This is a genomic window from Bacillota bacterium, assembly GCA_040757085.1.
In the GTDB taxonomy this organism is placed as follows: domain Bacteria; phylum Bacillota; class Sulfobacillia; order JACIYH01; family JACIYH01; genus JACIYH01.
This window is the reverse complement of the sequence record JBFLXJ010000017.1, coordinates 1-57,671: the sequence shown is the minus strand read 5'-3', so window position 1 is coordinate 57,671 and position 57,671 is coordinate 1. Positions and strand designations below refer to the sequence as shown.

Below are 57,671 nucleotides of genomic sequence, written 5' to 3'. Positions count from 1 at the left end.
CACGAACAGCCGGACCCCGTCACCCACCAGCCTGCGCACGCAATCCTCCCACCGCACCGGGTGATCCACCTGCTGCTCCAGGGACTTCCGCACTTCCTCCGCCGTGGTCACGTAGTTGCCGTGCACGTTGGCCACCACCGGGAAGGCCGGGTCCTTGATCTGGGCGCGGGCGAGGTCACGCGCCAGCCTCTCGCGGGCCGGCGCCATCAGGGAGGAGTGGAAGGGTGCACTCACTGCCAGCTCCTGCACCCGCCGCGCCCCCGCTTCCCTGGCCAGCCTCATCACCTCCCGCACCGCCCCGGCGTGTCCGGCCACCACCGTCTGCCCCGGGCAGTTGTAGTTGACCGGCTCCACCACCCCCTCTTTTTGCGCCCGGCGGCAGATTTCCTCCACCTCCAGAGCCGATATCCCCATCACCGCGGCCATGGCGCCCTCCCCCGGGGGGACGGCCTCCTGCATGTACCTCCCCCGCCGCCGCACCAGGCTCACCGCCTCTTCGAAAGCAAGGGCTCCCGCCGCCACCAGGGCAGTGTACTCTCCCAGACTGAGGCCTGCGGCTGCCTGCGGGACTATGCCGTGGGCGGCAAGCACCTGCGCCACCGCCCAGGAAACCGTGAGCACGGCCGGCTGGGTGTTCTCGGTGAGGTTAAGTTGCTCCGCGGGCCCCCCGAAACACAGTTTCTCCAGGTCAATCCCCGCCGCCCGGCTGGCCCGCGAGAACACCTCCCGCACCACCGGGAACTCCCGGTACAGGTCCTCCCCCATGCCCACGTACTGGGCCCCCTGGCCCGGGAAGAGAAACGCCACCCGCATCCCGGCACCCATCGCGTCCGCCCTCCTCACCAGCGGCAGGCCGCCGCCGCCCAACTGAGCCCCGCTCCGAATGCCACCATGAGCAACAAGTCCCCCGGGGAAACCCTCCCCTCCCGGGCGGCCTCGTAAAGGGCCACCGGGACGGAACCGGCGGACATGTTCCCGTACCGCTCCAGGTTCACCACCACCTTGTGGGGGGGAAAGCCCAGGCGGCGGACGGCTGCGTCCACGATGCGCAGATTGGCCTGGTGGGGGATGAACAGGTCCACGTCCTCCGGCGTAAGTCCCAGGTCCTCCAGCAGGCCCAGCGAGGCCTCCTCGGTGACCCGGACGGCAAACTTGAATACCTCCTGGCCGTTCATGCGTATGTAATGCAGCCTCCCGGCCACCGTCTCGGCGCTGGCGGGCAGGCGCGACCCTCCCGCCGGGAGGTAGAGATGCTTGCCGCCAGACCCGTCGGAACCCAGGCGGAACCCCAGAAAACCCCGGTGCCCCTTCTCGCGGGCAAGCACCGCTGCCCCCACCCCGTCCCCGAAGAGAACGCAGGTGGAGCGATCCTGCCAGTCCGTTATCCGGGAGAGGACGTCTCCCCCCACCACCAGAGCATACTCCGCCATCCCCGCCTCGATCATCCCGGTTGCCACCGCACATCCGTACAGGAACCCCGTGCAACCCGCAGAGAGGTCGAAGGCAGCTACCCCCGACGCGCCCAGGCGGTCGGCCACCAGGCAGGCGGTAGCAGGGAAGGCCATGTCGGGAGTCACCGTACCCACCACCACCAGGTCGAGCCGAGCTGGAGAAATGTCAGCCTGGGCCAGGGCCTCGCGGGCGGCAGAGACGGCCAGGTCCGAGGTGGCCGTCTCCGGAGCGGCTATCCGCCGCTCCCTGATCCCGGTGCGGGAGACGATCCACTCGTCGCTGGTGTCCACCATCTTCTCCAGGTCGAAATTGGTGAGTACCTTCTCCCCCACCGCCACCCCCATGCCCACGATGCGAGCCCGCACCCGGTCTTCCGTAACGTCAGTGGGTCCAGGCAACCCCGGTTCACTCCTCTCCTGCCCGGCCGCTTGCAGCCTTCCCCGCGGCACCAGGCTCCGGAGCCTGGCCCTCCTGGGGTGGCAGCGGGAAAACCACGAACTTGGCCCGGAATACCTGCTCGCCCCGGGAACGGGTCACCACCTGCACCACCAGGCTCCTGCCCTTGTGGCGCAGCACCTGGGCGTGGGCCAAAAGCTTTTCCCCCACCCGCACGGAACGTTTGAACTTGAGGTTGGCGAGGCCGGTCAGGGCCACCGGGGCATCCACCAGGGCCAGGGCCAGGGACTCGGCCTGGGCAAAGATAAAGTGGCCCCGCACGATGCCGGTGCGGCAAAACGCCATCTCCGGCCCCGTCTCCAGCATGGAAACCGCACTCTGCCCCAACCTGATGTCAACCAGGTCGCCCACAATTTCCTGGCTGGAAAGGGCTTTCACCGCACCCAGGGTGCGCTGGGCCACCTCGCGTGTGCGCTGCCTGAGTTCGGGGATACCCAGGGCCATGCGGTCAAGCCGTATGGTCTGCACGCTCACCGCGAAAGCGTGCGCCAACTCCTCGTCCGTGAGGAAGGGGTTTTCCCGCAACTTCTCCTGCAGGAGCAGACGCCGGTGCCGGCGCCCCAGGCCGGTGCCATCTTCCCGGCCACCCCCCACCGCCCGCTGGACTGCTTGCGACCTGGGCATAACACCACCTTCTAGCTGGTGCTGCCAACAAGTATACAGCGAGCAGCCATCCGGGGCAAGAGTCCGGCCAGTTCTTCAGGACTTCTTTTTCTTCGCCTCTTCCAGATCCAGCACTTTGCGGCCCGCGTAGTAACCGCACGCCTGGCAGGCCCGATGCGACACTACGGGCTCATGGCAACGGGGACATTCCCCCATCGTGGCCGGCTGCAGGCGCCAGTGGGACCTGCGCATGCCCCGCCTGGACCGGGACGTTTTCTTCTTGGGAACGGCCAAAGCACATCACTCCTTCCGGGTCAGGAAACGACGCAGGGGTTCCAGGCGAGGGTCAACCTCCTCCACCCGGCAGGAACAGGTACCTTCATCCAGCCGGCGGCCGCACACCGGGCAAAGTCCCGGGCACTCGGGCCGGCACAGGGGCTGGGACGGCAGGGCCAGGATCAGATTCTGGCGCACCGCCTCCGTCAGGTCCATGGTGTCCCCCTGGAAAAACCAGACCTCTGCACCACTTTCCTCGGAAATCTCTTCCCGTCCGGGAAGAGAGGGGCTCCCCTCCCGGAACTCCTCCCGGAGGGGGGTGCGCACGGTCTCGCGGAAGGAAGCCAGGCAGCGGCCGCAAATGGCCTCCACCGTGGCCCGTATCTCCCCTTCCACCAGGTAGGCAGGACCTGTGTTCAGGACGGTGCCCTCGACCTCCACGGGACCAACCAGGGAGATGCCCGCCGGCAGGCCATCGGGCAGGGGCTCGCAAAACGAGAACCCCATTCTCGCTCCCGTCTGGGGACGCAGCCCGGAAATGTCCACCTGCACACCTTCCACCTTCTTTGCCCGGCGGCAATTATATGGGGCAGGCGAGCGCCTGTCAACGATCAGCGCAGGGCCTGCACGGCGGCCACCGCCTGGGTCAGGGAAGTCACACCCACCACCCGCAGGCCGGGGGCGGCCCGCCGCGCCTCCTCCTCCTGCTGGGCCGGCACCAGGAACAGGTCCGCCCCCGCCTGCCAGGCGGCCCGTGCCTTGAGATCTACCCCTCCGGTCCTGCCCACCTCCCCCGCGGGGTCAAGACTGCCCGTGGCCACCACCCTGACCCCGGCAGGGATATCGAGTTTTCCGAGCTGGCGCAGGATCTCCAGGCCGCAGGCCAGGCCCCCCGAGGGCCCTCCCACCTCCTGGCTCTTCAGCTGGAGGGGGAACCCCGGTACCACAGGCTCCAGGCTGGCAAGGCCCACTCCCCGCAGGTCATCGGCCCGCACCCGCAACTCCTTCCCCCCGCTCACCCTGACCAGAGCAAATCCCCGCTCGCCCAATTCCCGCCGCAGATGAAAGGTGGTGGGGTAACCTTCCAGCACATCGCCCGGCCGCAACCGGGACGCCAGGGGGCTGGCGCGGGATACCCACTGCACCAGGATTCCTTTTCCTGCAGGCTCGAGCTGCCCCTGCACCAACGAAAGGGCCGCTGCAGCGGCAAACTGGGCCGACTCCGTGAACAGGGCCCGTTCTGCCGCCATGTATTGTTCCACGGGAAGGGGCAGGGAGCGGCCCCACACCACCTCGCGCCAGGGATGAAGCAGGGCGAGGGCAACCTCCCATGCCCGTCCGGGGCAGGCGGCCACCGTTACCATGCCCACCCCCCGGCCCCCCGTTACGGAACCCGGCACGGCGATGATGTCCGCCAGGTCGAAAACGCGGCCCGGACTCAACACCAGGAAAGGAGAGGGAAGCCAGGCCAGCAGGAGCCCGAGACCCAGCCCTGCTGCCAGCTTCACCCACCGTGGGACCCCGGTACGCCGCCGGGCGTACCCGCGCACCCGCTCCCGCAAGAGATCTCCCCTCACCCCGCGGCTCCCGGGGGCTTCCCCCCACGTTCCGCCGCGGGCTGCATCTCCTGTCCCCCCGCTTGCGCCTCCAGCTCCTGCCGGCCGCGCCGCACCGTCTCCAGGGCCCTGGTGAGCCAGTTCTCCAATTGCTCCAGCACTCCCCCGGCATACCGATAGGATTCCTCTTTGATCTCTTGCGCGGCGCGCTCCGCCTCCATTATGACCTGCTTACCCTTTTCCCCGGCCAGGCGCACGATCTCGTGTTCCTCGGCCTGGGCGCGCGCCTTCTCACGGGCCGCTTCCAGGATCTGCTCGGCCTCAAAGCGGGCCTGGTGCAGGATCTGGTCCCGCTGACGGAGGAGGGAACGTGCCTCGGCGACCTCGCGAGGCAGGCTGGAGCGCAACTCATCCAGCAGCGCGAATACCTGCTCCTGGTCGACCAGGACGCGCTTTCCGAAGGGAACTCGTGGAGCATCCGAGACGATCCTTTCGAGCCGGTCCAGGAGAGCTTCCGGACCCGGAGCGTACACTGCTCACCACCTCATTCCGCCACCGGTCATGGCAGCCGGGAACGCCACCCCACTCCGCTGCGACCACGCTGGCGAGCCGGGCCGCCTCACTCCGCCGTCGGCCACATCTGGCGCAGCCGCCGCTCCACGGAAGGGGGGACCAGGCCGGTGACACAACCACCCAGGGACGCCACCTCTTTTATCAGGCTGGACGACAGGTAGGCGTACTGGCTGGACGTGAGAATGAAGACCGTTTCCACCTCGGGATCGAGCTTTTTGTTCATGAGTGCCATGCGGAACTCGTAGTCGAAATCCGACATGGCGCGCAGACCCTTGATGATCACCCGGGCGCCCACCTTGCGCACGTAGGGGATGAGCAGGCCCTGAGACGAATCCACCTCCACGTTGGGGAGGTGGGAGGTGACTTCTCTCAACATGGTCACCCTTTCCTCCACACTGAACAGTGGCTGCTTGCTCGGGTTGTTGAACACCGTCACCACAAGGTGGTCGAAAATCCTGGCCGCCCGCTCGATGATATCCAGGTGCCCTGCCGTCACAGGGTCAAAGCTTCCCGGGTATACGGCCTTCAATGTGCACCCCCCTCAAGTTTGTAGAAAGAAAGCCGCGTCTCTCCGTACGTCTCTCTCCGCAGCAGCCGCCATCCCCTACTGGATATGTCCTCCCTGCCGCTGTGCTGAACCACCACCAGAGTTTCGGCCACGACCCCGGACCACCCTGCCAGGGCAGACAGCACCCGCTCCCCCTGGCCCAGGCCGTACGGGGGATCGGCGAAGACGACAGCATAGGTCCGGTCCGCAGGCCGGGCCAGGAAACGCGCCACCGGAACCGCGATCACCCGGGCACGCCCGTCCAGTCCCGTAGCAGCCAGGTTCTGAGCCAGCACCCGGCACGCCGGCCCGTGCTGCTCGACGAAGTCGGCGCAGGGGGCCCCGCGGCTGAGCGCCTCTATCCCCACCGCCCCGGTACCCGCGTAAAGGTCCAGAAAGGCACCCCCGAGGATGCTCTCTCCCAGGATGGAAAACAGAGCAGCCCGCACCCTGGCGGGGGTCGGGCGCATGGCCGTGCCCCTCAGGGACCGTAGCGGGCGCCCTCTGGCTTGACCAGCGATCACACGCATGGGCAAAGGCTTACTTCCACCGGATGACAATTATAACACAAGGGCCGCGCCTCCGGGCGGCTCGGCCCGCCACCCCAAGGAAATGACGCCTCATGGCTACGCCTCACAGAGCCCAGACTGGTATAAGAACCCGCTTACCGGGGGAACCTTTCAGGGGGATTTCCCCGACTCTTTCCTCCGGTTTCTCCTCTCCCAAATGGGCCAGGCCCCGCCTGGCCATCTCTTTTGCCCCGGCGGCGCCACCAGGCGGCCGACATGCGGGCAAGCACGAAGGGTACCACGCCGGCCTGCCCGCTGCGCAGGTCGAAAGTGAACACCTGGCCCGCTGAGGACGTGTCGCCCAGCAGCACCCGCACGGCCTGGCCTGCCTGCCAGGCCGCCATCAGGGCAGGAGTGGGGGCAGGCGCCCCGGACCCCAGCACCTCTGAGGGCGACGGAACGTCGTCTTCCCGGTAAAAACATTCCAGTCCCGGGCCCCCCGGCAAAACAAGCAGCACCCGCCCCTGCCAGCCCCGGATGGCCCCGTGCACCAGGGGCAGGCCAAGTTCCCGGCAGGCCGCCTGCAGGACCAGACGGCTTCGCCCGCTGTCCAGACAATCCACCACCACGCGCGCCTGGTGACTGGCCCCGGCCGGCTCCTGCAGGATGGCGCGGGCATTATCGGCGGTGAGTGCCTGGCACCGCACCACCACTTGCAGGTGAGGATTTATCTCGTGCACCCGCTCCCGGGCCACCTCGGCCTTGGGCCGGCCCAGGGTGCGGCGCGTGGCGAGCACCTGGCGGTTGAGGTTGGATTCCTCAAAGCAGTCCGGGTCAACCAGGACCAGCGTTCCTACCCCGGCCCGGGCGAGGATCTCCGCCACCAGGCCCCCTGCCCCGCCCAATCCAACGACCGTAGCCCGGGAGTCGAGGAGGCGCATCTGACCGGGTGTACCCACCGCACCCACGTTGCGCAGATACCGCGCCGGAACCATATCCGCAGCCAGGGCCAGGTGCTCAATTTGCAACACCGGTTTTCCCCACTGGCTGGCCACGGATTCCAGGTCTGCGTCACTCACTACCAGGTGGCCGGCCTCCTCCCGCCGGCTCCGCGAGCGCAGGGCAGCCACGGCCTCCTCCGTCCAGTCCCCCCCACCCATAGGCACCACCGCCTCTTTCCCGCATACTCCCCCGGCCCTGCTCAACGTCCAAAATATTCTCGACCCGGGGCCGGGCATTCCTGCCGCAGGCGCCCTGAACCGGAAGTCTCCATCCCGCGCGCTGTCGAAAGGGCCCGGCCCCTTTCGGGGTCCGGGCCCGCACTCCCGGTACGTAGTTCAGGCAATTGCGCCCGCTACGGATCACACAACGCTCGGTTGCAGCACTGTCACCGGGGAAGTATCCCGGCTGGTTATGGACTCAATCCCCTTGGTCCGGATTACAATCATGCGCTTACAGTGGCGGCACTTGATCCAGATTTCGTCCCCTTCGATCTGGCACACGATCTTCTTGCACTGGCAACGCAGGTTCTCCAAAGCCATTTCCGATCCCCCCTTGCATCTGCAGTCCGGGCTCAGGCCCTCCCACTTGGTGCCGGGTCGGCTCACCCCCCTCTAATAGTGATAAATTTCACTTGCCAAGCCAAAAACCCTTCGGCCTCGACCAACGATAATATAACACTTGCGTTCACAAGCGCTCAAGGGTAACCCGCCCCCGTGCTAATCGGAACAATAGGGAAACCAGCCCCATGCTCCTTCTTATACCCCCAATCTCCTTTTCTTAACCTCTTACGCAGGCGAGAATAGGTGGCCCGCCCCGGGAAAGCATACCGGCGGGGAGGTGCGATGTCCTTGCAGGTGTCTACCGACGTTTTCCGCGACTGCGACGTGTACACCGACTTGGCCCTGGAGGCTTCCGAGCGGGTGCGCGCCCGCACGGGAAGGGAAATCCCCGGGGTGAGCGTGGAGGAGTTGAGCCGCGACGGCATCAAGATCACCCGCGTGAAAATCCAGGATGAAGACGGGGCCGCCCTGATGGGAAAGCCACCTGGAACGTACGTCACCATAGAGGCCCCCCAACTGCGGTCCCGCAGCCGGGAACTGGCGGATCGCGTGTCCGGGGTCATCGCCGAGGAACTGGCGCCCCTCGCCCAACTGCGGGCGGATGCCACCGTGCTGGTGGTAGGACTGGGGAACTGGCGCGCCACCCCCGACGCCCTGGGCCCGCGCGTGGTCGAGCAGGTATTCGTTACACGCCACCTCAGGGAGATGGTGCCTCCGGAACTCAAGGGCAGGATGCGCGCGCTCTGCGCCATTGCCCCCGGCGTGCTGGGTGTCACCGGCATCGAGACGGGGGAGGTCATCCGCGGCGTCGTCTCCCGGGTTAACCCCGACCTGGTGGTGGCGGTCGACTCCCTGGCCGCCCGCAGCCTGGACCGCATCATGACCACCGTGCAACTGGCCGACACCGGCATCCAGCCCGGTTCGGGAGTGGGAAACCGGCGCCTGAGCGTGGACCGGGAATCGGTGGGCGCCCCCGTCATCGCAGTGGGATGCCCCACCGTGGTGTACGCCATGACCATCGCCATGGAAGCCATCGGTCAGGTAAGTCACCACGTACCGCAGGCGGCCGACCTGCGCACCTACCTCCAGGGACTGGACGCCCGGGGGAAACAAGAGTTCCTGGGCGGGATCCTGCGGCCGATTATGGGAGAGATGGTGGTAACTCCCAAAGAAGTGGATGCCGATGTGGAAGAGATGGCCCGCATTATCGCGGGCGGCATCAACGCTGCCTTCCACCCCGGCATCACGGAAGAGGATGTGGCCCGCTACCTCCGGTAACGGGGATGCCCGGCTCGCGCCGGGCATCCCCGCTCCACCCCAGCTACCGGCCTGCGGGCCTGGGAGGGGTCGTACCTCCGGCCAGGGAGCGCTCAGCCTGTTCGATCATCCGGCGCACCATGTGGCCGCCCACTGCACCGCACTGCCGGGACGAGAAGTCACCCCAGTAGTCATCGGGCGGAGGGGTGATTCCCACCTCAGGCGCTACTTCATACTTGAAGTTCTGCAGTGCCGGTCCGGCCTCACGCACGAGGGCCCGGTTTCTCTTCTGACCCTGGGCCACGGAAGTTCACCTCCTTGCAGCTTTCTGCTCCTAGTTTCACTCGCGGGCAGTCTATTATGCTGGAACCGTATGGGGAAACCGGCGAAGAAGCCCCATTTGTGCAAATGCAACCTCATGGAATTTGAAACTGCATGGGAAAGCAGCGCGGGGTCCCGTTTACGTCAGCCGATCTGGACCAGACCGAGGCGTTCCCCGTAGCGCCCGAGGAGGGTCTGGCGCAGGAGATGGTGCTGGGGAGAGCGCAGCCCGGGATCGCGCGCCACCAGCGAAGCAGCGGCAGCCCGGGCCTGCTCCAGCAGGGGCAGGTCCCTGAGGGGATGGGCCACTTTGAAATCCGGCAGGCCGTGCTGCCGGAGTCCGAAGAACTCACCCGGCCCGCGCAGGCGCAGATCCTCCTCGGCGATTTCGAACCCGTCCGTGGTGCGCTCCATGGCTTGCAGGCGCATGCGGGCCTCCTCGCTGCCCGGGTCGCCGATGAGGAGGCAGTACGAGGGCTGGCTCCCCCGGCCCACGCGGCCCCGCAACTGGTGAAGCTGGGCCAGACCGAATCGTTCGGCTCCCTCCACCACCATAACGGTGGCATTGGGGACGTCCACCCCCACCTCGATCACAGTGGTGGCCACCAGCACCTGGATTTCCCCCGCCCGGAACTGAGACATCACTTTTTCCCGATCCCGGGCCGGCAGCCGCCCGTGTACCAGCCCCACCGGCACCCCCCGGAGTTCCCCGCTCTCCAGGTCGGCGGCCAGCCGGGTGGCCGCCTCCGCTTGCAGCTTGTCCGATTCCTCCACCAGGGGGCAGACCACGTAGGCCTGGTTCCCTTTCCGGAGCTCCTGGCGTACGAAGGCGTACGCCTCCCGCCGCTTGACGGAAGGAAGCCAGTGCGTCTCCACGGGTCGGCGACCGGGGGGCATCTCATCGATGACGCTCAGGTCCAGGTCGCCAAACACGGTGAGAGCCAGGGTGCGGGGGATGGGGGTGGCGGTCATCACCAGCACATCGGCGGCCAGACCCTTTTCCAGCAGCATGGCCCGCTGTCTCACGCCGAAGCGGTGCTGTTCGTCGGTGATGGCCAGCGACATGCGAGGCAGCATCACACTCTCACCGATGAGGGCGTGGGTGCCCACGTATACGCCCGCCTCTCCCCTGCCCATGGTCTCCAGTACGCGGGCCCGCTCCGTGCCGCTCTGGCTGCCTGTGAGCAGGCCCACCCGTATGCCCAGCGGTTCCAGCAGGGGGACCAGGTTCTGGTAATGCTGCTCAGCCAGGATTTCCGTGGGGACCATGAAGGCGCACTGGTACCCTGCCCCCGCCGCCTTGAGGGCGGCCATGGCCGCCACCACCGTCTTGCCCGATCCCACGTCCCCCTGCAGCAGCCGGTTCATGGGGCGGGGGGACTCCATGTCGGTGCGGATCTCGCCATAAACGCGTTCCTGGGCGGCCGTCAGGCGGTAAGGCAGGCAACGGCGAAAGCGCTCCAGCAGCTCACCATCGGGGGGATGACTGATCCCCTGCCGCTCCTTGACCTGGCGCTTCTGCAGGGCGATGGCAAGCTGCAAGAGGAACAACTCTTCGAAGGCAAGCCTGCGGCGGGCAGCCTCCAGGCTGGCCTCGTCAGTGGGGAAATGCATGTCCCGGATGGCGGTGGCGGCAGGGACCAGGCCGGCACTCTCCCGTACCTCGGGGGGCAAGACCTCGGGAACCAGGGGCGCGAACTGGTCCACCACCTCTTTGGCCAGGGCGCGCAGGGGACGCTGGAAAATGCCCTCTTTAAGGGGATAAACCGGGACCAGGCGCCCCACGTGCAGGGGATCCGCCCCCGTTTCCACCTCGTACTCGGGGTTGTCCATGCGCCACTCCCCGAACCGCCGTTCCACCCGCCCGGAGAATATGACCGTCATGCCCCGACGGAACTGGTTCTTGCGAAAGGGCTGGTTGAACCAGGTCCCCCACAGGGTACCGCTGCGGTCGCTTATGCCCACCCTGAGCAGGGAAAGGCCGGGCCGCGGGCGCCGCTCTTCGATGGAGGACACGACCCCCCGCACCGTGTGCACCTCGCCCGGGCGAAGGCGTGCCACGGGACACAGCTCCCGCCGATCCTCGTGGCGCCTGGGGAAATAAAAGAGCAGATCCTCTACCGTGCGCAGGCCCAGGCGGGCCAGTTCCCGCGCCCGCGCCGGTCCCACCCCTTTGCAGAAGCGCAGGGGCATGCCGAGTCCCTGTTCGGTCAAAACCCTCACTCCACGGATATCACGTAATGGTGCAGGGGTTGTCCTCCGTAATGCACCTCAACCAGCAATTGGGGATACCGCGCCCGAACCCGGTCCGCTACCCGGGCGGCGGCCGGCGGCTCTACGCCCGCCCCGTAAAACAGGGTAACCGCAGTGCTGCTACCCGTGACCGCCCGCTCCAGCAGCGCCAGCACGGCCTCCTCGCAGGTGGGAGCCGCCACCACCAGTTGATCCTCCAGGAACCCCACCGCATCACCCCTGCGTACGGGCACTTCTCCCGCTGCAGAATCCCTCACCGCCCGCGCGACCTGAGCCGTCTTCACCCCGCCGACGGCGGCCTGCATGCAGCGGACGTTCTCGCCGGCCCCAAGGTCGGGGTTGAAGGCGAGGGCAGCCGCCATCACCTGGGGACCGGACAGGGCGGGGACCACCTGCACGGGAACACGGCTGAGAGATGCCACCTGGCGGGCTACCGCCCAGGCGTTGGGATGCCCGGGGAGTATGATGACCTCCCGGGCCGAGGTCTGCCCCACCGCCTCAAGCAGTTCGCTGGCGCTGGGGTTCATGGTGGGACCTCCCGGCACCACCACCACGCCCAAACTGCCCAGTATCTCCGCCCAGCCCTCTCCAGGTGCCACGGCCACCACCGCTACCCCGGTTTCCGGTTGACCCTCGGCAGCCGGAGCGAGGCTCGCCACCTGCAGGCGCATGTCCTCCACGCGCGCCTCCACCAACCCCTGGTCCACAAGCAGGGCGAGCACCCGGTCAGGACAGGCGGTGTGGATGTGAATGCGGACCACGTCGTTGTCTTCGGCCAGCACCAGGGAGTCTCCCAGCGCCTGCAGATCCTGGCGCAGGCGGGACCACTTGCCCTTTCCCCGGATGGTAGCCACCAGATCGTAGGGAGAAGGTCCCGCATACCCGGGCACAGCCACACTCACGGGCTCGGGTTCCACCATCTGGGCGAACCCTTCTTCACCCACCAGGGCGGCCAGCAGTCCCTCGAGGATGTAAACCAGGCCCTGTCCCCCGGCATCCACCACGCCGGCTTTCTTCAGCACCGGCAGGAGGTCCGGCGTGCGCCCCAGGGTTTCGCGGGCGACGGTCCAGGCCTCCCGCAGAACGGCCACCGCGTCCCGCGTGCGCCGGCCAACTTCCACCGCGCGGCGGGCGGCCTCCCGCGCCACCGTGAGGATGGTGCCCTCCACGGGGCGGACAACCGCCCGGTATGCCGCCTGCACACCTTCCTGCAAAGCCAGACCCAGGTCGAGCCCGTCCGCTTCCCGCTTCCCTTCGAAGGTGCGGGCCAGGCCCCGGAATATCTGGGAAAGGATCACCCCCGAGTTGCCCCGAGCTCCCAGCAGCGAGCCCCGGGCCAGGGCGCCGCTCACCTCATCCAGAGACGACGATCCCACTTTTTCCATCTCGGCCTGGGCCGAGCGCATGGTGAGCAGGAGGTTGGTGCCCGTATCCCCGTCAGGAACGGGGAATACGTTGAGCTGATCCACCTCGGCCCGGTGCCTCTCCAGGTACCTGGTGGCCAGGCCTATCATCCGGCGCAGGTCCCATCCCCCGATGCGTCCCGGCACGCTCTGCTCCCCCCACAGGGCGACTGGCGGGTCCGGCAAGCTCTTCTAGACGCGTACGCCCTGTACATGCACGGTAACGTGGCCCACCGGAATCCCGGCCTCCTGCACCGCCCGGCATACCCGCTCGGCCGCCTCGCGGCCCACCGCGGGGATACGGTTGCCGTATCCAACCATGATGTTCAAGGTCAGATGCACTTTTCCTCCCCGCACGGAAACCTCCACGCCGCGGGCCAGGCTCTCCCGCCCCAGCAGTTCGGCCAGCCCGGCCCCCACTCCCCGGGCTGCCATCCCCGCCACCCCCGGGCACTCGCTGGCAGCGGCACCCGCCAGGGTGGCGATGGCCTCATCGCTCCAGACCACCTTGCCCAGCCGGTTGGTCACCTCATAAGGCAAATCATCTGCCCTCCTCGGCATCAGCCCCCGGATGGTGCTCGGTGAGCGCTACACGTACTGCGTGAGCTGGTGGACACCCGAGCAATCCCATGCTAAAATGGGACGGACTCTCGTGTCAAAGGAGAATGCGCTATGGGCCGCAAATGCGTTGTGTGTGGGAAAGACGCCTGGGTAGGGTTCCAGATCAGCCACTCCCACCGGCGCACCAAGAGGCGTTGGAACCCCAACCTGCAGAAGATCCGCATCGTACATGACGGGCGGGTGCGCCGGGCCCTGGTATGCACCAGTTGCCTCAAGGCGGGGAAGGTGCAGCGGGCCGTTTGACCCAGGCCCTGATTTCTTCCACCGGCACCCGGTAAGTACGGCCGCAAAAATGGCAGCGGGCCTCCAGGATTTCGTCTGCGGCTGCATCGTTCAGATCGACGGTGGCCAGGGCCTCCAAGAGCCGCGCCCGCGTACACCGGCAGCGGTAGAAAACGGGTTGAGGCGGCGTAAACAGGACCGGGTAAGCGGAAAGGACCCCCAGGATGATCTCCTCGGGGGTCTTTCCCTGTTCTATCAGGCTGCTCGGCGCGGGGAGCCGCCCCAGACTCGTCTCCAGTTGTTGCAACTCCTCGGGTCCCGGGCCTCCCGGGAGCACCTGGACCAGCAGGCCTCCCGCGGCGCGCACCTTCCCGCTCGGTTCCACCAGTACACCCAGGGCCATCGCAGAGGGGGTCTGCTCGGAGGTAGCCAGGTAGTAAGCCAGGTCGGTGGCAATCTCCCCGCTCACCAGGGGAGCTCGCCCCGTGTAGGGCTCCTTCAGCCCCATGTCCCTGGTGACGTACACGTACCCCCGCCCCACCCCCCGGCCGACGTCCAGCTTGTTGTCCGGGGTGGGAGGAAGCTCGACCGCGGGGTTTTCCACGTAGCCCCGCACCGCCCCGCCGGCCCGGCCTTCCGCAATGATCCCTCCCAGGGGACCATCTCCCACCACCCGGATGGTGATACTCTCTTCCCCCTTCAGGGTGGACGCCAGCAGGGCCGCCCCGGCCAGTGCCCGCCCCAGGGCGGCCGTGGCCAGGGCGGAGGTCCGGTGACGGCGACGGGCCTCCTGGACGGCCCCGGTGAGGCGGACGGCCAGGGCAACCAGAGGGGGATCCTTGACCACCGCCCTGACCAGGTAATCGGTCAGGCGGCCCGGCGACCCAACGCGCGTACCAGGATGCGTATTATGGGCCCCAGGGCGCGGGGAACCCTGTACACGCTGAACCTGATCACCAGCTCCATCCTCCCTCATGCCCAGGTCCCTCACATTATATTCCCGCTCCGGCGGGCGGGGTTCGGAGAGCCCGGATGGCGGCAGCGTAGTCGGGGGCACCGAACACCGCGGTACCGGCTACCAGGATGGTGGCCCCGGCTCGCCGGGCCAGGGGTGCGGTCTCGGGATTGATGCCACCGTCCACTTCGATTTCCGCCCGCAGCCCTCGCTCGCGCAGGCGCGACACCGCTTCCACCTTGTTCAGGGCGGCGGCAATGAGGGCCTGGCCCCCGTAGCCCGGGTTCACGGTCATCACCAGCACCACATCCACCAAATCCCCCACGTACGTGAGCACATCAATGGGAGTGGCGGGATTGAAGGCCACGCCCGCCCGGGCTCCCAGCTCCCTGATCGCCCCCAGCACGCGGTGCAGATGGGGGCAGGTCTCCGCGTGCACCGTTATTATGTCCGCGCCCGCCTCCCGAAAAGAGGCCAGGTGCCGCTCGGGGTTGACCACCATGAGGTGGACATCCAGGGGAATGCGCACGAGCGGCCTGATGGCAGCCACCACCTGTTGTCCCACCGTGATGGGGGGGACGAAACACCCGTCCATGACGTCAATATGCAGGAGATCGGCACCCGCTTCCTCCGCCGCTCGGGCCGCCCGGCCCAGGTGGGCAAAGTCGGCCGCCAGCAGCGAAGGAGCCACCTTAACGTCGCTCACCAGGGTAAAGCCTCCTCGATTTCACCCAGCAACTCAAGGTACAGCCGGTAGCGCCAGGGAGCCACGCGCCCCTGTTCCGCCGCCTCCCGCACCGCGCAATCCGGCTCGGCCCGATGGTAGCAATCCGCGAAGCGGCAATGCGGTGCCAGTTCCAGCATTTCCGGGAACAGGGCCGCCAGTTCCCGCCGGTCCACACCGGCGAGATCCAGGCGGGAAAAACCGGGGGTATCGGCCACCATCCCTCCGTTCACGTCCAGCAGACGGGCCAGGCGGGTGGTGTGGCGACCGCGCCGCACGCGGGGGGAAATTTCCCCGGTGGCCAGCGCCAGGCCGGGTCGCAGCGCGTTGAGCAGGCGGGATTTCCCCACCCCGCTCTGACCGGCCAGCACGGAAACCCTGCCGTGGAGCAGCGGCCGCAGCTCGTCCAGTCCTTCCCCCGTGACAGCGCTGGTCACCACCAGCCGATAGGGAACGGCCCGGAAGAGATCCCGCACCTGGGAACGCTCTCCTTCTTCCAGCAGGTCGGCCTTGCTGAGCACCGCCACCGCGCCCACACCGGCCTTCTCCGCCGCCACGAGGACCCTGCCCACGTGCCCCAGGTCCAGGGGCGGGTCCCGGTAAGAAAACACCACCAGGACCTGGTCCACGTTGGCCACCACGGGCCGATCCAGCAGATTGCGGCGGGGAAACACTTCCTCCACGACCGGAGCCGCCCGGCTCCCGCCCACCCGGACCAGGTCACCTGCTACCACACCCAGGGCCTCCCGGCGCAGGCGGCCCCGCAGGCGGCAACTCAGTTCTTCCCCTCCCTCTAGGCGCACCGCCACCCGGTCGCCGTAACAACCCAGTACCTGCCCGCGCACAACCGACCGCTCCTACTTCAGTACCCCCTCGTAAACCACCTGTCCGTCGCACATGGTCTTCACCGCCGCCTGTGCCCCCGCCCAGGTCACCACCACCGGGAAATCGGAACCTCCCGGCCTTTGGCCGGAGAAAACCACTGCGGTGCCCAGTTCGTCCGTCACCACCACCTGGACGAGGTGGGTCTCCTCGACCTTACCGGGGACGGAGACCAGCACCAGAGAACGGTGGACGGGCAGGGAAGTACCCTTGCTGCGCTTGATATTGACCACCGTATCCTGGGGCACCGTCTCCCCGGCCGCGGGTTCCTGCCCGCACACCGTCCCCCGCGGCAAGGCATTGGGTACTTCCTCCACCGCGCCCAGCGCCAACCCCGCCTCCTTGAGCCGGGAGGAGGCCTGTTCCACGGTGAGTCCGTAGACCGACGGCACCTGGGTGGGCTTGGGCTCCGGTCCCGAGGAAACCTCCAGGTCCACGGCAGACCCCTTCACGGCGGGGTCCCCCGCCCGGGGGCGCTGGGATATGACAGTATCCCTGGGCTGGGTGTCGTGGTAGCGATACGTGGCCCTGGCCTCCAGCCCTACCGAACGCAGGATCTCCTGTGCCTCCCGCAGCGTCTTCCCCTCCACGGCAGGCACCCCACCCTTGACGAACTCGGGGCCAAGGCTGATCCAGAGTTTGACCATTCCACCCTTTTTCACCGGTTCCCCCGGGTCGGGATCCTGGTTGATGACGTGAGACACCTCCACCTCGGAGGAATATAGCTGCCCCACCACTTCGTATTGCAACCCCTGGGAGCGCAGTTGCTCCTGGGCAGAAGCCAGATCCATCCTGAGCACGTTGGGAGTGGTGAGGGTGGGCACGTACCACCACCGCGAGAAGGCGTAGCCGCCGTACGCCAACAGGCCCAAGACCAGGATCGTGAAGAGGACCCAGGACACCAGGCGAGGACGCCTGGTCACCCGCTGGTGGCGCACCGGACGCAGGTTGTGCTCCCCAATCACAGCCTCACCCCCCCGGACAGAGGCCACCCCCGACTGGGCAGCCACCCCCTGCAGGTCGGCCAGCAACTCCCCGGCGGACGCATACCGCTCGTCCGGATCCTTTCGGAGCGCCCGCATGACCACCTTTTCCAGCCCGGGCGGGGTCCGGGGTGCCAAACGGCGCAGGGGAACAGGTTGTTCGTGCACGTGCTTCAGGGCCACGCTGATGGGGTTCTCCCCCTCGAAGGGGAGCCGCCCTGTGAGCATGCGGTAGAGCACCACGCCCAGGGCGTACACGTCCGCCTGCTGGTCTCCCGGCGCCCCCTGCACCTGCTCGGGGGCCAGGTAATGCACCGAACCCACGATGGCACCGGGGTGGGTCACCGTAGAGGCTACCCCGGCGCGGGCAATGCCGAAGTCGGTGACCTTAACCTGTCCCCCCGGCGCCAGCAGGATGTTCTGAGGCTTGATGTCCCGGTGGACGACGTCATGGGAGTGGGCGTGCTCCAGGGCCGCCGCCACCAGGGAAGCCACCCGCACCGCCTCCCCCGGAGGGAGAGGCCCCCGGTCCAGGCGCTGCTCCAGGGTATGGCCGGGCACATACTCCATGACCAGGTAGTGGAGGTCCCCGTCCTGACCCACATCGAACAGGCTCACGATGTTGGGATGGGACAGGCAGGCCGCCGCTTTGGCCTCCCGCCGGAACCGCCGCAGGAAGTCGGCGTCGGCGGCCAGTTCCGGGCGCAGGACCTTGATGGCCACGGTACGGCCCAGCCAGGTGTCTTCGGCCCGGTACACCACCCCCATGCCGCCCGCACCCAGCCGCTCCACCACCTGATAGCGACCAGCCAGCTTCCTGCCGATCAACGATTGTCCTCCCAACGTGCCTCCGCCACCACCACTGTCACATTATCGGGTCCACCCCGCCGATTCGCCATTTCCACCAACCGGCCGGCGGCCAGGGGAAGGTCCCCCTGCGCCAGCACCCAGGCGATTTCAGAAGAATCAACCACTGCAGTGAGACCATCCGTGCACAGGAGGACGACGTCCCCCTGCTCAAGTTCCTTCTGCAGCAAATCCACATGAAGCCGGTCCCCTGCCCCCACCGCCTGGTCGAGCAGGTGACGCTGGGGATGGCAACGTGCCTGAGCCTCCGTGAGTTCCCCCCGCCACACCATTTCCCCCACCCGGGAGTGGTCTCGGGTGAGTTGCCTCAGAACCCCTATTCTTTCCGTCTTCCCGCTCCCCGGCCCCGCGGTACCCTCATCCGCGCGGCCGGGACGGAAGAGATAAGCGCGGCTGTCCCCCACGTGACCAATGATCACCAGCCCGGGAGTGAGCACGGCCAGGGTGAGGGTACTGGCCATGGGCTCCCGGCGGGCAAGCCCCACTTCCTGAATGCGGTGGTGGGCGGCCCAGATGGCATCGCGCAGCACCTCCGGCACCGCTGTCCCCCGGTGCTGCGCCAGCCGTTCCCTCACCACCTCCACGGCCAGGGCAGCCGCCACCTCCCCCGACTGCATCCCCCCCAGCCCGTCTGCCACCGCGCAGGCCAGCCCATCCCCAAGTTCGAGAACCATGTAGGCGTCTTCGTTGCGGGCACGCACCAACCCGGTGTCGCTGGCAGCCCAGGCCCTCACCCTTTCACCCCCGCTCCCACAAGTTCTCTGTTTCGATGCTCTATCCCTCTCCACCCTTGCGCAACCGGCATATGAAAAAACCGTCCACACCGTGCCGGTGGGGCCAGAGCTGCAACCATCCGTCCCCGCATTCTTCCCGCAACGCGGAAGGAACCCACAGGGCAATTTGGTCCGGCGTGAACTCGGGGTGCCGGGCCAGGAAAGACTCCACCACCTGCTGGTTTTCCTCCGGCTCCGTAGTGCAGGTGGAATAGACGAGCACTCCCCCCGGGGCCAGGGCAGCGGCGGCCCCGTCCAGGATTTCCCCCTGCAACCCGGCCAGGGTACGCAGATCGGCTTCACTGCGCCGCCAACGCAGGTCGGGCCGCCTGGCCACCGCGCCCAGCCCCGAACAGGGGGCATCCACCAGGATGCGGTCGGCCCGGCCTTCCCAGGCGGCAGGCAACAGTTCCCCCAGGCGCCGGGCATCTCCGGCCACGGTGTGCAGCGTCCCCAGCCCCAGGCGGATGCAACCCTCCTCCACCAGGCGTAGCCGCCGGGGGTTGACGTCCACCGCCAGCACTTCCCCCCGCCCCCCCATAAGTTCCAGCAGGTGGGCAGTCTTGGTGCCCGGGGCGCTGCACGCATCCACCACCCGCTCGCCGGGGTGGGGATCGAGCACGGGTGCCACCAGGGCGGACCCCTCGTCCTGGAGGGAGAATAACCCCTCCCGGAATGACAGCAGTTCCGCCACGGGCACCGGACTCTCCTCCAGGACAAAGCACTCAGGGCGATAACGTCCCGGCCGGGCCCGCACTCCCTCCTTTTCCAGGCGGGAGAGCAGTTCGGCGGGCCCGATGCGGGTGACATTGCACCGCCCCACCAAAAGAGGGGTACGGTTGATGGCCGCGCACAGGGCCTCAGCTTCCCCCGCCCCCAGCCTGGCAACCCACCGCCGCACCAGCCACTCCGGGCAAGAGTAAGTGAGGGAGATGCGACCCACGTCCCCCGCCTCCCGGTCGAGAGCCGGGGGGCGGGGATCCTGCGCCACCCTGCGCAGCACGGCATTGACCAGGGAGGCCGTGCCCGCATGACCGTGGGTGCGAGCCAGCTCCACCGCCTGGGACACGGCCGCGTAGGCCGCCCCCTCGGCGAACATAAGCTCGTAGGCCCCCAGGCGTAAACTGTTGCGGATGGGGACTGGCAACTTCTCCAGGGGGTGGCGCAGGTAACGGGCCAGGGTACGGTCTATTGTGAGGAGGTGGCGTACCACCCCGTAGGCCAGTTCCTGGGCAAACGCGCGCTCCCGGGGGTCTTTCTCCCAGCGGCTCAAGCGGTCAAAAGCCACGTCGGCGTAAGCACCCTTTTCGACTTCCCCCAGGATGCGCAGGGCCAGTTCCCGGCCAGCGGTGGCAGGCACCTCAGTCCTCCCGGCTGCGGGCCAGCATGAACATGCGCAGCAGCTGGGCCACCGCCATCGCCAGGGCCGCCACGTAGGTGAGGGCGGCGGCGTTCAGCACCGCCCGGGCACCCCGCACTTCTCGCTCCGTGCGCAGATATCCCCCTACCTCCAACTCGGCCAGGGCGCGGGAGCTGGCGTTGTACTCCACGGGGAGGGTGATGGCGGTGAACACCACCGCACCCAGGAACAGGATCAGCCCCAGGTTCATGAGGGATCCCGATCCCACGATGAGCCCCACGAAGAACAGGGGGATGGCGGCCTGGGAACTGAAGCTCACCACCGGCACCAGGCGGTTGCGCAGGGCCAGGGGACCGTAACCCACCGCGTGCTGGATGGCATGGCCCACCTCGTGGGCGGCCACCCCCAGGGCAGTGATGGAAAAGCCGTCGTGCACGGCGGGGGAAAGGCGCAGGACGCGCTGGCGGGGATCGTAGTGGTCGCTGAGCACCCCCGGGGTCCTGGTCACCCGCACGTCCCTTATTCCCGCCCGCCAGAGCAGTTCCTCCGCCACCTGGGCCCCGGTCTTACCAACGGAGGCCATCACCCGGGAAAACTGCTGGGCGGTGGCGGTCACCCGCGCCTGAGCATAGAGGGAAAAGATAAACGCGGGCAGCACGAACAGCAAGAGGCCGGCGTCCACACCGTATCCCCAGTACAAATCAGGTCTCCTCCTTTCCCACGAATTCTCCTACCTGCAAGCGGTAACCCCGCAGGAAGTCCGCTGCGGGCATCCAGCGTCGCCCTTCCGGCTGCACTTCCAGTACTTCTACGGCTCCCCTGCCGCAAGCCACCACAAATCCCTCGTCCGTGTGGGCCACAACCTGCCCAGGAGAGCCCACCGCCGCGGCTGCGGGCGTGTACACGCGGGCCCGCCCCACCTTTAAATGACGTCCTGCCCACCGGGTACGTGCCCCCGGTGAAGGGGCCAGGGCACGCACGTGATTTACCACGTCATCCGCGGGCCTGGTCCAGTCCAGCACCTCGTCCGCCGCCGTAATGGGGGCGGCGTAAGTGGCCAGGGATTCGTCCTGCGCCCGGCGGGGGGCCTGCCCCTTGATCAGCAGATGCAGCGTGCTCACCACCAGTTCCGCTCCCTCCCGGGCCAGCCGTGCCCGCAGGCTCCCCCCGGTATCTTCGGGAGATATGGGTACCTCTTTCTGGAGGATGATGTCCCCCGCATCGACCCGTTCCGAGACGTACAGGGTAGTCACCCCGGTCACCCGGTCACCCGCCATGATGGCCCGCTCGATGGGCGCCGGGCCCCGCCAGCGGGGCAGCAACGAGGGATGCAGGTTGACCACTGCCTTGCCCACCCCCAGAAGGGAAGCGGGAAGGATACGGCCGAAATCGGCCACCACCAGGTAATCCGGCTCCAGGGCCCGCACCTCGGCCAGGAATTCCTCCGCCCCCAGGGAGGCGGGCTGCAGCACCTCGATCCCCAGATCCCGGGCCCTTTCCTTCACCGGGGGTGCCCCCGGAACCAGGCCCCTCCCCCGGGGCCGGTCCGGACGGGTGACCACGGCCACCAGATCGCATTCTGCCTGCAGCGCCTCCAGAGTGGGCAGGGCAAACTCCCCCGTCCCCAGGAATACTACCCGGGGCGCCGGCATTACCTCGCGCACCTCCACGGCCCGATCCACGAAGAGGATACCGTTCAGGTGGTCGATCTCGTGCTGCATGGCCCGGGCCAGGAGCCCCTCCGCTTCCACCCAGATCTGGCGGCCGTGCCGGTCGAGCCCGCTCACAGTGATCTTCTCATAGCGGGGCACTTCCCCCACCAGCCCTGGCACGGACAGGCACCCCTCCACCGCTGTCTCGCTGCCCTCGGCGTGGACAATCTCGGGATTGATGAGTTCGATGGGCCCGTCGCCCACGTCCACCACGATTACCCGCCGGGAGATACCCACCTGGGGCGCCGCCAGCCCCACCCCCCGCGCCCGGCGCATTGCCACCAGCATATCGTCCAGGAGATCCCGCACCTGGCGGTTCACCCGCCGCACGGGTTTGGCCACCTTTCGTAACACGGGATCAGGATCACACCTTATCTCTCCGGATGCCATACGGCCCCGCCTCCACCCCCTTAAAGCATATCATAAGGATCCACGTCCACGGTAAGCCGCACCCCCCGGCGTCCCTCGACCCGGGCCCGCCCCAGCGCATCCTCCAGGGGAGCATGGGCGCCCTGAGGCTCCCGGCTCTTCAAGACCACCACCCAGCGGAACATGCCCTTCAACGGCGAGAGCGGCGCTGGCGCGGGCCCCAGCACCTCCACCCCCGGGGCGGGGGGCAGGTGCCGGCAGATGTCCTCCACCGCCCGCCGGGCCTCCTGCTCTGCCGGAGCCGCGCATATCACCCGTACCAGGTGGGAAAAGGGCGGGTACCCGAGTTCCTCGCGCAGGCAGATCTCTTCCCGGTAGAAATCCCTGTAGTCGTGGGCCCGCGCTGCCCGGATCACGTGATGATCGGGATGATACGTCTGCACGATCACTTCACCGCCCCAATCGACCGCCATCTCCGCCAGGTCATACAGGACGGAGAAGGTCCGCTCCGCCGCCCGGAAGTCAGGCAGGTGCAACCCCACGTCGGCGTTGACCACCCCCACCAGGCCCAGATCGGGGAATTCCGCTCCCCCGGCCACCATCCGGGTGCCCACGAGCACGGCCGGGCGATGGGCAAGAAACGCTTTCCACACGGCCTCCACTTCTTGGGGACGGGATGCCGCGTCCGCATCCAGGCGGAAGACGGGCGTCCCCGGCAAAAAGCGCTCCACTTCCTGCTCCACCTTCTGGGTCCCCACCCCGAACAGGCCCAGCCCCCGCCCTCCGCAAAAGGGGCAGAAGTCGGGCACGGGACGGGAAAAGCCGCACAGGTGACAGTACATCAATCCACGGCGGTGATACACCAGGGAAACCCGGCAGCGCGGACATCCCAGGGCCTGGCCGCACTCCCGGCAGGCCACGGCCCCCGCATATCCCCGGCGGTTGAGAAACAGCACCGCCCTCTCCCTCCGGGCCACCACGCGGGCCAGGGCGGCCCTCATGGGGCCGCTCAGGTTACCCCGCGGGGGACGACCTGCCGCCGACCGCAGGTCCACCACCGTCACCGGGGGCAGCGGCGGGCGGGGCAACTCCCGCAGGCGGTACTCCCCCCGTTCGGCCCGGAAGAAAGTCTCCAGCCGGGGCGTGCTACTCCCCAGCACCACCTGGCCCACGGGGCGCATCATGGCTACCCGGGCGGCGTGGTAACGGGGCATTTCCTCCTGTTTATAGGCGTCGTCGTGCTCCCTTTCCACGACCACCAGAGCGGGGGTCGAAACGGGAGCAAAAACCGCCGACCGGGTGCCCAGGGCCACCCGTGCCCCACCCCGGACGAGGGATAACCAGGCCGCCTGTCTGCGGGCGGGGGTGAGCCCGGCGTGGAGCACCGCCAGGCGCCCTCCCAGCCGAGCACCCCACCAGCGGGCCAGCCTGTCCACCTGCTCGATCTCCGGTGCCAGTACGATGGCCGCTTCGCCCCGGGACAGGGCTTCCTCCACCGTGCCCAGGTAGATCTCCGCCCGGCCGTAGGCATCTCCGCCCAAGAGCACCACCGTCTCCGCCGCCTCGCGCCGTGGCGCCGCCCCTGGGGTGGACGACACCGCGGCCGCGCCAGGCGCGGGCTCGGACGGCAGGGTCCCCCGGGTGGCAGCAACTCCCCGGCGCGACCTCACCACCTGCACCAGTCCGTGCCGGGACATTATGCGCAGCGTCTCCTGCAGCGAGCGCGGCCCTTCCTCCCAGGCCTCCTCCAGGTCCCCGAGCGGCCAACTCCGCCGGCGCGGCGCGGTCAGGAGGATCCCTGCCAGCTTTTTCGCCCGCTGGGACCGAAGCGAGGCGACCCGGACTTGCAGTTCCCCGGCCGGAACCAGCAGGCGTACCGTCCCCCGCTCCTCAACCCGGAGGGCGGGAGGAGATACGGCCCGCAGTCCCGCTGCCGGCGGGCACATGTACAGTCCCGCCAGGGCCAGGGCCAGGCTCACCAGTTCCGGGGGTAAAGCCACCCGGCCGGGAACAAGGCCCAGCACAGGGCGGACTTCCGCCCGGTGCGGAGGCCGGCCCGGTCCCACCACGGTGCCTTCCATAACCCGGCCCCCGAACGGCACCTCCACCCGCTGCCCCACTGCCAGGCATCCCTTCAGGCAGGGCGGGACCAGGTAAGTCCACATCCCGCCCGCCCGCGGGGGGGCGTCGTCCAGGACAACTTCGACGTAATCCCCTTCGTCCAATTCACTCACCGCGGCGTGATTCCAGGAGGGGGACAACACGGTCGAGGATGCGATGAGCCAGTTCCTCCTTGCTCATCAGGGGAAGATCTTCGGTGGTCCCGTCGGGCCAGTACAACGTCACCTTATTGTCGTCGCTGGCAAAACCCATCCCGGGCCGGCTCACGTCGTTCACCACGAGTAAATCCAGGTTCTTGCGCGCGATCTTCTCCCGGGCGTGGCGGTCGATGTCGTCCGTCTCGGCGGCGAACCCCACCACCACCGTGTTCCCTTTCCGCCTGCCCACTTCCGCCAGGATGTCAGGGGTGGGCTCGAGTTCCAGCAACCAGCCCGCCTTATCCTCCTTCTTCACTTTGCACGGGTACACCCGGCGGGGACGCCAGTCGCCCACCGCTGCCGCCTTGAGCACCAGGTGAACGCCCGGCAGCCTCTCCATGACCGCGTGGTACATCTCCTCGGCAGAGGTAACGCGCACCAGATCTACTCCCTCCGGCGGTGGCAGCTCCACGGGGCCCGACACCAGCACCACACCGGCACCCCGGGCCCGCGCGGCGCGGGCGAGGGCATACCCCATCTTCCCCGATGAGGGGTTGGATATGAACCGCACGGGATCGATCATCTCCCGGGTGGGACCGGCCGTGACCAGCACCCGCCGTCCTGCCAGGTCGCCCGCCGGCACACCCACAGCCCCGACGTCCCCGGCGGGCTCCGCCGCTCTGACCGACCCGGACTCCCGCGCAGGTTCGTCCGCCCTTGGGATGGCCGCTCCAGCGCTAGCGAGCCGGCACGCCGGCGCAGCAAGCATTGCCACCACCCGCTCCACGATGCGGGCAGGCTGGGGCAGCCTGCCCACCCCCACCGTCCCCTCGGCCAGCCACCCCGTCTCGGGGGGTATGAAATGGTACCCCAGCTCCTTGAGCCGGGCCATGTTGCCCTGAAACACGGGATTCTCGTACATGCGAAAATTCATTGAAGGGCAGAAGACCACGGGGGCCCGGCAGGCCATGATGGTGGTAGTCAGGAAGTCATCGGCGATACCGGCCGCCACCTTCCCCACCACGTTGGCGGTGGCGGGAACCACCAGCAAGAGATCCGCCCGCTCCGCCAGCGCCACGTGCTCCACGTTCCAGCGGGTCACCCGGGAAAACAGGCGGGTGACCACCGGGTTCCCGGAGATCGTCTGGAGGGTGAGGGGCGTCACGAACCTGGTGGCGGCGCGGGTCATCACCACGTGCACGTCCGCACCCAGCTGGCGGAGACGGCTCACCACCTCTACCGCCTTGTAGGCGGCGATCCCGCCGGTGATGCCCACCACCACCACCTTCCCCGCCAGGGCCGGCTGCGGGGACGCCGCCCCTCTGGCCGTGCCGCTGCCGGCTTCCCTGCGGGACTCCTCACCTCCAGGCTCGCCTGTCCTGAGTTCCTCAGGGGACACCACCATTCGCCCCCCTCCCGCGGCGGCCCACCTACTTCATCCGCGCAACCTCGCGCCGGTAGGTGATGAGCCCGCTCGCTATTTCCTCCAGGGCTACTGTGACCGGCTTGCTGGAACGACTCACCAGCAGGGGAGGATGCCCTTCCAGCAGTTCCCGCGCCCTCTTGGCCGCCAGCGATACCAGGGTGTACTTGGCGTCCACGTAGGGAAGCAGTTGCTCGAGGGGCAGATCGACCAGGTTCACGGCCTCACCTCTCCTTCAACCCACTGACTCGTATAGGACAGTGGCGCAGCCCTGCGCCGCATCCCCGGCTGCCGGCCCCTTCACCGCGGGGGCTCTCCGGCAACCAGGGGAGATTCAGGCGGGGGAGTACCCGCCTCACCCTGCATCTTTCGGCGGTGATGATGGCCCTGACGGCGGCGACCGCCCGGTCCAGATCGTCATTCACCACCGCATAATCATACCACTCCACCTCGGCCAGTTCCGCCGCAGCCGCATGTCGGCGCCGTGCCAGGCTCTCCTCCGTCTCCGTCGCCCGCCCTTCCTGGCGCCGCCACAGTTCTTCCACCGACGGGGGTAGCAGGAACACGAACACGGCCTCGGGGAACACACCCCGGAGGGTGCGCGCGCCCTGCACGTCCTTCTCCATGATCACCGTGCGGCCTTCCCGGAGCAAGCGTCGCACCGGCTCGCCCGGGGTGCCGTAGAGGTGACCATACACGTTGGCCCACTCCACGAACTCGCCCCCCTGCAGGCGACGGCGGAATTCCTCTTCGCTCAGGAAATGATAGTGGACCCCGTCCACCTCGCCCGGCCGGGGATCCCGCGTGGTAGCCGATACCGCATATACCAGGTCGGGCATCTCGGCACTCAGGGCCTCCCTCACCCGACCCTTGCCTACCCCCGAAGGCCCGGAAAGAACCACCAGCAGTCCCGTATCCATGGACGAGCCGTCACTCCCTGCCCGGGGATTCCGCCGGCTCCTCAACCGCTTCCTTACCACCCACGCGGTGGGCTACCGTCTCCGGCTGCACTGCCGACAGGACCACGTGGCCCGAGTCGGCGATGATCACCGCCCGCGTCCGCCGCCCGTAAGTGGCATCGATGAGCAGGCCCCGGTCGCGGGCCTCACCGATGATCCGCTTGATGGGCGCAGATTCCGGGCTCACGATGGCCACGATCCGGTGGGCCGACACTATATTACCAAATCCCACGTTGACGAGCTTGATTTCCATGGTGACCTCCCCTGCTTCATCCGCCCCTACACCACATTTTGTCCCTGCTCCCGCATTTTCTCAAGTTCTGCCTTAATCTCGACCACCAGGGCAGAGACGGCAGCGTCCTGGGCCTTGGCCGCCATGGTGGTGGCCTCCCGGAACGCCTCCTGCAACAGGAAGTCCAGGCGCCGGCCGACGGGTTCGTCTCCGGCCAGCAGGCGCCCCATCTCCTCCAGATGGGACGATAGCCGTACCAGTTCTTCGTGGATGCTCACCTTTTCGGCGTGGAGAGCCACCTCCGCCACCAGCCGGGCCGGTTCCACCAGGGGTGCCAGTTCCCCGAGGCGCCTGACCAGCCGTTGCCGGTACTCCTCTTCCAGGTGGGGTGCTCGCGCCCGGACCTGAGCCACCAGTTCCCGCAACCGCGCTATCCTGGCGCCCATGTCCGTCCCCAGGCGCTCCCCCTCGGCGGCCCGCATTTCCTCCACCGCAGCCAGGGCCTGCTCCAGGGCGGGGAGGGCAGCCGCCCACACCCCCTCCACATCCACCTGGGCTTCGGCGGGCTCCATCACACCCGGCAACTGGGCGATCCAGACCAACTCTCCCGGCCCCGGCCGGCCGGTACCGGCCGACCAGCCCATCACGGCCCGCTCCTGCCGTACGGACGGCTCACCCATTATTGTCGCGCCGTCCCGCGCGGGCACCTCACCCGCTGCCGGAGCCATTTCCTCGGCCAGCACCCGGGCAAGTTCCTGCAGGGCATGGTGGTAGGCCCTGGCCAGGCCGCGGTCCACCCGCACCTGGCGGGGCAGGTCCACCGTGGGCTCGGCGGTCAGGAACACCTCCACCCGGCCGCGCTGCAGACGCTGCCCCACCACTTCCCGGACCCGCTCCTCCAGGGCCAGGCAAAAACGGGGGAAACGAACGGCCACATCCAGGAACCGGTGGTTGAGGCTGCGCACCTCCACCCTGACGCGCCATCCGCGCGCCTGGGCTTCCCCGCATCCGTATCCGCTCATACTGCGCACGCCAGGCTCTCCCACCCGGTTCATCCGCCCCTCGCTCAGAGGCTGTTCCGCAGGCGCCCCATGGCCTCCTCCAGGCGGGAGGTGGGCACGGTGAGGGAAATACGCACGAAGCTACGCCCGGTTTCCCCGTACGCCGACCCGGGAGTGACCATCACGCCCGCCTTTTCCAGCAGGTGGGCGGAGAACTCCTCATCCGTGTATCCCTGGGGTACGCGCAACCAGATGTAAAAACTGCCCCGCGGCGGCCGCACGTCAAACCCCAGGTCGCGCAGGGTTGACACCACCAGATCACGGCGCTGGCGGTACACCTCGTTCATGGAGGCGATGAAATGATCAGGGTTGTCCAGGAGGGCCTTCACCCCGGCCCGCTGCACGGCGGCAAACTGGCCCGAGTCGGTATTGGTCTTTATGACACCCAGCCCGGCCACCGCCTCAGCGTTCCCCACCGCAGCACCCAGGCGCCATCCCGTCATGTTGAAGGGCTTGGAGAGCGAGTAGAACTCGATGGCCACGTCTTTGGCACCGTCCACCTGCAGAACGCTGGGGGCAACGTAGCCGTCGTACGTGTTCTCCACGTAGGCAGCGTCGTGGCAGAGAAGAATATCGTACCGGCGGGCAAAATCCACCGCCCTGCGCATGAATTCCAGGTCGGCCACGCCCGCCGTGGGGTTGTTGGGATAGTTAATGAACATGAGCTTGGCTGCCCGCGCCACCTCTTCCGGGATGGCCTCCAGGTCGGGCAGGAAGCCGTTCTCGGGCAAAAGGGGCATGGAGTGGATGCGCGCCCCGCACAGGGCGGCATGAGTCCGGTACACCGGGTACGCCGGATCCGGCAGCAGCACCACGTCTCCGGGGTCCACGAAGGCCCAGAACAGGTGGGCAATGCCTTCCTTGGAACCGATGAGCGTCATCACTTCCCGGTCGGGGTCCAGTTCCACCCCGAACCTATCCCGGTACCGCCGGGCCATGGCCCGGCGGAATTCGGCCAGGCCCTCGTAGGGCGGGTAGCGGTGAGTGGAAGCGTCCTGGGCTGCCTGGTAGAGGGCGTCCACCACGTATCCGGGCGTGGGCACATCCGGATCTCCGATGGCCAGGCTGATCACATCCACCCCGCGGGCCACCAGTTCCTTGCGCACCTTATCCATACGGGCGAAAAGGTACGGCGGAATACTTGCTATCCTCTGCGCTACCTGCGGCATCGACATGCACCCCTTCCCAAATCCTCGCTCCACTGCTGCCGGCTGAGCCCGGCCGCCCCAAATCAGGGCCAGAGGAACTCCCCGCGGCACACCTCGTGGGCCGGCCCCGTCATGTACACGTTGCCCTCGGCGGACCACTCCACCTCCAGGTCTCCTCCGGGCAGAGAAACCCGCGCCTGCCGGGCCGCCCTGCCCTGCAGAGCCGCCGCCACCACGGCCGCGCACGCCCCCGTTCCGCAGGCCTGGGTGGGACCCGACCCCCTCTCCCACACCAGCACCTCCAGGTGGCCGCGCTCGCCCGCATCCCCGGGATGGCGGATACGCACGAACTCCACGTTGGTCCCCTGGGGGAAGGCGGGGTGCCTTTCCAGTTGGGGGCCGTACACCGGGAAGTCTTCCTCGCTCCAGCCATCCATGATCACGGCGTGGGGATTCCCCATGGACACCGCAATCATGCGGAATTCCCGGCCTGCCACCGGGACCGCCAGTTCCCGCCATCCCCGGGGGGGACCCATGTCCACCCGCACCCGGGCCCAGCGGGGCTGCCCGCCCACCGCTTCCACGTGCAGGATGCGGGTGTGGATAGGACCCGCCAGGGTGTCCACCTGGCAGTCGGGCCCGCGGCAGTACCCCCGGCTGTGCAGGTAGAAGGCAAAGCACCTCACCCCGTTGCCGCACATCTCCGCCTCGGAACCGTCGGCGTTGAAGATGCGCATCCGGTAGGGTCCCCCGTCCTGCACAGGGGGCAATACCAGGATGAGGCCGTCCGAGCCCACTCCCCGGTGGCGGTCGCTCACCGCCCGGGACAGCACCGGGAACTCGTCTTCCCCCACACCGGGGAGGTCGTGGGCCACCAGATCCACGAACACATAGTCATTCCCCAGGCCGTGCATCTTGACAAAAGGAACCAACGAGCGACCCCCCTGCCGTGCGGTCGCTTCTAGGATACCGATGCCCGGCCCCTTTGGCAACACCAGGCGTTACGCCGCCGGCACACCCCGGCATACGAGGGGGATTTCCACATTGGCCAGCGCCGTGAGACGGGGAAGCAGGTAGTAATTCTGGAAGACGAAACCGATGGCCGGTTGCGGATTTCGGCAAGCTGGGAGTCGGCCTTCCTGCTCACGTCCTCGCCGGCCAGCAGGTAGCGGCCGCCCGTGGAACGACCCAGCCACCCCTTTCCCATCACCGCGGTCGCCAGGACCTTCGGCCCGTGGCCTCAGGCGATGCTGCGGCGGAACAGAGAGGATGCCGCCACCGTCATGGCCAGGCCGGCCAGGGCCAGGACCACGACACCCCGGACCAGCCCTGCCCAGTCCCAGCCGCTGAGGAAAAGGGTGCGCATGGGATTGATGGCGTAACTCAGGGGATTCAGCACGGCCAGCCGGGCCAGCCACGGGGGCATCATGTCGAGAGGCATCATGGCGTTGGAAGTGAACATCAGGGGCATGGTGAGGAAGTTCACCACCGCCATCAGGGCCTCGTGACTGGTGAGCACCGCCCCCAGGCACAGAGAAATCCCGGCAAATACCTGGCTGAGCAGTACGGCCAGCAGGACCAAGACCGGCACCCCGGGGACCCCGGCCGCAAAATGGACTCCCATGGACAGGGCCAGTCCGAATATCACCAGTGCCTGGAAGGCGGTCTGGATGGCGATGGCCAGCATCTTGCCCGTAACAACGGCCGCCCGAGAGATGGGGGCGGCCAGCAGCTTCTGGAGATATCCCAGCCGCCGGTCCCACACCACGCCCAGCCCCCCGAAAATGCCGCCGAACAGGGTGACCATGGTGACTATCCCGGGCGCCATGTAGTCCAGATAAGACCGGGCGGGGAAGCCCGGTATGGCCGCTATCCGCTCGAACATGTTGCCCATCAGGGCCAGCCAGATGAGAGGCTGGATCAGGGTCATCAGGATGCGGATCTTCTGCCCCCACAGGCGCTTCAGTTCCCGCCAGCATATCCACCAGGTGTCAGCCAGCAGCGTGCCGCCCGCGACTGAAAACGCTTTCCCCATGCTCACCGCCGCACCCTCCTTACCGCCCTCACCATGCGCTGGTAACTTGCCGCACCCTCGTCTTCCCGCAACTGCCGCCCCGTGTAGCGCAGAAAGACGTCGTCCAGCGTGGGGCGCTTGAGGGCCACCGACTCCACCTGCACCCCCCGGGAGGAAAGGAAGTCCAGCAGCACCGGGGTAGCCCTCTCTCCTTCCCGGACCACCAACTGGAAAGCACCGTCCTCCCCGGGTTTTACCGACTCCACCAGGGGCAGGCCCGCCATTCCGGCGGCCAGATCGGGCCGGGCCGGCGCACCCGCCAGGCGGATGGTGATCAGGTCGCCCCCGAGGGAACGCTTCAGGGCTGCGGGAGTGTCCAGGGCCACGATCTGCCCGTGGTCGATGATCGCCACCCGATCGCACAGGCGGTCGGCCTCCTCCATATAGTGGGTCGTGAGGAACACGGTGACGCCGTGCTCGTCTCGCATCCGCCGGATGTATTCCCAGATGCGGCTGCGCGTCTGGATGTCCAGGCCCAGGGTGGGCTCGTCCAGAAACAGCAGCCGGGGGCGATGGATGAGACCGGCGGCGATGTCCAGCCTCTTGCGCATCCCTCCGGAATAGGTGGATACCGGACGGTGGGCGTGTTCCTCCAGTTCCACGGTGGCCAGGACATCGGCAATGCGCTGCCGCAGCGCAGCCGGTGCCAGGTGATACAGCCTCCCCTGCAGGTAAAGGTTCTCCCAGCCGGTCAGGCTCTCGTCCACCGCCACATCCTGGGACACGTACCCCAGTTGCTGCCTGACCAGATGCGGCGAGGCCACCACATCGTAACCGCACACCACCGCCCGGCCCGACGTGGGCCGGGTCAGCGTGGTGAGCATCATGATGGTGGTGGTCTTCCCGGCACCGTTGGGACCCAGGAAGCCGAATATCTCGCCCCTCCGCACCTGGAAACTCACCCGGTCTACGGCCAGGGTTCCGCCCGCGTATTGCTTGGTCAGCCGGTCCGTCTCGACTATGGCTTCGTCAGTCATGCTCCTTCGCGTTGCCTCCTCCCGGCGCCGTCCTCGCCCTCCCCAGGGTGCTATGCCGCCGGACTGCTTCCTGCAGCGCCTGCAAGCCGCGCCCCACCGCGTCCCGCTCCCCGGGGGACATCCCCTCGAACAGGTCCCGGTAGAATGACCACCGCTCCTGAAGTACCTGCCGGAGGGTTTCCTCCCCCGCAGGCGTTACGGAAACGTAAACCACCCGGCGGTCCTCGCACCCCCGCTCTTTGGTCACCAGGCCCAGGGCCGACATGCGCTCCACTATGTCGGTGACCGTGGGAGCGGAAACCCCCAGCGTTTCCGCCAGTTCGCCGGCAGTAACCTTGCCGTGCCTGCACAGCACGTGCAGCACCTTGAGCTGGGGCATCGTCAACCGCACGGGAAGCAATTCGTGCCAGTGCAGTTCTCTTATCGAACGTACCAGTTCCTGGTACATCACCAGGAGGTCTTCTGCGCTGAACGCCCCCGTCCCCCGCTCGTCACCCAAGCCGTTCCCCTCCGCAAGGAAGCATACTTAGACCGCGGCTAATTATATTCCCTGCCGTGCGCCCCGTCAACGCCGCCTCACATTCTCAGACCCACCGAAAGGAACAACCGGCACTTTTGGCGAAATTGTTTTCCCGGACCCGTCACAGGCCGTAGAGAGAAAGGGGAGGACGGCCGGGTGTCCCTCCAAGTTCTGCTCTCCGAGAAGAAACCGGCAATCGTTGAAAGATGGTTTGATGTCCTGCTGGAAGATTACCCCCCGGAAACCGTGAGGTTCCTGAAAGAGGAAAAGGACCGGTTCGCCAACCCGGTGGGGAGCACCTTCTACCAGGGGATAAAGGACCTCTACGAAGAGTTGATCCGGGAACCGGACCTGCGACGAACAGCCACGCTGCTGGACAGGATCATCAGGATCAGGGCCGTGCAGGGCCTGTTGCCGTCCCGGGCCCTCGCCTTCGTGCTGGACCTGAAGAAAGTGATCCGGGATGTGCTCGGGCCCGAAGCCCAGAACGGCAAAGTGCCGCTCGAAGAGTGGCGCCAGCTGGAGTCCAGGATAGACCACCTCGCCCTCCTGTCCTTTGACGTTTACCTGGACTGCCGGGAGAAAATCCACGAGATCAAGCTCAATGAGTTGAAGAACCGGACCTACCGGCTACTGGAAAGGGCCAATCTGCTCGTCGCCGCTCCCGAGCCTTCAGCAGAGCCCGCGGAGCAAGGGGAACACATGCACCGGGCCGAAACGCGACAGCAGGCGGACCCCCAGCGGCAAACGAGGCCGGGCGGCGACCACACCGTCGACCCGGAAGAAGGGGAGGGTTAACGAGTGGGCATCGGGATATCCCTCATTTTGACCGTCGCACTGGTACTGGTGGCATACGTTGGCGCAGAGGCCGGCCTGCACGTCCTCTTTGGGGCGGTCATACCGTATGTCGCCGGAGCCACCTTTGTGGCCGGGGTGATATACCGCGTGGTCAGGTGGGCGATGGCCCCCGTCCCCTTCCGCATACCCACCACGTGCGGGCAGCAGAAATCCCTGCCCTGGATCCGGGCAGCCACCTTCGATAACCCTTCCACTGCGGCGGGCGTCATAGTCAGGGTAGCACTGGAGGCACTCTTCTTTCGCTCCCTTTTGCGCAACACCCGGTTCGAGCTGCGGGAAGGCCCCAAGCTCGCTTACTTCTGGGAAAAGTGGCTGTGGCTGGCGGGACTGGCCTTCCACTGGTCCCTCTTCACCATAGTCACAAGGCACCTGCGCTTTTTCACGGAGCCGGTCCCCTCTTTTGTGCGCTGGCTCGAGGGTCTGGATGGCTTCTTCCAGGTAGGCGTGAGCGCCCTCTTCCTGACCGATGTGGTGGTACTGGTGGCCGCGACCTACCTGTTCCTCAGGAGGGTTGTCATCCCCCAGGTGCGCTACATTTCCCTGCCCGGGGACTACTTCCCGCTTTTCCTGATCCTTGGCGTAGCCATATCCGGTGTGCTCATGCGCTACTTCTTCCGGGTGGACATCACCGCCGTAAAGGAACTGGCCATGGGGCTGGTCACCTTCCACCCCGTCGTGCCCGGCGGCATCGGCACCCTCTTTTACGTGCACCTGTTCCTGGTCAGCGTCTTGCTCATCTACTTCCCGTTCAGCAAACTGGTGCACATGGCCGGCATCTTCCTCAGCCCCACCAGGAATCTGGCCAACACCAATCGTGAACGCCGGCACATAAATCCCTGGAACTACCCGGTCAAGGTGCACACTTACGAGGAATACGAGGAGGAATTCAGAAAGCACATGGTCCAGGCCGGTATACCCGTGGAAAAGGAGGACCACTGACCATGACGGCAACGCCCCAACCTGAGGAACTGGCCCGGGTTAACCACAAGCCGCCCCGCACGGGGTGGATGGACACCCCCGTCGAGTTCAAAAAGGGAACCTGGTGTTATGCCGCCAAGCCCAAGAGTCTGGAAGTCCTGGGGTTGCCGAACCCCCGGCAGTGGTCCCCCGAGGACGAGGACTGGAAGCTCCCCCCCAACTGGAAGGAGATCATCCTGGAAGGGCTCCGCGAGCGCCTGCACAGGTTCCGCTCCCTGCAGATCTTCATGGACGCCTGCGTGAGGTGCGGAGCCTGCGCCGACAAGTGCCACTTCTTCATTGGCTCCGGTGATCCCAAGAACATGCCGGTCCTGCGGGCCGAACTCCTCAGGTCGGTGTACCGCAAGGAGTTCACCACGGCGGGCAAGATCCTGGGGAAAATGGTGGGGGCCAGAGAACTGACCGAGCAGGTGCTCAAAGAGTGGTTCTACTACTTCTTCCAGTGCACCGAATGCCGGCGGTGCTCGGTTTTTTGCCCCTTCGGCATCGATACGGCGGAAATCACGATCATAGCCCGGGAGCTGCTGAACCTGGTGGGGTGCAACATCGACTGGATCGCCACCCCGGTAGCGAACTGCTACCGCACCGGGAACCACCTGGGCCTCCTGCCCCATGCGTTCAAGGACATGGTGGAGTTCTGTGTGGAAGAAATTCACAACGTCACCGGGATCGAGGTGGAACCGCCCTTCAACCGCAAGGGTGCGGAAATCCTCTTCGTAGCCCCCTCCGGGGACGTGTTTGCCGATCCCGGGATTTACACCTTCATGGGATACCTCATGCTGTTCCACGCCATCGGCCTCGATTACACCCTGAGCACCTATGCCTCCGAGGGCGGGAACTTCGGCCTGTTCACCTCCCATGAGGTGATGAAGAGGCTGAATGCCAAGATATACGCTGAGGCCAGGAGGCTGCGGGTGAAGTGGATCCTGGGCGGCGAGTGCGGCCACATGTGGCGTGTGCTCCACCAGTACATGGACACCATGAATGGCCCGGCCGACTTCCTGGAGGAGCCGGTCTCCCCCATAACGGGCACGAAGTTCGAGAACGCCAAATCCACGAAGATGGTCCACATCTGCGAGTTCACGGCCGACCTGATCAAGCACAACAAGCTGAAGCTGGACCCCAGTCGCAACGACCACCTCAGGGTCACCTTCCACGACTCCTGCAATCCCTCCCGGGCCATGGGGCTGCTTGACGAACCCCGGTACATCCTCAAGAACGTCTGCCGCCACTTTTACGAGATGCCCGAAAACACCATCCGCGAATACACCTTCTGCTGCGGCAGCGGCGCCGGCCTGGGCCCGGACGAAAACCTGGAGATGAGGCTCAGGGGAGGCCTCCCCCGGGCCAACGCGGTAAAGTACGTCCACGAGAAGCACGGCGTGAACACGCTGGCCTGCATCTGCGCCATCGACAGGGCAGCCCTGCCGCCCCTGATGGATTACTGGGTTCCCGGAGTGGGAGTAGCCGGCGTCCACGAACTGGTGGGGAATGCCCTGGTCTTGCCGGGCGAGGGCGAGCGGACAACTGACCTGCGGGGTAACCCCCTGCAGCGGACGGAGGGCTGATGGGGATGTACGACTCAGGCAAGATACTGGCGGGCCTGGCGATATTCGCCATGTTGATAACCTTCCCCGTGTGGTACCACCTGGGGAAGGCCACCCCTCCCCCGGAGCCGGACCTGGACACTCCGGCAATCGCCCAGTTGGCGCAAAAGGAGTGCGTAGAACCCACTGACTATATGAGGGCCTCCCACATGGAGCTCCTGAAGCAATGGCGGGACTGGGTGGTGCGGGACGGGAAAAGGATCTACGTAGGGCAGGACGGCAAACAATACGTCATGAGTCTTGAGGATACGTGCCTGAAGTGTCACTCCAACAAGGCCCGGTTTTGTGACCAGTGCCACAATTACGTGCGCGTACAGCCCAACTGCTGGAATTGCCACGTTGTTCCGGAGGAGGGGGGCCGGTGATGGAGATTAGTCGAAGGACCTTCCTCAAGCTGAGCGGGCTGGGCCTGCTGGGTCTGCTGGGAGCACCGGTGATCGACGTCCTGGCCAAGACCGACCGGGCCCGCGTGGCTCGAGCTCCGGGAGCCCTCACCGCCAAGAGATGGGCCCTGGTCGTGGACATGAGGAAGTGCTGGGAAAACGGAAAAGGCACCTGCCGGGACTGCATCCTGGCCTGTCACCGGGAGCACAACGTTCCCGACATCCCCGAGGAGAAAGAACAGGTCAGGTGGATATGGACCGAACCCTACGAAAACGCATTCCCCGAGCAGGGGCATCAGATTGGCGCAGCGCTTAGCGGCAAGCCCTTCCTGGTACTGTGCAATCACTGCAGCGACCCCCCGTGCGTGAGGGTGTGCCCCACCCGAGCCACGTTTAAGAGGGAAGATGGAATCGTCATGATGGACTACCACCGCTGCATCGGATGCCGGTACTGCATGGCCGCCTGTCCCTACGGGGCGCGGAGCTTCAATTTCACCGATCCGCGTCCCTTCATAAACAGCGTCAATCCCGCCTACCCCACCAGGGAAAGAGGCGTGGTAGAGAAGTGCAACTTCTGCGAAGAGAGGCTGGCGGCGGGATCACCCCCCGCGTGCGCGGCCGCGTGCCGGTACGGGGCACTGGTCTTCGGAGACCTGGAAGATCCCGGGTCGGCGGTGCGGGAAATCCTGCGCACCCGCTACACCATCCGCCGCAAGCCCGAGCTGGGCACCCGGCCCAACATTTACTACGTCGTAGGATGAACCCCAGCGGGACGTGCCGGTAGGGGCGAGGCATACAGGCCACGGTGGGACGGGCCGGGAGCGTGGCGTGACAAACCAGGCGGGAGGGCCGGTGATGATCGAGAAAGCACTGACCGGAAGCAAGAGGTACTGGGGATGGGTGATCCTCCTGCTCGCCCTGATGGGCGCGGGGCTGGGCTGCTACCTGCTGCAACTCTCAAGAGGCCTCACCATTACGGGGATGAGCCGGGACGTTTCCTGGGGCCTGTATATAGGCCAGTTCACCTTCCTTGTCGGGGTGGCGGCCTCGGCGGTGATGGTGGTGCTGCCCTACTACCTTCACAACGTCCGGGAATTCGGCAGGATCACCGTGTTCGGCGAGTTCCTGGCCGTTGCCGCCGTGATCATGTGCCTGCTGTTCGTGATCGTGGATCTCGGTAAGCCCATGCGGGTATTCAACATGATTCTCTACCCGACCCCCAACTCGATACTGTTTTGGGATATGGTCGTGCTGACGGGCTACCTGCTCCTCAACCTGGTGATCGGGTGGAACGTCCTGGAGGCAGAGCGAAACGAAGTGCCGCCGCCGCGCTGGGTCAAGACCCTGGTGTATGTTTCCATCCCGTGGGCCATAAGCATCCACACGGTGACCGCTTTCCTTTACGCCGGGCTCCCGGGGCGACATTACTGGCTGAACCCGCTCCTGGCCGCGCGCTTCCTGGCCTCCGCCTTCGCCTCCGGCCCGGCCCTGGTGATCATCCTCGCCTTCGTAATGCGCAAGTTCAGTTCCTTTGACGCAGGCCGGGAAGCCATCGGGAAGCTGGCCCTGATCGTTACCTACGCACTCACCACCAGCATGTTCTTCCTGGGTCTGGAACTCTTCACCGCCCTCTACAGCCGGGTGCCCGGTCACGGGCTGCCCACCATTGAGTACCTCTTCACGGGAAAGGACGGGACCGGGAACCTGGTGCCCGTCATGTGGGCATCTGTGGCGCTGGGGCTGGTAGCCGCGTACCTCCTGATCAACCCCGCCACCCGCCGCCGGGAAAGCACCCTGCTGTTTGCCTGCGCCGCCACCTTCGTTTCCATATGGCTGGAAAAGGGGATCGGACTGGTGATCGGCGGGTTCATCCCCAACCCCTTCGAAAAGATAACGGAGTACGCCCCCACGATGCCCGAGATACTCATAACGGTGGGGGTGTGGGCAACCGGCCTGCTGATCCTCACCGGCCTGTGCAAGATTGCCATCTCCGTCAAACAAGCGACCGGCCATGCCGCCAGTCCTTCCTGCGGCGCGTCCGCATCTCCTCCGCAGAACAGCGCCTGACGCAAGCAACCCGTCAGCGACGGGGGAAAACGAGCAGGCCCACCAGGGCCACCAGGTCGCCGGCGAGGGCAGCGGCCAGGACTACCACCCACTGAGGCCATCCCAGCGCGACCGTGTGGAAGAACCGGGAAATCCAGGGAACGTATATCACGGCAAGCAGCATGGCCAGCGAAATCACCACCGCCCCCACCAGGGCAGGGTTCCCCCGGGCGGGCATCTGAAACAGCGAACGGGTCTCCGACCGGCAGTGGAAGGCATGCACCAATTGGGCCACGACCAGACACGCGAACGCCATCGTGCGCGCTCCGTCCAGGCCCTCCGCCCCACCGCTCGACAGCGGAGCATATACACCCCACCAGAACACGGCCAGGCTGGCTAACCCGATGAATATCCCCCTGGCCATGATCCGACGCAGCATGCCGCGGGCGAAGATGCTCTCGCGGGGCGGCCGGGGGGGCCGCTCCATGACGTCGGGCTCCGCGGGCTCCAAGCCCAGGGCCAGGGCAGGTAGCCCGTCCGTGACCAGGTTCACCCACAGCATATGGATAGGGTGCCAACCCCGCTTTCTTGCCACTGTTTTGGGGGACCAGGCCGCCCTTCTGCTAACCCCTGCTAACCGCCCGAGCGCTGGGTGACCAGCCCTAGCCGCGGGTATCCCCCGGCCTCTGGCCGAGGGCCCGCTCTACCGCACGCACCGCTTCCCGCTGGGTGTCCGGGAGCAGGTGGCTGTACGTATCCAGCGTGAGGGCCACACTGGAGTGGCCCAGCCGCTCGGAGACAACCTTGGGATGGACCCCCTGGCGGAACAGCAGGGTGGCATGGGTGTGCCGCAGGTCGTGGAAGCGCAGCGGTTGCACCCCTGCTCGCGCCGCGGCTGACTTGAGCACCTTCGCTACGTAGCTCGAGTCCAGCGGCCGCCCCCGGGCAGTGGCAAAGACCAGGTTGTAATCGTGCCACCCCGGGCCCGCGCGCAGGCGCTCTTCCGCCTGCCTTTTCTTCCACTGCCACAACACCCGCGCCGTCCCCCCGTCGATGGGTATCTTCCGCCGGGAACCGGGTGTCTTGGGGTCCTGCCACACGGGCTCACCCCGCACGGGCAGAAAAAGCGAACGCCTGACCAGGATTTCACCCCTGTTGAGGTCTACGTCATCCCAGGTCAGGCCCAGGAGTTCGCCCAGCCGCATCCCGGTGGTAAGCGCCACATGAAATAGCGTGTAGCAGCGCGTCCCCTGCGCCGCATCCAGGAAGCGGACCACCTGCTCTTCGTCCCAGACGCCCATCTGGCGGGGTCCTGCGGCTGGAAGCTTGACCGCATCCGTGGGGCAGCGGCCGATCAGGCCCCATTTGACCGCCTGCCTGCACGCCGCCCTCAGGACCGTGAACACCGTCCTCCGGCTCCGGTCGGATAACCGGGAAGACAGTTCACCGAGGGCCCGCTGGACATCCAGCGCGCTCAGGTCCGCCAGCGGGACCCGGCCGAGCGTCTCCTTCCAGTGCTTGAGGTGGCTCCTCCACACCCGCAACGTCTGGGGTCGGACGCTGTCCCTCACAGCCTCCAGCCATTCATCCAGGTACTGCCCGAGGGTAAGGTTCCTGGGTGCCGTCCCCATTAGCCCTCGCCCGAGGTCCGCCAGCATCTCGCTCCGCACCCGTTCGGCCTCGCGCTTGGGCCCCCTCACCGTCACCCACTTCTGACGCCGCTTCCCCGTTTCGGGATCACGGGGCAGCTCCACCACCACGGCCCAGGAATTCTTCGACCTCTTCCGGATGTGGCCTCTCACCCCGCCGCGCCCCCCTCAACCGACCCGACCCTCCATCTCATGGGTAATAGGATCGGGAGTCAGGTAGAATTGGGAGGGCACGGCTACTCCTGGCCGCGAAGCTTTGCGAACCGGAGAAGGTCAGGCAGGGCGGCACACCCGTAGCGCAGCACTCCGGGCTTTCCCACGCCGGGGCCATACCTGACTGACCGCCCCACCGCAACGCAGCCGGGCTTAAATCGCACGACAACCTCCGCCCGTGCTACCCTCCTTCCCTATGGCAAGCAACCTGTCACGAGGGACACGGATGAACCGCCCCAACCTGATCGAAGGTATGAAACCCCGACGCACAAGCTCGTACGCCGTGCTGCGCTTAAGTCTCAGCAGACGAGCGGCCTCCTCGACCGTAAGGAACTGGGGCAACTCTTCGGGCGCCAACTTGCCCACCTCCCCTTCTCATGGGTATGCCGGTCGGGGAGGCATTTACCGGTCTTGGTTGCTGGGTGAGGAGATCGCAGCACAGTCACGGTGTTCACGCACGGCCTGAAACACAACGCAGACGGGATGCACGTTATACCGGAAGTGGGGCAGCCGAGGCCGGCCGGATTAGCCAGATCGACAGAAACGGGAGAGCATCTCCTTCCGCCGGCAGGCCGGGCACAGGTCGGCCATGCCCTCCGGGACAGGGCCTCCCCTCGCCTGGATCATACGGTTGCTCCACAGAGTATGGCCGCAAGAGCGGCAGGTGCCCAGGGGAACGGTTGTCTGCCAGGCCGGGAGGTGGGCGCGGGCCACCGGGACTCCGGCATGCGGGGGGAGTGCGCTGCGCTCGATCACCACGTCCACGGCTCCGGTCGGGCAAACTTCCATGCAGGCGCCGCAGGCGGCACACGTTTCCGAGGATGTCCCGAAGGGGGGAGTAACCCGTCGGAACACACCCCTCCCCGCGAAACCGATCGCGAAGTGGCCAAGCCGCTCACAGGCTTGAACGCAGCGGCCGCACAGGATGCACTTCTCCTTAAGGGGAGCTGGCACCGGGGGCAGGGCCGACTCCGTGGGGGCCGGGATCCTTGCTCTTGAGCCAGGCGCGGGAGCAATCCCCAGACCCTCGGCCAGTTGCTGCACGATCCCTGCGTCGGGGCAGCGTTCCAGCAGGAACGTCAGGACCGCCCGGCGCACGCGCATCACGCGGGGGGAATCCGTTCGTACCACCGTGCCCGCCTGAGCAGGGGTCGTGCACGAGGCCACCACCCGGCCCGGTGCCGGTGGGCCGGCGTGGGTATCGGGCCGCGTTGCCTCCACCACGCACAGCCGGCATGCCCCGTATGGTTCCAGGCCCGGATGGTAGCAGAGCGTGGGGATCGATATGCCAGCCCGCCGGCACGCCGTGAGCATGGTCTCGCCAGGGCGGACGGGCACGGGGAGACCGTCCACCGTCATGTGCTCACTCATTCCGGTTCACCCCCTCGTCGGCCGGTGAGCGAGGCTCCACCACGATGGCCTCGAACGGGCAAGCATCACGGCAGACCCCGCACAGGGTGCATCGAGCCTGATCGATGATGTGGGGCTGGCGCGGTTCGCCACCTATGGCTCCCCGGGGACACGCCCGCAGGCAGGCTCCGCATCCGGTACACGTTTCAGGTACGATGCCGAACCGGAAGAGTTCCCGGCACACGCCAGCCGGGCAGAAACGATCCCGGACGTGCTGCTCGAGTTCGTCGCCAAAGTAACGAAGCAGACTGAGCACCGGGTTGGGGGCTGTCTGACCCAGGCCGCACAGGGAGCCGTCTTTCACCGCCCATGCCCATTCTTCCAGCAAGCCGACGTCGTCCGGTCGGCCTCCTCCCGCGCATATCCGCTCGAGGATCTGCAGCATGCGGTGCGTACCCTCGCGGCAGGGCACGCACTTGCCGCAGGACTCTGCCCGGGTGAAGGAGAGGAAGTAGCGGGCCACGTCCACCATGCAGGTGCGCTCTCCCATCACCACCAGGCCTCCGGAGCCCATGATGGTGCCGGCCCCCGTGAGACTCTCGTAATCCACGGGCAAGTCGAGCAGAGAGGCGGGCAGGAACCCTCCGGAGGGACCGCCCGTCTGCACGGCCTTGATCCGGGTCCCCCGGGACAGGCCACCACCGTTGACCTCCACCATGTGGCGCAGGGTGGCCCCCATGGGTACTTCCACCAGGCCCGTGTTGGACACGTCCCCCACCAGGGAGAACACCTTGGTGCCCTTGCTTCCCTCCGAACCCACGCTTGCGTATAGCTGCGCTCCGCTCATCAGGATGAGGGGTACGTTGGCCCACGTCTCCACGTTGTTGATCACGGTGGGACGCCCCCATAACCCCTTTTCGGACGGAAAGGGCGGCCGGGGTCGGGGTTCGCCCGGTCTGCCTTCGATAGAGGCCAGCAGGGCCGTCTCCTCGCCGCAGACGAAGGCACCCGCTCCCCTGACCACGTGCACTTCGAACGCAAACCCCGACCCGAGGACGTTTTCCCCGAGGAGTCCGGCTTTCCTTGCCTCCGCGATGGCAGTCTCCAGCCGTTCCACGGCCAGGGGGTACTCCGCCCGCACGTAAACAAATCCCTCGTGGCAGTGACCCACGGCCAGGGCGCCGATGGTCATACCCTCTATCACCGAAAACGGGTCGCCCTCCAGCAGTCCGCGGTCCATGTAGGCGCCGGGGTCACCTTCATCGGCATTGGCTATCACGTATTTCTGCTCCCCGGGAGCGCGGCGGGCTGCCTGCCATTTGGCCCCGGTGGGGAAGCCGGCGCCCCCGCGGCCGCGCAGGCCGGCCCGTGTCACCTGCTCGACCACCCACTCCGGCCCGCGGGCCAGGGCCTTCTCGAGGGCCAGGTACCCGCCCCGGGCGACGTATTCGGCCAGGTCGGCGGGATTGACGAAACCGCAATTCCGCGTGACCCACCGCAATTGACCGCGGTAAAACGGTAGATCCCAGATGAGGGGGATCTCACCGGCTGGAAACCGGGGGTCAGGGGTGGTGGGCTGGGTCTGGCCGTCGCTGCGATCGGCAGCAGGGTACTGGCCCAGCAGGTGGGCCCGGGGGAGTTCACCCCCCGCCAGCCACGCCGCCACCTGATCTGCCGCCTCAGCGGTAACCCGGCCAAATACCAGGGCGGGGCTGCCCGGCAACCGCACTTCCACCAGTGGCTCCTTCTGGCACCATCCCAGGCATCCGGTCGGTACCAGGCAGGCCACGGTGTCCCGCCCGGCGAGGGCGGCCCGCAGGGCATCCCACGTTTCCCGGGCGCCAGCCGCCAGGCCACAGCTGGCCATCCCCAAACTCACCCGCGGAACCTTGGGCGCAAGGCGGGCCAGCCCCTCCTCTCGCAGGGCGCGGAGCAGCGGTGAGAAAGGCCGGTCTGAGGTGGGTATGGCCGTCACGTGCCATCACCGCCCTGGAGGCTGCCTGTGCGCGCCAAGACCGAAGCAAGAAGGCGGGGGATATCCTGGGGCCTCACGCGCCCGAACGTCCTGCCGTCCACCCGCACCACCGGGGCCAAACTGCAGCACCCCAGGCAGCGTACTCCTTCCAGGTGGAAACAAAAGTCCGCGCTGGGCTGCCCCATGGGGGTTCTCAGGTGCTCCTCGAGCGCTTCGGCCAGTTTCGTCCCGCCGCGCACGTAACAGGCGGTTCCCAGGCACACCTGGACCATGTGCCGGCCGCGGGGCGACAGGCTGAACGCTGCGTAAAAGGTCGCTACCCCGTACACCCTGCTGAGCGGGATGCCCAGTTCCCGGGCTACTGCCCGCATGGCGGCAACGGGGAGGTGGTGCCACCTCTGCTGCACCGTCTCCAGCACCGCGGTCACGGCCCCGGGCCGGTCGCGCAGAGAACGGGCGATGGCGGCAGCCTCCGCCGCAATGGCCTCTTCTTCTTCAGGGTGCGGTGGACTGATGCCCCGCACGGAAGTTGAGGCGGACAAGGTCAGGCCCCTCCCTCGCCGGTCAGGCCTGCTCCGGGTGCCGCCGGGGCAGGCCACTCTCCCGCCAGCAGCCGGGCCAGGGCGGCCTGGCGCTTGCGCCTGGCGGCGGCGCTCACCTGTTCCAAACGCAGCGCCCGGGTGGGGCAGGCTGCCACACAGGCCGGGCCGGAGGGAAGGTGAAGGCAAAAGTCGCACTTCTGCGCGCGCCTGGTTTCGGGTGGGTGCCACACTGCCCCGAAGGGGCAGGCCACCATGCACATGCCGCATCCGATGCACTTATCCCCGTCGCACAGCACCAGGCCGCGGGGTTCGTCCCGGGCCATCGCCCCGGTCACGCAGGCCGACACGCACGGCGCGTCTTCGCAGTGGCGGCAGGGGACAGGTGACCTTACTTCTCCCACCTGCTCGACCACGATGCGGCGGTGGGGAAGGGGCCGTTCGGATATGGCTCCGTACAGGTGGCCGGAGGTGGAGTGGGCCACCGCACAGGCCAGCTCGCAGGACCGGCATCCCAGGCAGCGGGAAGGGTCCATGGTGATCTGGGGCAGCAATTCCTGGACCGCCGATGCTGTCAAGGTGGTCACCCCCTTCGTGTCGGCTAGATGCCCAGGCGGGCACGCTGCGATGCGATGTGGGCCAGGATCAGGTCGGCAGCCTTGACCGGGTCCTCTTCCACGGCGAAACAAGCCCCCACCAGGTTCTGGGCGGCACGGGTGAGGATGTCGGTGACGGCGCGGCTACCCAGCACGGGCGGCACGGTACCCAGCACGGTGAATACACCGGAAGCCACCACATATGCCCCGATGCTCACCGCCTTCTCGGACATCCACTCCGGGGCTACCCCGGCCACGGGCAGGTCGCTGATGTCCACTCCCAAGGCGTTGGCGATGGCAGCCGCCACGGTGAGAATGCGGCTGATATCCACGCAGGAGCCCATGTGCAGCACGGGCGGGATACCCAGCGCCCGACACACCCCTGCCAGACCTTTTCCGGCCAGCTCGGCCGCCTCGGGCAGCAGCAACCCCGCTTTGGCGCTGGCGATGGCGGCGCAGCCGGTCTCCACCACCAGCACGTCCTCGGCGATGAGCTTCCGGGCTATGGTCACGTGGCCCACGTCCTGCGGCACGCGGGGATTATTGCAACCCACCAGGGCGACGATGCCCTTGATCGTCCCGGCCTTGATGATGTCCAGCAGGGGATTCAAGGTGCCTCCCAGGGCGGCCAGGATGGCCTCGGTACTGAAGCCAGCCACATAGTCGGTGGCTTCGTGGGGGATCAGCAAGCGGTCTTCCTTGCGGTTGGGAAAATTGTCCACCGCCTCTTTGACGATGCGGGCAGCGGTGGCCAGGGCGTGCTCTTCTGAGAAGGGGATGTGGAGCGCGCCCGGGAAGCGCGCCTTGGGCGAGGTGGAAATGATCTTCGTGTGGTAGCACGATGCCACCTGGGGCAAGGACGGCATGATGCACTGGACGTCCACCACCATGGCTTCCACGGCTCCGGTGACGATGGCCAGTTCCTGCTGCAGGAAGTTGCCTGCCGCCGGCACCCCGTGACGCATCAGGATCTCGTTTCCCGTGCAGCACATGCCCGCCAGGTTGATGCCACTGGCACCCAGGGAACGGGCGTACTGGACCAGCTCCGGGTCCTGGGCGGCCTGGACAATCATCTCGGACAGGATGGGTTCGTGCCCGTGGACCACGATGTTGACGGCGTCTTCCTTCAGCACGCCCAGGTTAGCGCGGCCGCGTACCGGCACGGGGGTTCCGAAGAGTATGTCCGAGAGCTCGGTGGCCAGTATGGATCCGCCCCAGCCATCCGAGAGACCAACGCGCAGCCCGTGCAGGATCAGGCTGGCCGGATCGTTGTCTACCCCCATGTGGGTGCGGTGCATGGCCTCAACCACTTCCCGGTCGATGCCGCGCGGCGTGATGCCCAGTTTATCCCACAGGGCCCGGCGCTTTGCGGGGGCGCGGTTGATCAGGTGGAGGAACCCCTTGCGGGTGCCAAACTCATCCAGGGCCTGCTCGGCCACCTCCCGGGCGAGCCCCGCCGGCGTCTCGCCGTCAGGTTTTATTCCAAACTCGGCTGCTAGCCGGCGGAGCTTGGCCTCGTCCCTGATCCGGTAGTCGGGGGCCTTTCCGGTTGCAGCGCCAAGTAACGTTTCCGCTACGTCCCGCCCGTGGTCGGAGTGGGCAGCAGCGCCAGCGGCTATCGCCCGCAGCAGGTTACGGGCCACCATGGTGTCTCCGTCTGCCCCGCAGACCCCTTTCTGGGGGCCCTCTCCGAAGGGGTCCACCCGGCAGGGGCCCATGTTGCAATTGCGGCAGCACACCCCGAGGAGCCCGAACCCGCACTGGGGTTGCTGGAGGCGGTAGCGGTCCCAGGCCACCTCGATTCCTTCCCGCTCGGCCTTCTTAAGCAGGACGAGCGCGGCCGGGTCACGGCTCTTGTCCGGCACGGTAGTTTGCCTCCCTTCGCGGTTTTGCCGCGCGGCTTGTGCAAGAACCGTGCCATCAATAATCCGTACTGCTGGCAGCGGCAAATGCAACGGGGAGCTCGGCATTCGAGCCCTCCAGGTCGCCCGTACCATCCCGTGTATAACAACAGGGTGTCTTGTTAGCTTAACATGTCAAAAACTCTTGACACGGCGAACCCCCTCCCCCCGTCCGGGACGTCGGAGCCGTCAGCGCGGACGTTGAGGGGAGCACAGGCCCAGCCTGTGCATTTTGGCGTGGAGGGCCTGGCGGGAAATCCCCAGCATGCGTGCGGCCCTGGTCTTGTTACCGCCGCACGCGGCCAGAGCACGCAGGATTACCTGACGCTCCGTTTCTGCCACCGGCTCCCAGTGGCCGCGTTTTTCCGAGTAGCAGTGATACGTGCTTGGGGCTGCCGTGGCCGCGACCCCCGGCGGTGACTCCAGCATGCCCCACGGAAAGTCATCCGGTGTAATTTGGTCTCCGCGGCAAACGATTACGGCGCGCTCGAGGGCGTTCTCAAGTTCCCGCACGTTGCCCGGCCAGGGGTAACGCCGCAGGTGATCGAGGCACCCCGGGGCCAGGCTCAGGTGTTTCCCGTATGCACGGTTGAGCCGGGCCAGCAGTGCTTCTACCAGAAGCGGTAGATCCTCCAGGCGTTCCCGTAACGGAGGCAGGGCAATTCTGACCACCTCCAGCCGGTAGAGGAGGTCTGCCCGGAAGGCACCCGCCTTCACCATAGCGTGCAGGTCGCGGTTCGTGGCCGCTATGATGCGGGCATCGAGCCGCAGGGTGCGGGTACCGCCCAGGCGTTCGAACTCCCGGCTTTCCACCACCCGGAGCAGCTTGGCCTGCACCCCGACGGGAAGGTCGCCGATTTCGTCCAGGAACAGGGTGCCTCCCTGGGAAAGCTCCAATTTGCCTGGCTTGCCCCCCCTGCGGGCCCCCGTGAATGCCCCCTCCTCGTACCCGAACAGTTCGGACTCGACCAGTTGCTCGGGAACAGCCGTGCAGTCCACCTTGACGAACGGCCGGGAAGCTCTAAGGCTTGCATCATGGATGGCGCGCGCCAGCACCTCCTTGCCCGTGCCGCTTTCTCCGGTGATCAGTATGGTGGCATCCGTCTGGGACACCCGCTGGGCCAGGAGCAGGACGTTCCGCATGACCGGACTCGTGGTTTCCAGGGGACCGAATCGGCCATATCCCGCCGTGGTCCGCTCAAGGGCGATCCGATACTTGCGGGCCTCGCTTTCCAGTTCCGTGACCCGCCGGATGAGAAGCCTGGTAAGTTCTGAATCCACGCGATAACCCTGCAGCAGGACGCCAACCCGTGAGGCGTCTCTGAAGAGGGGGAGTGCCATAAGCACGAAATCGCAGGTTCCCATCTGGCCGGGCGTCCACACCTCAGCCTGCCCGGACTCCAGCACCCGCTGGATGCGATGGGGCGGGATCAGGAGGGCCTTGGGGCCGCGGTAGCAAGACCGGGTCAGCTCTTGCCATGACGAGTTAGCCTTCACGATTCGGCCCCGGTCGTCGGTCAGGGCCATGGCGATGGGCATCTCCGCGAAGATGAGGTCACCGAGGAACTCCGGCCGGCCCCCCCCTTGCGGGGAATCAGCGGGTGCAGCCCCCGGGCATGCCAGCCACCTCAGGCGAGAAAACTTGGCTGTCTGCACTGCACGCAGGGTGACGGTGACCAGCAGCTGGTCTTCGGACAGGGGTACTGGCGGCGTATCCTGGTCGGCCGGATCACTCGGGTATACCCGCATTTCGCAAAAACTGTCCCCAAGCCCCCAGCACCTGGTTTCCCGCACCCTCACCCACTGTCCACACGCCCGTTGTACGGCTCCGGCCAGGATGCCTGCTTCCAGGTAGCAGAGGGGGCGACCCACGTCGGGGAGACCGGAGCACGTTAGACAATCAAACCAGCGAAACACGATTGAACCCGGTGGCCGGCTCACCAGCTCGAGGTGACCCATCCCCAGCTCGTTGAGGCGGCTAACGATTTGCTCGAGCCCGTTTACAGAAAGCTTCTGCCCGATGCGGTGACCCGTGGAATAATAGAGGGCATCGGTGCTGGCCTGGGCATCGGGGGAGTCGAGTGAGGCAACCACGGACTTGATGCTGGCCTCTACCGCAGTCTCTGGGCTCTGTTGGGTCATGCTTGCCCCCCGTGTGCTAGTTCGAGGCGGAGCCCGTCCCCTCCTCCCAACGGGCGCATGGCTCTGCCTGCTTGCCGACGACGGACCCACTGAGCCGCGGCAGGCTGAACCGGGCCTCCGTACCCTCCAGTGTCCCTCTGCTAACAGCCCGAGGCGGAATCCGACCCTCCGGCGGAGTCTTGCAGAACCCTGTGCAAGAGCCGGGCATCCACGTTCCCGCCCGTCACCACGGCAACGGCCCAGCCGCCCTCCCCGATCTCGACCTTCCCGGCCAGCAGGGCGGCCACGGCGGCAGCACCGGCGGGCTCCGGCACCAGCGAGGCTTCCGTGATCAGTATCCTCATGGCCCCCAGGATTTCCTCGTCGGAGACCGTCACCACGTCGTCCACCAGTTCCTTAACCACGGCAAAGGTGAGATCTCCCGGGCGCCTCACGGCGATGCCGTCGGCCACTGTATGCAGAGAGGAGAGTTCCACCGGCTTTCCCTGTGCCAGGGACGCCCTGGTGGAAGCGGCCCCTTCCGCTTGCACGCCCACAAGCACCGTGCGGGGCGCCAGGGCCTTGCACGCCACCGCCACACCGGCCGCCAGTCCCCCGCCCCCGATGGGGAAAACCAGCACCTGCGGCTCGGGCAGATCCTCGAGCACTTCCAGGGCAATCGTGCCCTGGCCGGCCATGATGTCGGGGTGGTTGAAACTGGGGATGTACACCGCCCCCGTCTCCTCCGCCAACCGGCGGGCGCGAACCTGGGCGTCGTCATACGCCTGTCCGTGCAGGAGGACCTCAGCACCGTATTCGCGAGCCTTCTTCTGCTTGACCAGCGGTGCCCCCTCGGGCATGACCACCGTCACCTTAGCCCCAGCAATCCTGCCCGCCAGGGATATCCCCAGGGCGTGATTGCCGCTTGACGCCGTGACCAGCCGGAGGTCCGTGCCCGGGCGAGCATCCAGCAACTTCAGCACGCAGTTCAGAGCCCCCCGGAACTTGAACGCCCCCGTACGCTGGAAGTTCTCGAGCTTCAGCGCCACCCGGACGCCCACTCTCTTCCCGAGTGCCTCCGGGCTGACCAGGGGCGTGCGTACCACTTCAGTCCGGATGCGATTGCGAGCCTCGACCACGTCTGCCAGTGTCACGATTTGGTCCACAGCCGTTGCACCATCCCTAACCGCCAGGTCCCGCGGAAGCGCCCTGCCGCCTCGCACCGGGCAACCGCGGTCCTCCGAAGCGATAATCCTCCTCGACCACCACACGCCAATCCTGCAAGAGATGCAGCGTGGCCTCGAGCCGGGCTTCCCTCCCCAGTAGCTTCTCCAGCGCTGACAGGTATTCAGCGTTGTGCGTGACGTAACGGTGGCGCAAACCGAGCCTATCGGGCGCCTGGTCCATCAGCCGGTGCACCAGAGGGTCGCAATAACCGAGCAGAACCTTTGCCGCCTTAAGGTGTTCCCGCCTGGCCGGCACCGCGGCCTTCCCCTTTGAACAACCGCTCTATGTCCGAGAGGAGCAGGTCGGGGATGATAGCACTCTTCTCCAGGACGTCCGACGCCTTGGCCACCCAACGCTGCCAGATCACCCGCAGGTGCTCCTCGCTCATGGTCGGCACGGGGCCCTTCCCCTTGCCTTCACCTTCTATGTAGAAGATTTCCGAAGGCTTTGTCTCCCGCAGCCAGCGCACGACCGCACTCAGCGTCTCGAGGGCGGCCAGCCTCTTTTCGTCCATGGCCGCGCGTACCTGACGGATATCGTCCATGCCCATCACGCTCCCTTCCTGGTCATTGCTGACAGCTTTCGACCAGACGCACCCCTTCTCCTGCTTGCCCGGCTCTCGCCGCAGATCCCGCATCATGGCGGCGGGTCGCCCGATATCCGTACGGATGCACTCGTGGGGGCGGTGTAAAGTCACCCTACTCAGCCGGCGGGCTTCTGGTCTGCTAACGGGTTGCTAACGGATTGTTCAGGAGGTCCCGGGACGGCAACGGTTTCGTTTGAACGGTGGTGGACTTCCACATTGTGGCGGCACCCGCCCTTTCCCTGGGCATTAAGGGTTTTCAGTGGCAGGGTTCCGCCAGTCTGGATTTACCCACAGCATCTGGATAGGCAAGAGCGGGATGGGCAGCCGGGCCAGGGTGGCGCCCAGCATCACCAGCACCTCGCCCACGTTGCAGGAAAGCAGGTAGCGCACGAACTTGCGGATGTTATCGTATATCGCCCGCCCCTCGGCCACCGCTGCCACCAGGGTGGCAAAGTTATCGTCCTGCAGGACCATGGCCGATGCTTCCCTGCTCACCTCGGTTCCGGTGAGCCCCATGGCCACCCCGATATTCGCTTCCTTGAGCGCGGGGGCATCGTTGACCCCGTCTCCCGTCATCGCCACCACGTGGCCGTGGGATTTGAGGGCCCGTACGATGCGCAGCTTGTGAGCGGCCGAGGCCCGGGCGTACACCTTCACTGACGGCGCCAGTTCGTGAAGCCGTTCGTCGGTGAGGGCCTCCACTTCGGCACCGGTGAGTATGCGATCACCGGGTGCCAGCATTCCCACCCGCTCGGCCACTGCCCGCGCCGTGGCAGCATGATCACCCGTGATCATCACCGTGGCAATGCCCGCCCGGTGACAGGTGGCCACCGCGCGGCGCGCCTCCGGCCGCGGCGGATCGGCCATGGCGGCCAATCCCAGGAAAACCAGATCCCGCTCCACGGTCTCCGGGGTGATTTCCGCAGGCAGGCCATCCAGTTCGCGGTAAGCCAGAGCCAGCACGCGCAGGGCGCGGCGGCCGTACCCTTCGTTGCGGGCGGCGATCTCACCGGCAAGCTGGCGATCCAGGGGCCCCGCTCCCCGGGGGCCCAGCGCCCGGCGTGACATCCCCAGGAGCACATCGGGTGCCCCCTTGACGAACGCAACGTATTTGCCCGGGCGCGAGCGGCACACCACGCTCATGCACCTGCGCTCGGGTTCAAAGGGGATCTCACCCACCCGCGGCCATTCACGCTCCAGTTCTTCCCGCCACATCCCCGCCTTGGCCGCGGCCACCAGCAGCGCCGCCTCGGTGGGATCCCCCTGCACCTCGCACCCCTGGCCCCGGCGCACCAGGCGGGCATCGTTGCACAGCACGCCGGCCAGAAGCGCCATTTCCACCTGCGGCGGCAAGAGTTGCCCGCCCACACCCGGGCCAGGCGGGGGCTCGAAGGACCCCCGGAGCTGGTATCCTTCGCCGGTGACGCGCCACTCCTGGCCGGCTACCCACAGGTACTGCACCGTCATCTCGTTGCGGGTGATGGTCCCCGTCTTGTCGGCACATATGACCGTGGCGCATCCCAGGGTCTCCACGGCCGGCAGGCGCCTGACGATGGCCCGGCGCCGGCTCATACGCTGTACCCCCAGGGCCAGGCAGATGGTCACCACGGCCGGCAACCCTTCCGGGATGGCCGCCACCGCCAGGCTCACCCCGGAGAGGAGCATGAAGTAGGGAGCTTCGCCCCGCATTACCCCCAGGGCGGCCACCAGGGCGCACACGGCCAGGCATCCCCACACCAGGCGCCGTCCCAGTTCCTCCAGGCGACGCTGCAGGGGGGTGAGTCCCTCATCCGCCTCGTGGATCAGCCCGGCGATGCGACCCATCTCGGTATTCATCCCCGTGCTGACCACCACCGCCTTCACCCGGCCCCGGGTGATGGTGGTTCCCGCGTATACCAGGTTCCGTCGTTCCCCCAGCGCACGCTCCGCCGGCAGCACACCCGCCACCTTGCGCACCGGAACCGATTCGCCGGTAAGGGCTGCTTCTTCCGCCTCCGCCCGGTATGCCTCCAGGATGCGGCCATCGGCGGCCACCCGGTCTCCGGCCTCCAGAAGCAGAACGTCGCCGGGCACCACCAGATGCGCGGGCACCATCACCTCCCGCCCGTCCCGCAGCACGCGGGCAGTGGGGGCGCTCAGCGCCCGCAGTGCTTCCAGCGACCTCTCCGCCCGGTATTCCTGGATGAACCCCAGCCAGGCATTGAGGATGACGATGGCTATGATGGTGAGGGCGTCTGCGACCTCGCCCAGCAGGCCGGATATGGCCGTTGCCCCCAGCAGGACGAGCGACATGAAGTCGTCGAACTGGGACAGGAAGAGACGCCAGGCGGGCGTTCGCCTCTTCTTGTGGATGGAATTGGGACCCACCCTTTCCAGCCTGCGCGTGGCTTCCTGTTCGGTCAGACCCTTTTCCGCGTCCGCCTGCAGCATCCCCAGGACCTGATCGGCGGGAATGGCATGCCAGGCAGGTGCTCCCTCCACGTTGCTCCTCCCCCCGTGCAGGTGCGCCCCATGGGGTTTGCTCCCCGGGCAAGCCCGCCCTATGGGTATGCCCCCGCGCGATCCGTCATGCGCGGGCAGGCAAGTCACGAGGGGACGTCCCGCCGGCGGTTGCGCCCTCCTGAGACGGGTCGGGCTCTCAGGCGAGGTGCCGGCGCAGGTTTGCCATCTCGATCGCCGCCTGGGCGGCGTCGAATCCCTTATTGCCCATCTTGGTCCCCGCCCGCTCGATGGCCTGCTCTAGGTTGTCGGCGGTAATTACGCCGAATATGGTGGGGACGCCCGTGTCCAGCCCTACTTTGGCGACCCCCTTGGTCACCTCGGCGGCCACGTACTCGAAGTGGGGCGTGGAACCACGGATGATCGCCCCCAGGCATATCACCGCATCGTAACGGCCGGAGCGGGCCATGTGCAGGGCGATGGACGGGATCTCGAACCCGCCCGGCACCCAGGCCACGGTGATATCGTCGTCGGACACCCCGTGGCGGGACAGGGCATCCAGGGCGCCCTCCAGCAGCTTGGAAGAAATGAACTCGTTGAAGCGGCTGACCACGATACCCATCTTCAGACCCTGTCCCAGCAGCTCGCCCTGATATACCTTCACTGTCCTGACTCCTTTCTCCTGATCGGCCGACTCCCTGCTAATCGTCCAATCCGTCCAGCAGGTGTCCCAGTTTCTCCCGCTTGGTTTTCAGGTAACGCGCGTTGACGTGGTTGGGTTTGATCTGTATGGGGACACGATCGACGATCTCCAGCCCGTATCCCGCCAGCGCCGCGTACTTGCGCGGGTTGTTGGTAAGGAGCAGCATGCGCCGCACGCCCAGGTCGGCCAGGATCTGAGCGCCGGTGCCGTAGTCGCGGGCGTCGGGGGGGAAGCCCAGCTTCAGGTTGGCTTCCACCGTGTCCAGCCCGGCGTCCTGGAGAGCATACGCCCGTATCTTGTTGGCCAGGCCGATGCCCCGTCCCTCCTGGCGCATGTAGAGCACCACTCCCCGGCCCGCGTCCTGCACCATGTGCATGGCCCGGTCCAGCTGCTCCCCGCAATCGCAACGCAGGGAACCGAAGGTATCGCCGGTGAGACACTCGGAGTGCACCCTCACCAGCACGGGCTCGTCCCCCCCGACCTCCCCCTTGACCAGCGCCACATGGCACTTGCCCGTGAGCAGGTCCTCGTAAGCGTGAAGCCAGAACTCGCCGTAACGGGTGGGCAGCACCGTGGTGGCGATGCGCTTCACCAGCCGGTCGGTGTGCATGCGGTACTTGATGATCTCTTCGATGGTGATGATCTTCAGGCCGTGCCGCCGGGCGAACTCCTTGAGTTGGGGGAGGCGGGCCATGGTGCCGTCCTCGTTCATGATCTCGCAGATCACCCCGGCCGGGTACAGCCCGGCCATGCGGGCCAGGTCCACCGCCGCCTCCGTATGGCCGGGCCGGCGCAGCACGCCCCCTTCCTTGGCGCGCAGGGGGAAGATGTGACCCGGCCTCACCAGGTCCTCGGGGCGGGTGGCAGGGTCGATCACGGCCTTGACCGTCATGGCCCGCTCGTGGGCCGATATCCCCGTGGTGCAGTGGCGGGAGTCCACGGAGACCGTGAAGGCGGTGCCCATGTGGTCGCCCGACCCCGGGACCATGATAGGGATCTGCAATTCATCGAGGCGCTCGCCCACGATGGGCAGGCATATCAACCCCCGGCCGTATTTGGCCATGAAATTGATGGCCTCGGGCGTGACCTTCTCGGCCGCCATCACCAGGTCGCCCTCGTTCTCACGGTTCTCGTCGTCGACCACGATCACCATGCGGCCCTGGCGGATTTCCTCCAGAACCTCCGGTACAGTGGCAAACTCCACGTCCCCTGCCCCCTCCCTCACGCGTGCGGGCCAAAGTCCCTCACAGGAACCCCACCTCTCGCAGCCGCTCGACACTGATGCCCCCCTCTTCTCCCGACCCCCGCCCGGCCCCCTCCCCGGCCAGCTGAAGCAGGTGCTTCACGTAGCGAGCCAGGATGTCCACCTCCAGGTTGACAACGTCCCCGGGCTTCCGCCTGCCCAGGTTGGTGACCGCCCGCGTATGGGGTATCAGCGATACCCAGAATCGTCCCTGCTCCCCGCCCGGGTCCCGCCGCGTGCCGGCTATGGTCAGGCTTACTCCGTCCACCGCCACCGAGCCGCGCGGCGCCAGGTAGGGCAGTAACTCAGGCGGGGTGGCGATGTCCATGATCACCGCGTCGCCATCCGGCCGCAGGGAAGCGACAGTCCCGGTGGCGTCCACGTGACCGGTAACGAGGTGACCGCCCAATCGCCCGCCCAGGGAGAGCGACCGCTCCAGATTAACGCCGTCACCCGGCGCCAAATGTTCCAGGTTAGTGCGCCGCAGGGTCTCCGGCATGGCCTGTACGACGAACCGGCCACTCCCTGCCCGCACCACCGTCAGGCAGACGCCGTTTACCGCCACGCTGTCACCGGGCCGGAGGTCTTCCCATACCCGCCGGCAAGATACCTCCAACTCCGCGCCCTGCGACGTCTGACGCCGGGCTCGTACCAGCCCCACCTCTTCTACAATCCCGGTGAACAACTCGTGCCTCCTCCTCCCGAGCCGCATTCGCACTACCGGAGTGACAGTTCGGCGTCTCCCCGTCTCTGACCACGTAGGCGGTGACCAGGATGTCTTCACCCACCCGCTCCACCGAAACGTCCCGCAACCGGCAGGCGTCCTGCAAGCGGGCCACACCTTCCCCTCCCAAAGGAGAAGGTGCTCTCTGCCCCCCTATGAGCAAGGGGGCCAGGAAAAACATGATCTTGTCCATCCATCCTTCCGCCAGGAAAGAAGCGGCCAGGGTAGGACCACCCTCCAGCAGCACCGACATGATGCCCCGCAACCCCAGCGCTCGGAGCAGTGGCCCCAGATCCACCCGTCCTTCCCGGGGCGGTAACTCGATCACCTCTACCCCCGGCATGGCCTCCAGTGCCGACCTGGTTTCCCTGTCCATGGCGGCCGTGGTTGCCACCAGGGTGGGAGCAGGAGACCCGGACTGGAGCAGACGGGCCGTGAGGGGGATGCGCCCCCGGCTGTCCACCACCACCCGCACGGGATCCCGTCCCCCTTCGATGCGGGCGGTAAGCAGAGGATCATCGGCCAGCACCGTCCCAACCCCCACCACCACGGCGTCGCAGCGGTCGCGCAGCCGGTGCACCAGGCGTCTCGATTCTTCTCCGCTGATCCAGCGGGAGTCCCCGCACGCCGTGGCCACCTTGCCGTCCAGGCTGAGGGCGGCCTTGTAGGTTACAAAGGGGACTCCTGTGGTGATGTATTTGCAGAATGCCTCGTTCAGGCGACGGGCTTCCTCCTCCCGGCAACCCACCTGGACCTGCACTCCCGCCTGCCGCAGCTCCTCTGCGCCGCGCCCCGCCACCCGCGGGTTGGGATCGAGCATGGCCGCCACCACCCGCGCCACGCCGGCGCGTACCACCTCCCGGGTGCAGGGAGGGGTACGCCCGAAGTGGCAACACGGCTCCAGGGTGACGTAGAGGGTGGCACCCCGGGCCGCCGCCCCCGCCTGGCGCAATGCCACCACTTCCGCGTGGGGTTGTCCCGCCGCCGCGTGGTATCCCTCACCCACGATGCGACCGTCCTTGACTACCACCGCTCCCACCATGGGATTGGGACTGGTGCGCCCGGCTGCCCGCTCTGCCAACTCCAGGGCCCTGGCCATGAAGTATTCGTCGATGCTCCCTAACCCCTTCTCCGTAAGGCATCCCCTCTCCCGGCTCTGGCCACGGGGCATGGTGGCAGTACCAAAAATTGAACCCCGGCCGCTGGGGCTCGGGGCTATGGCTCACACACGAGGCGTCGCCGCCTCTTCCCCCACGCACGCGCCGGCCAGGTGTGCCGGGCGCAACTACCGGGGGAAGCACGCCTTCTCCCATCCAGACTGTACTGTCGGCTCCGGAATTCCACCGGGTCTGCCACGCACGGGTGCCGTGGTTCGCGGGCTTTCACCGCCGGTCAGGAATTGAAGGACTCGGCCGCGGCGGTGACCGTCACCCGCCGCAGGCGCCCTTCTCACCTTGCCCCGAAGGCCCGTTATACACTTTTACTCAATTGTACCTGCTGGTACATCCGCCCGCAAGCCCCCGCGTTGCCTCACGTAAAAAGTACTCGAAGCGAGGTCGTTGCCTCAAAACCAAAAGGTACTCGAAGGAGGCGACGGCCAGATGTTTCGAAGCCTAGACCATCCGGAATCGACGGGGGATGGTCA

General features: G+C 66.9%; 59 protein-coding genes, 1 pseudogene and 1 riboswitch (1 of these 61 running past the window's edge). Of the genes and pseudogenes, 8 read left to right on the top strand and 52 right to left on the bottom strand.

Annotated features, from left to right (window positions below; all coding sequences use genetic code 11):
* The 11 genes from fabD to AB1446_05390 form a co-directional block, all read right to left on the bottom strand.
* A protein-coding gene (gene fabD / locus AB1446_05440) for an ACP S-malonyltransferase (GenBank protein ID MEW6546346.1) crosses the window boundary here: on the bottom strand, positions 1 to 825 show its 5' portion. Its footprint begins 126 nt before the window's first position; 825 of the gene's 951 nt are visible here — the first part of the coding sequence; the start codon lies at positions 823 to 825; its stop codon lies off the left edge, out of view.
* A 14-nt stretch (positions 826 to 839) separates the two neighbouring features.
* Positions 840 to 1,850, bottom strand: coding sequence for a beta-ketoacyl-ACP synthase III (locus tag AB1446_05435; GenBank protein MEW6546345.1), 1,011 nt, complete (start codon positions 1,848 to 1,850; stop codon positions 840 to 842).
* A 7-nt stretch (positions 1,851 to 1,857) separates the two neighbouring features.
* Complete coding sequence (fapR, locus tag AB1446_05430; protein MEW6546344.1) at positions 1,858 to 2,532, bottom strand: transcription factor FapR; 675 nt, start codon at positions 2,530 to 2,532, stop codon at positions 1,858 to 1,860.
* Positions 2,533 to 2,607: 75 nt separating this feature from the next.
* Entirely contained in the window at positions 2,608 to 2,805 is a 198-nt protein-coding gene (gene rpmF, locus AB1446_05425) for a 50S ribosomal protein L32 (GenBank protein MEW6546343.1), read from the bottom strand.
* A gap of 6 nt (positions 2,806 to 2,811) precedes the next feature.
* Positions 2,812 to 3,339, bottom strand: a complete 528-nt coding sequence (locus tag AB1446_05420; GenBank protein ID MEW6546342.1) for a DUF177 domain-containing protein — start codon at positions 3,337 to 3,339, stop codon at positions 2,812 to 2,814.
* 59 nt (positions 3,340 to 3,398) lie between these two features.
* Positions 3,399 to 4,364 carry a hypothetical protein gene (locus AB1446_05415; GenBank protein ID MEW6546341.1) on the bottom strand — a complete coding sequence of 322 codons (966 nt, stop codon included), beginning with the start codon at positions 4,362 to 4,364 and terminating at the stop codon, positions 3,399 to 3,401.
* The gene (locus tag AB1446_05410; protein MEW6546340.1) at positions 4,361 to 4,876 is read right to left on the bottom strand and encodes an ATPase; all 516 of its coding nucleotides are present in this window, start codon (positions 4,874 to 4,876) and stop codon (positions 4,361 to 4,363) included. Before AB1446_05410 ends, AB1446_05415 begins: the two co-directional genes overlap by 4 nt.
* Positions 4,877 to 4,962: 86 nt before the next feature.
* Positions 4,963 to 5,445, bottom strand: a complete 483-nt coding sequence (gene coaD / locus AB1446_05405; GenBank protein ID MEW6546339.1) for a pantetheine-phosphate adenylyltransferase — start codon at positions 5,443 to 5,445, stop codon at positions 4,963 to 4,965.
* Entirely contained in the window at positions 5,442 to 5,993 is a 552-nt protein-coding gene (rsmD, locus tag AB1446_05400) for a 16S rRNA (guanine(966)-N(2))-methyltransferase RsmD (protein MEW6546338.1), read from the bottom strand. The genes coaD and rsmD overlap by 4 nt, the downstream gene beginning before the upstream one ends.
* 134 nt (positions 5,994 to 6,127) lie before the next feature.
* The gene (locus AB1446_05395) at positions 6,128 to 7,132 is read right to left on the bottom strand and encodes a HesA/MoeB/ThiF family protein (GenBank protein ID MEW6546337.1); all 1,005 of its coding nucleotides are present in this window, start codon (positions 7,130 to 7,132) and stop codon (positions 6,128 to 6,130) included.
* A 201-nt stretch (positions 7,133 to 7,333) separates the two neighbouring features.
* Positions 7,334 to 7,513 carry a hypothetical protein gene (locus AB1446_05390; protein MEW6546336.1) on the bottom strand — a complete coding sequence of 60 codons (180 nt, stop codon included), beginning with the start codon at positions 7,511 to 7,513 and terminating at the stop codon, positions 7,334 to 7,336.
* Between the two features lie 315 nt (positions 7,514 to 7,828).
* Here AB1446_05390 and gpr point away from each other — a divergent pair, with 315 nt between their 5' ends.
* On the top strand, positions 7,829 to 8,812 hold the full coding sequence (gene gpr / locus AB1446_05385) for a GPR endopeptidase (GenBank protein ID MEW6546335.1): 984 nt from the start codon (positions 7,829 to 7,831) through the stop codon (positions 8,810 to 8,812).
* Between the two features lie 43 nt (positions 8,813 to 8,855).
* Here gpr and AB1446_05380 read toward each other — a convergent pair whose 3' ends face one another.
* From AB1446_05380 to AB1446_05365, 4 genes are all read right to left on the bottom strand, one after another.
* Positions 8,856 to 9,095: an alpha/beta-type small acid-soluble spore protein gene (locus AB1446_05380; protein ID MEW6546334.1), complete on the bottom strand. Its 240-nt coding sequence runs from the start codon at positions 9,093 to 9,095 to the stop codon at positions 8,856 to 8,858.
* 161 nt (positions 9,096 to 9,256) lie between these two features.
* Complete coding sequence (gene recG / locus AB1446_05375) at positions 9,257 to 11,326, bottom strand: ATP-dependent DNA helicase RecG (GenBank protein MEW6546333.1); 2,070 nt, start codon at positions 11,324 to 11,326, stop codon at positions 9,257 to 9,259.
* Between the two features lie 5 nt (positions 11,327 to 11,331).
* On the bottom strand, positions 11,332 to 12,915 hold the full coding sequence (locus AB1446_05370; GenBank protein MEW6546332.1) for a DAK2 domain-containing protein: 1,584 nt from the start codon (positions 12,913 to 12,915) through the stop codon (positions 11,332 to 11,334).
* 45 nt (positions 12,916 to 12,960) lie between these two features.
* A complete protein-coding gene (locus AB1446_05365) occupies positions 12,961 to 13,308 on the bottom strand; it encodes an Asp23/Gls24 family envelope stress response protein (GenBank protein MEW6546331.1) in 348 nt (115 codons plus the stop codon).
* 132 nt (positions 13,309 to 13,440) lie between these two features.
* Between AB1446_05365 and rpmB the strand changes: the two genes are divergently transcribed.
* On the top strand, positions 13,441 to 13,632 hold the full coding sequence (gene rpmB, locus AB1446_05360; protein MEW6546330.1) for a 50S ribosomal protein L28: 192 nt from the start codon (positions 13,441 to 13,443) through the stop codon (positions 13,630 to 13,632).
* Here rpmB and hslO read toward each other — a convergent pair.
* From hslO to AB1446_05260, 20 genes and pseudogenes are all read right to left on the bottom strand, one after another.
* Positions 13,601 to 14,470, bottom strand: coding sequence for an Hsp33 family molecular chaperone HslO (gene hslO / locus AB1446_05355; protein MEW6546329.1), 870 nt, complete (start codon positions 14,468 to 14,470; stop codon positions 13,601 to 13,603). The genes rpmB and hslO overlap by 32 nt on opposite strands.
* A 133-nt stretch (positions 14,471 to 14,603) precedes the next feature.
* A complete protein-coding gene (gene rpe / locus AB1446_05350) occupies positions 14,604 to 15,272 on the bottom strand; it encodes a ribulose-phosphate 3-epimerase (protein ID MEW6546328.1) in 669 nt (222 codons plus the stop codon).
* Positions 15,269 to 16,135, bottom strand: a complete 867-nt coding sequence (rsgA, locus tag AB1446_05345; GenBank protein ID MEW6546327.1) for a ribosome small subunit-dependent GTPase A — start codon at positions 16,133 to 16,135, stop codon at positions 15,269 to 15,271. Before rsgA ends, rpe begins: the two co-directional genes overlap by 4 nt.
* A 12-nt stretch (positions 16,136 to 16,147) precedes the next feature.
* The gene (locus AB1446_05340) at positions 16,148 to 17,983 is read right to left on the bottom strand and encodes a PASTA domain-containing protein (protein MEW6546326.1); all 1,836 of its coding nucleotides are present in this window, start codon (positions 17,981 to 17,983) and stop codon (positions 16,148 to 16,150) included.
* Positions 17,980 to 18,756, bottom strand: a complete 777-nt coding sequence (locus AB1446_05335; GenBank protein MEW6546325.1) for a protein phosphatase 2C domain-containing protein — start codon at positions 18,754 to 18,756, stop codon at positions 17,980 to 17,982. Before AB1446_05335 ends, AB1446_05340 begins: the two co-directional genes overlap by 4 nt.
* A 40-nt stretch (positions 18,757 to 18,796) precedes the next feature.
* A complete protein-coding gene (rsmB, locus tag AB1446_05330) occupies positions 18,797 to 20,155 on the bottom strand; it encodes a 16S rRNA (cytosine(967)-C(5))-methyltransferase RsmB (protein ID MEW6546324.1) in 1,359 nt (452 codons plus the stop codon).
* A gap of 1 nt (position 20,156) precedes the next feature.
* Positions 20,157 to 20,855 (bottom strand): zinc metallopeptidase, encoded by a 699-nt coding sequence (locus AB1446_05325; GenBank protein ID MEW6546323.1) that lies wholly within the window; start codon positions 20,853 to 20,855, stop codon positions 20,157 to 20,159.
* 1 nt (position 20,856) lies between these two features.
* Positions 20,857 to 22,257 carry a methionyl-tRNA formyltransferase gene (gene fmt / locus AB1446_05320; protein MEW6546322.1) on the bottom strand — a complete coding sequence of 467 codons (1,401 nt, stop codon included), beginning with the start codon at positions 22,255 to 22,257 and terminating at the stop codon, positions 20,857 to 20,859.
* A gap of 20 nt (positions 22,258 to 22,277) precedes the next feature.
* On the bottom strand, positions 22,278 to 24,470 hold the full coding sequence (gene priA, locus AB1446_05315) for a primosomal protein N' (protein MEW6546321.1): 2,193 nt from the start codon (positions 24,468 to 24,470) through the stop codon (positions 22,278 to 22,280).
* Positions 24,463 to 25,899: a bifunctional phosphopantothenoylcysteine decarboxylase/phosphopantothenate--cysteine ligase CoaBC gene (gene coaBC, locus AB1446_05310; GenBank protein ID MEW6546320.1), complete on the bottom strand. Its 1,437-nt coding sequence runs from the start codon at positions 25,897 to 25,899 to the stop codon at positions 24,463 to 24,465. Before coaBC ends, priA begins: the two co-directional genes overlap by 8 nt.
* A gap of 25 nt (positions 25,900 to 25,924) precedes the next feature.
* Complete coding sequence (gene rpoZ / locus AB1446_05305) at positions 25,925 to 26,131, bottom strand: DNA-directed RNA polymerase subunit omega (protein ID MEW6546319.1); 207 nt, start codon at positions 26,129 to 26,131, stop codon at positions 25,925 to 25,927.
* Between the two features lie 10 nt (positions 26,132 to 26,141).
* Positions 26,142 to 26,837 (bottom strand): guanylate kinase, encoded by a 696-nt coding sequence (gene gmk, locus AB1446_05300; GenBank protein MEW6546318.1) that lies wholly within the window; start codon positions 26,835 to 26,837, stop codon positions 26,142 to 26,144.
* A gap of 10 nt (positions 26,838 to 26,847) precedes the next feature.
* A complete protein-coding gene (remA, locus tag AB1446_05295; GenBank protein ID MEW6546317.1) occupies positions 26,848 to 27,129 on the bottom strand; it encodes an extracellular matrix/biofilm regulator RemA in 282 nt (93 codons plus the stop codon).
* 26 nt (positions 27,130 to 27,155) lie between these two features.
* A complete protein-coding gene (locus AB1446_05290; GenBank protein MEW6546316.1) occupies positions 27,156 to 28,130 on the bottom strand; it encodes a DUF1732 domain-containing protein in 975 nt (324 codons plus the stop codon).
* 44 nt (positions 28,131 to 28,174) lie between these two features.
* Positions 28,175 to 29,338 (bottom strand): LL-diaminopimelate aminotransferase, encoded by a 1,164-nt coding sequence (locus AB1446_05285; protein MEW6546315.1) that lies wholly within the window; start codon positions 29,336 to 29,338, stop codon positions 28,175 to 28,177.
* 62 nt (positions 29,339 to 29,400) lie between these two features.
* On the bottom strand, positions 29,401 to 30,249 hold the full coding sequence (gene dapF / locus AB1446_05280; protein MEW6546314.1) for a diaminopimelate epimerase: 849 nt from the start codon (positions 30,247 to 30,249) through the stop codon (positions 29,401 to 29,403).
* A 72-nt stretch (positions 30,250 to 30,321) separates the two neighbouring features.
* Positions 30,322 to 30,497 (bottom strand): annotated as a pseudogene (locus tag AB1446_05275) (macrolide ABC transporter ATP-binding protein).
* Between the two features lie 60 nt (positions 30,498 to 30,557).
* Entirely contained in the window at positions 30,558 to 31,352 is a 795-nt protein-coding gene (locus AB1446_05270; GenBank protein MEW6546313.1) for an ABC transporter permease, read from the bottom strand.
* Positions 31,353 to 31,354: 2 nt separating this feature from the next.
* Positions 31,355 to 32,368, bottom strand: coding sequence for an ATP-binding cassette domain-containing protein (locus AB1446_05265; protein MEW6546312.1), 1,014 nt, complete (start codon positions 32,366 to 32,368; stop codon positions 31,355 to 31,357).
* Complete coding sequence (locus AB1446_05260; GenBank protein MEW6546311.1) at positions 32,361 to 32,867, bottom strand: MarR family transcriptional regulator; 507 nt, start codon at positions 32,865 to 32,867, stop codon at positions 32,361 to 32,363. Before AB1446_05260 ends, AB1446_05265 begins: the two co-directional genes overlap by 8 nt.
* A 177-nt stretch (positions 32,868 to 33,044) precedes the next feature.
* On the opposite strand from AB1446_05260, the gene AB1446_05255 reads away from it, so the two are divergent.
* From AB1446_05255 to dsrP, 6 genes are all read left to right on the top strand, one after another.
* Entirely contained in the window at positions 33,045 to 33,686 is a 642-nt protein-coding gene (locus AB1446_05255; protein ID MEW6546310.1) for an RsbRD N-terminal domain-containing protein, read from the top strand.
* Positions 33,687 to 33,689: 3 nt separating this feature from the next.
* Positions 33,690 to 34,685: a sulfate reduction electron transfer complex DsrMKJOP subunit DsrM gene (dsrM, locus tag AB1446_05250; protein MEW6546309.1), complete on the top strand. Its 996-nt coding sequence runs from the start codon at positions 33,690 to 33,692 to the stop codon at positions 34,683 to 34,685.
* 2 nt (positions 34,686 to 34,687) lie between these two features.
* Positions 34,688 to 36,292, top strand: coding sequence for a sulfate reduction electron transfer complex DsrMKJOP subunit DsrK (dsrK, locus tag AB1446_05245; protein ID MEW6546308.1), 1,605 nt, complete (start codon positions 34,688 to 34,690; stop codon positions 36,290 to 36,292).
* 5 nt (positions 36,293 to 36,297) lie between these two features.
* Entirely contained in the window at positions 36,298 to 36,696 is a 399-nt protein-coding gene (gene dsrJ / locus AB1446_05240) for a sulfate reduction electron transfer complex DsrMKJOP subunit DsrJ (protein ID MEW6546307.1), read from the top strand.
* A complete protein-coding gene (gene dsrO / locus AB1446_05235) occupies positions 36,696 to 37,475 on the top strand; it encodes a sulfate reduction electron transfer complex DsrMKJOP subunit DsrO (protein ID MEW6546306.1) in 780 nt (259 codons plus the stop codon). The genes dsrJ and dsrO overlap by 1 nt, the downstream gene beginning before the upstream one ends.
* A gap of 94 nt (positions 37,476 to 37,569) precedes the next feature.
* Positions 37,570 to 38,781, top strand: coding sequence for a sulfate reduction electron transfer complex DsrMKJOP subunit DsrP (gene dsrP, locus AB1446_05230; protein ID MEW6546305.1), 1,212 nt, complete (start codon positions 37,570 to 37,572; stop codon positions 38,779 to 38,781).
* A gap of 13 nt (positions 38,782 to 38,794) precedes the next feature.
* On the opposite strand, the gene AB1446_05225 is transcribed toward dsrP, so the two are convergent.
* From AB1446_05225 to ribD, 17 genes are all read right to left on the bottom strand, one after another.
* Positions 38,795 to 39,322: a cation-translocating P-type ATPase C-terminal domain-containing protein gene (locus tag AB1446_05225; protein MEW6546304.1), complete on the bottom strand. Its 528-nt coding sequence runs from the start codon at positions 39,320 to 39,322 to the stop codon at positions 38,795 to 38,797.
* A 100-nt stretch (positions 39,323 to 39,422) separates the two neighbouring features.
* Positions 39,423 to 40,562: a tyrosine-type recombinase/integrase gene (locus AB1446_05220; GenBank protein ID MEW6546303.1), complete on the bottom strand. Its 1,140-nt coding sequence runs from the start codon at positions 40,560 to 40,562 to the stop codon at positions 39,423 to 39,425.
* Positions 40,563 to 40,775: 213 nt separating this feature from the next.
* A complete protein-coding gene (locus tag AB1446_05215; protein ID MEW6546302.1) occupies positions 40,776 to 40,988 on the bottom strand; it encodes a helix-turn-helix domain-containing protein in 213 nt (70 codons plus the stop codon).
* A 159-nt stretch (positions 40,989 to 41,147) separates the two neighbouring features.
* Positions 41,148 to 41,993 (bottom strand): 2Fe-2S iron-sulfur cluster-binding protein, encoded by an 846-nt coding sequence (locus AB1446_05210; protein ID MEW6546301.1) that lies wholly within the window; start codon positions 41,991 to 41,993, stop codon positions 41,148 to 41,150.
* Positions 41,986 to 43,947: an NADH-ubiquinone oxidoreductase-F iron-sulfur binding region domain-containing protein gene (locus AB1446_05205; GenBank protein MEW6546300.1), complete on the bottom strand. Its 1,962-nt coding sequence runs from the start codon at positions 43,945 to 43,947 to the stop codon at positions 41,986 to 41,988. Before AB1446_05205 ends, AB1446_05210 begins: the two co-directional genes overlap by 8 nt.
* Positions 43,944 to 44,489: an NAD(P)H-dependent oxidoreductase subunit E gene (locus tag AB1446_05200; protein ID MEW6546299.1), complete on the bottom strand. Its 546-nt coding sequence runs from the start codon at positions 44,487 to 44,489 to the stop codon at positions 43,944 to 43,946. The genes AB1446_05205 and AB1446_05200 overlap by 4 nt, the downstream gene beginning before the upstream one ends.
* A 2-nt stretch (positions 44,490 to 44,491) precedes the next feature.
* The gene (locus tag AB1446_05195; GenBank protein MEW6546298.1) at positions 44,492 to 45,064 is read right to left on the bottom strand and encodes a 4Fe-4S dicluster domain-containing protein; all 573 of its coding nucleotides are present in this window, start codon (positions 45,062 to 45,064) and stop codon (positions 44,492 to 44,494) included.
* Positions 45,065 to 45,087: 23 nt separating this feature from the next.
* Positions 45,088 to 46,947 carry an anaerobic carbon-monoxide dehydrogenase catalytic subunit gene (gene cooS / locus AB1446_05190; protein ID MEW6546297.1) on the bottom strand — a complete coding sequence of 620 codons (1,860 nt, stop codon included), beginning with the start codon at positions 46,945 to 46,947 and terminating at the stop codon, positions 45,088 to 45,090.
* Positions 46,948 to 47,172: 225 nt separating this feature from the next.
* The gene (locus tag AB1446_05185; GenBank protein MEW6546296.1) at positions 47,173 to 49,125 is read right to left on the bottom strand and encodes a sigma 54-interacting transcriptional regulator; all 1,953 of its coding nucleotides are present in this window, start codon (positions 49,123 to 49,125) and stop codon (positions 47,173 to 47,175) included.
* Between the two features lie 140 nt (positions 49,126 to 49,265).
* The gene (locus AB1446_05180; GenBank protein MEW6546295.1) at positions 49,266 to 50,258 is read right to left on the bottom strand and encodes a threonine/serine dehydratase; all 993 of its coding nucleotides are present in this window, start codon (positions 50,256 to 50,258) and stop codon (positions 49,266 to 49,268) included.
* A gap of 28 nt (positions 50,259 to 50,286) precedes the next feature.
* The gene (locus tag AB1446_05175; protein MEW6546294.1) at positions 50,287 to 50,586 is read right to left on the bottom strand and encodes a hypothetical protein; all 300 of its coding nucleotides are present in this window, start codon (positions 50,584 to 50,586) and stop codon (positions 50,287 to 50,289) included.
* The gene (locus tag AB1446_05170) at positions 50,561 to 50,881 is read right to left on the bottom strand and encodes a hypothetical protein (protein MEW6546293.1); all 321 of its coding nucleotides are present in this window, start codon (positions 50,879 to 50,881) and stop codon (positions 50,561 to 50,563) included. The genes AB1446_05175 and AB1446_05170 overlap by 26 nt, the downstream gene beginning before the upstream one ends.
* A 282-nt stretch (positions 50,882 to 51,163) precedes the next feature.
* The gene (locus AB1446_05165) at positions 51,164 to 53,398 is read right to left on the bottom strand and encodes an HAD-IC family P-type ATPase (GenBank protein ID MEW6546292.1); all 2,235 of its coding nucleotides are present in this window, start codon (positions 53,396 to 53,398) and stop codon (positions 51,164 to 51,166) included.
* A 157-nt stretch (positions 53,399 to 53,555) separates the two neighbouring features.
* On the bottom strand, positions 53,556 to 54,020 hold the full coding sequence (gene ribE, locus AB1446_05160; protein MEW6546291.1) for a 6,7-dimethyl-8-ribityllumazine synthase: 465 nt from the start codon (positions 54,018 to 54,020) through the stop codon (positions 53,556 to 53,558).
* 37 nt (positions 54,021 to 54,057) lie between these two features.
* Entirely contained in the window at positions 54,058 to 55,263 is a 1,206-nt protein-coding gene (locus tag AB1446_05155; protein ID MEW6546290.1) for a bifunctional 3,4-dihydroxy-2-butanone-4-phosphate synthase/GTP cyclohydrolase II, read from the bottom strand.
* Positions 55,264 to 55,303: 40 nt separating this feature from the next.
* The gene (locus AB1446_05150; protein ID MEW6546289.1) at positions 55,304 to 55,963 is read right to left on the bottom strand and encodes a riboflavin synthase; all 660 of its coding nucleotides are present in this window, start codon (positions 55,961 to 55,963) and stop codon (positions 55,304 to 55,306) included.
* The gene (gene ribD / locus AB1446_05145; GenBank protein ID MEW6546288.1) at positions 55,872 to 57,197 is read right to left on the bottom strand and encodes a bifunctional diaminohydroxyphosphoribosylaminopyrimidine deaminase/5-amino-6-(5-phosphoribosylamino)uracil reductase RibD; all 1,326 of its coding nucleotides are present in this window, start codon (positions 57,195 to 57,197) and stop codon (positions 55,872 to 55,874) included. The genes AB1446_05150 and ribD overlap by 92 nt, the downstream gene beginning before the upstream one ends.
* Before the next feature lie 130 nt (positions 57,198 to 57,327).
* Positions 57,328 to 57,493, bottom strand: a riboswitch (FMN riboswitch).
* Positions 57,494 to 57,671: the final 178 nt, after the last annotated feature.

Excerpts from the sequence above, each read along its gene's own strand:
- fmt (MEW6546322.1), bottom strand. The coding sequence starts at position 22,257 with ATGGCATCCGGAGAGATAAGGTGTGATCCTGATCCCGTGTTACGAAAG.
- coaBC (MEW6546320.1), bottom strand. The coding sequence starts at position 25,899 with ATGGTGGTGTCCCCTGAGGAACTCAGGACAGGCGAGCCTGGAGGTGAG.
- AB1446_05285 (MEW6546315.1), bottom strand. The coding sequence starts at position 29,338 with ATGCCGCAGGTAGCGCAGAGGATAGCAAGTATTCCGCCGTACCTTTTC.
- dsrK (MEW6546308.1), top strand. The coding sequence starts at position 34,688 with ATGACGGCAACGCCCCAACCTGAGGAACTGGCCCGGGTTAACCACAAG.
- ribD (MEW6546288.1), bottom strand. The coding sequence starts at position 57,197 with ATGCCCCGTGGCCAGAGCCGGGAGAGGGGATGCCTTACGGAGAAGGGG.
- remA (MEW6546317.1), bottom strand. The coding sequence starts at position 27,129 with ATGGAAATCAAGCTCGTCAACGTGGGATTTGGTAATATAGTGTCGGCC.
- AB1446_05270 (MEW6546313.1), bottom strand. The coding sequence starts at position 31,352 with ATGGGGAAAGCGTTTTCAGTCGCGGGCGGCACGCTGCTGGCTGACACC.
- gmk (MEW6546318.1), bottom strand. The coding sequence starts at position 26,837 with ATGGATACGGGACTGCTGGTGGTTCTTTCCGGGCCTTCGGGGGTAGGC.
- AB1446_05390 (MEW6546336.1), bottom strand. The coding sequence starts at position 7,513 with ATGGCTTTGGAGAACCTGCGTTGCCAGTGCAAGAAGATCGTGTGCCAG.
- rsmD (MEW6546338.1), bottom strand. The coding sequence starts at position 5,993 with ATGCGTGTGATCGCTGGTCAAGCCAGAGGGCGCCCGCTACGGTCCCTG.
- AB1446_05395 (MEW6546337.1), bottom strand. The coding sequence starts at position 7,132 with ATGGGTGGGGGGGACTGGACGGAGGAGGCCGTGGCTGCCCTGCGCTCG.
- AB1446_05185 (MEW6546296.1), bottom strand. The coding sequence starts at position 49,125 with ATGACCCAACAGAGCCCAGAGACTGCGGTAGAGGCCAGCATCAAGTCC.
- rpmB (MEW6546330.1), top strand. The coding sequence starts at position 13,441 with ATGGGCCGCAAATGCGTTGTGTGTGGGAAAGACGCCTGGGTAGGGTTC.
- dsrJ (MEW6546307.1), top strand. The coding sequence starts at position 36,298 with ATGTACGACTCAGGCAAGATACTGGCGGGCCTGGCGATATTCGCCATG.
- AB1446_05290 (MEW6546316.1), bottom strand. The coding sequence starts at position 28,130 with ATGAGCGGATACGGATGCGGGGAAGCCCAGGCGCGCGGATGGCGCGTC.
- AB1446_05225 (MEW6546304.1), bottom strand. The coding sequence starts at position 39,322 with ATGCTGTGGGTGAACCTGGTCACGGACGGGCTACCTGCCCTGGCCCTG.
- fapR (MEW6546344.1), bottom strand. The coding sequence starts at position 2,532 with ATGCCCAGGTCGCAAGCAGTCCAGCGGGCGGTGGGGGGTGGCCGGGAA.
- dsrO (MEW6546306.1), top strand. The coding sequence starts at position 36,696 with ATGGAGATTAGTCGAAGGACCTTCCTCAAGCTGAGCGGGCTGGGCCTG.
- AB1446_05265 (MEW6546312.1), bottom strand. The coding sequence starts at position 32,368 with ATGACTGACGAAGCCATAGTCGAGACGGACCGGCTGACCAAGCAATAC.
- AB1446_05210 (MEW6546301.1), bottom strand. The coding sequence starts at position 41,993 with ATGAGTGAGCACATGACGGTGGACGGTCTCCCCGTGCCCGTCCGCCCT.
- dsrP (MEW6546305.1), top strand. The coding sequence starts at position 37,570 with ATGATCGAGAAAGCACTGACCGGAAGCAAGAGGTACTGGGGATGGGTG.
- AB1446_05170 (MEW6546293.1), bottom strand. The coding sequence starts at position 50,881 with ATGGGCATGGACGATATCCGTCAGGTACGCGCGGCCATGGACGAAAAG.